The 50,299-nt window shown below is 37.5% G+C and carries 38 protein-coding genes; 31 read left to right on the top strand and 7 right to left on the bottom strand.

Annotated features, from left to right (window positions below; translation table 11 throughout):
• Window positions 1-312: 312 nt before the first annotated feature.
• The 5 genes from AC3DU7_RS00530 to AC3DU7_RS00510 form a co-directional block, all read right to left on the bottom strand.
• Window positions 313-1,989: a M14 family metallopeptidase gene (locus AC3DU7_RS00530; protein ID WP_488037416.1), complete on the bottom strand. Its 1,677-nt coding sequence runs from the start codon at window positions 1,987-1,989 to the stop codon at window positions 313-315.
• Between the two features lie 233 nt (window positions 1,990-2,222).
• A complete protein-coding gene (locus tag AC3DU7_RS00525; RefSeq protein ID WP_488037415.1) occupies window positions 2,223-2,807 on the bottom strand; it encodes a CPBP family intramembrane glutamic endopeptidase in 585 nt (194 codons plus the stop codon).
• Between the two features lie 186 nt (window positions 2,808-2,993).
• The gene (locus AC3DU7_RS00520; RefSeq protein WP_488037417.1) at window positions 2,994-4,052 is read right to left on the bottom strand and encodes a DUF3326 domain-containing protein; all 1,059 of its coding nucleotides are present in this window, start codon (window positions 4,050-4,052) and stop codon (window positions 2,994-2,996) included.
• A 197-nt stretch (window positions 4,053-4,249) separates the two neighbouring features.
• Window positions 4,250-4,453, bottom strand: a complete 204-nt coding sequence (locus AC3DU7_RS00515) for a hypothetical protein (protein ID WP_488037414.1) — start codon at window positions 4,451-4,453, stop codon at window positions 4,250-4,252.
• A 98-nt stretch (window positions 4,454-4,551) separates the two neighbouring features.
• Complete coding sequence (locus AC3DU7_RS00510; protein WP_488037413.1) at window positions 4,552-4,872, bottom strand: 2Fe-2S iron-sulfur cluster-binding protein; 321 nt, start codon at window positions 4,870-4,872, stop codon at window positions 4,552-4,554.
• Between the two features lie 906 nt (window positions 4,873-5,778).
• Between AC3DU7_RS00510 and AC3DU7_RS00505 the strand changes: the two genes are divergently transcribed.
• Window positions 5,779-6,153 carry a hypothetical protein gene (locus AC3DU7_RS00505; RefSeq protein WP_488037412.1) on the top strand — a complete coding sequence of 125 codons (375 nt, stop codon included), beginning with the start codon at window positions 5,779-5,781 and terminating at the stop codon, window positions 6,151-6,153.
• A 477-nt stretch (window positions 6,154-6,630) separates the two neighbouring features.
• Here the strand turns inward: AC3DU7_RS00505 and AC3DU7_RS00500 are convergent, their stop codons facing one another.
• A complete protein-coding gene (locus tag AC3DU7_RS00500; protein WP_488037411.1) occupies window positions 6,631-9,372 on the bottom strand; it encodes a phycobilisome rod-core linker polypeptide in 2,742 nt (913 codons plus the stop codon).
• Window positions 9,373-10,323: 951 nt separating this feature from the next.
• On the opposite strand from AC3DU7_RS00500, the gene AC3DU7_RS00495 reads away from it, so the two are divergent.
• The 12 genes from AC3DU7_RS00495 to AC3DU7_RS00440 all read left to right on the top strand — a co-directional run bounded on the left by AC3DU7_RS00495 (window position 10,324) and on the right by AC3DU7_RS00440 (window position 21,272).
• Entirely contained in the window at window positions 10,324-11,529 is a 1,206-nt protein-coding gene (locus AC3DU7_RS00495; protein WP_488037410.1) for a class I SAM-dependent methyltransferase, read from the top strand.
• Window positions 11,530-12,126: 597 nt separating this feature from the next.
• Window positions 12,127-12,570 (top strand): ATP synthase subunit I, encoded by a 444-nt coding sequence (locus tag AC3DU7_RS00490; RefSeq protein ID WP_488037409.1) that lies wholly within the window; start codon window positions 12,127-12,129, stop codon window positions 12,568-12,570.
• 66 nt (window positions 12,571-12,636) lie between these two features.
• A complete protein-coding gene (gene atpB, locus AC3DU7_RS00485) occupies window positions 12,637-13,386 on the top strand; it encodes a F0F1 ATP synthase subunit A (protein WP_488037408.1) in 750 nt (249 codons plus the stop codon).
• A gap of 347 nt (window positions 13,387-13,733) precedes the next feature.
• Window positions 13,734-13,979, top strand: a complete 246-nt coding sequence (gene atpE, locus AC3DU7_RS00480; protein ID WP_011611801.1) for an ATP synthase F0 subunit C — start codon at window positions 13,734-13,736, stop codon at window positions 13,977-13,979.
• A 326-nt stretch (window positions 13,980-14,305) separates the two neighbouring features.
• Window positions 14,306-14,791 (top strand): F0F1 ATP synthase subunit B', encoded by a 486-nt coding sequence (locus AC3DU7_RS00475; protein ID WP_488037407.1) that lies wholly within the window; start codon window positions 14,306-14,308, stop codon window positions 14,789-14,791.
• A gap of 92 nt (window positions 14,792-14,883) precedes the next feature.
• Window positions 14,884-15,417: a F0F1 ATP synthase subunit B gene (locus tag AC3DU7_RS00470; RefSeq protein WP_488037406.1), complete on the top strand. Its 534-nt coding sequence runs from the start codon at window positions 14,884-14,886 to the stop codon at window positions 15,415-15,417.
• The gene (gene atpH / locus AC3DU7_RS00465) at window positions 15,414-15,959 is read left to right on the top strand and encodes an ATP synthase F1 subunit delta (RefSeq protein WP_488037405.1); all 546 of its coding nucleotides are present in this window, start codon (window positions 15,414-15,416) and stop codon (window positions 15,957-15,959) included. Before AC3DU7_RS00470 ends, atpH begins: the two co-directional genes overlap by 4 nt.
• A 176-nt stretch (window positions 15,960-16,135) precedes the next feature.
• Complete coding sequence (gene atpA / locus AC3DU7_RS00460; protein ID WP_488037404.1) at window positions 16,136-17,653, top strand: F0F1 ATP synthase subunit alpha; 1,518 nt, start codon at window positions 16,136-16,138, stop codon at window positions 17,651-17,653.
• A gap of 509 nt (window positions 17,654-18,162) precedes the next feature.
• Window positions 18,163-18,294 (top strand): hypothetical protein, encoded by a 132-nt coding sequence (locus AC3DU7_RS00455; protein ID WP_488037403.1) that lies wholly within the window; start codon window positions 18,163-18,165, stop codon window positions 18,292-18,294.
• 86 nt (window positions 18,295-18,380) lie between these two features.
• Window positions 18,381-19,328, top strand: coding sequence for a F0F1 ATP synthase subunit gamma (locus tag AC3DU7_RS00450; protein ID WP_488037402.1), 948 nt, complete (start codon window positions 18,381-18,383; stop codon window positions 19,326-19,328).
• Between the two features lie 139 nt (window positions 19,329-19,467).
• Window positions 19,468-20,700, top strand: coding sequence for an RNA-guided endonuclease InsQ/TnpB family protein (locus tag AC3DU7_RS00445; RefSeq protein WP_488037401.1), 1,233 nt, complete (start codon window positions 19,468-19,470; stop codon window positions 20,698-20,700).
• Between the two features lie 92 nt (window positions 20,701-20,792).
• Window positions 20,793-21,272 carry a hypothetical protein gene (locus tag AC3DU7_RS00440; RefSeq protein ID WP_293086154.1) on the top strand — a complete coding sequence of 160 codons (480 nt, stop codon included), beginning with the start codon at window positions 20,793-20,795 and terminating at the stop codon, window positions 21,270-21,272.
• Between the two features lie 245 nt (window positions 21,273-21,517).
• On the opposite strand, the gene AC3DU7_RS00435 is transcribed toward AC3DU7_RS00440, so the two are convergent.
• Window positions 21,518-22,375, bottom strand: coding sequence for a pentapeptide repeat-containing protein (locus AC3DU7_RS00435; RefSeq protein ID WP_488037400.1), 858 nt, complete (start codon window positions 22,373-22,375; stop codon window positions 21,518-21,520).
• 2,302 nt (window positions 22,376-24,677) lie between these two features.
• Between AC3DU7_RS00435 and AC3DU7_RS00430 the strand changes: the two genes are divergently transcribed.
• The 18 genes from AC3DU7_RS00430 to AC3DU7_RS00345 form a co-directional block, all read left to right on the top strand.
• Window positions 24,678-26,021, top strand: coding sequence for a sedoheptulose 7-phosphate cyclase (locus tag AC3DU7_RS00430; protein WP_488037399.1), 1,344 nt, complete (start codon window positions 24,678-24,680; stop codon window positions 26,019-26,021).
• A 230-nt stretch (window positions 26,022-26,251) separates the two neighbouring features.
• Window positions 26,252-27,100, top strand: coding sequence for an O-methyltransferase (locus tag AC3DU7_RS00425; protein WP_488037398.1), 849 nt, complete (start codon window positions 26,252-26,254; stop codon window positions 27,098-27,100).
• A 440-nt stretch (window positions 27,101-27,540) separates the two neighbouring features.
• Window positions 27,541-27,897, top strand: coding sequence for an aspartate 1-decarboxylase (panD, locus tag AC3DU7_RS00420; RefSeq protein WP_488037397.1), 357 nt, complete (start codon window positions 27,541-27,543; stop codon window positions 27,895-27,897).
• A 236-nt stretch (window positions 27,898-28,133) separates the two neighbouring features.
• A complete protein-coding gene (locus AC3DU7_RS00415) occupies window positions 28,134-29,498 on the top strand; it encodes an ATP-grasp domain-containing protein (RefSeq protein WP_488037396.1) in 1,365 nt (454 codons plus the stop codon).
• 267 nt (window positions 29,499-29,765) lie between these two features.
• Window positions 29,766-31,202, top strand: coding sequence for a sodium/proline symporter (locus tag AC3DU7_RS00410; protein WP_488037395.1), 1,437 nt, complete (start codon window positions 29,766-29,768; stop codon window positions 31,200-31,202).
• 44 nt (window positions 31,203-31,246) lie between these two features.
• Window positions 31,247-32,230 carry a DMT family transporter gene (locus AC3DU7_RS00405; RefSeq protein ID WP_488037394.1) on the top strand — a complete coding sequence of 328 codons (984 nt, stop codon included), beginning with the start codon at window positions 31,247-31,249 and terminating at the stop codon, window positions 32,228-32,230.
• A gap of 105 nt (window positions 32,231-32,335) precedes the next feature.
• Window positions 32,336-33,445, top strand: coding sequence for a D-alanine--D-alanine ligase family protein (locus tag AC3DU7_RS00400; RefSeq protein WP_488037393.1), 1,110 nt, complete (start codon window positions 32,336-32,338; stop codon window positions 33,443-33,445).
• Window positions 33,446-33,857: 412 nt separating this feature from the next.
• The gene (locus AC3DU7_RS00395; RefSeq protein ID WP_488037392.1) at window positions 33,858-34,550 is read left to right on the top strand and encodes a nitroreductase family protein; all 693 of its coding nucleotides are present in this window, start codon (window positions 33,858-33,860) and stop codon (window positions 34,548-34,550) included.
• A gap of 377 nt (window positions 34,551-34,927) precedes the next feature.
• Window positions 34,928-36,325: a hypothetical protein gene (locus tag AC3DU7_RS00390; RefSeq protein WP_488037391.1), complete on the top strand. Its 1,398-nt coding sequence runs from the start codon at window positions 34,928-34,930 to the stop codon at window positions 36,323-36,325.
• Window positions 36,326-37,492: 1,167 nt separating this feature from the next.
• Window positions 37,493-38,464, top strand: coding sequence for a DMT family transporter (locus tag AC3DU7_RS00385; RefSeq protein WP_488037390.1), 972 nt, complete (start codon window positions 37,493-37,495; stop codon window positions 38,462-38,464).
• Window positions 38,465-38,749: 285 nt separating this feature from the next.
• The gene (locus AC3DU7_RS00380; RefSeq protein WP_488037389.1) at window positions 38,750-42,847 is read left to right on the top strand and encodes a non-ribosomal peptide synthetase; all 4,098 of its coding nucleotides are present in this window, start codon (window positions 38,750-38,752) and stop codon (window positions 42,845-42,847) included.
• 194 nt (window positions 42,848-43,041) lie between these two features.
• On the top strand, window positions 43,042-43,638 hold the full coding sequence (locus AC3DU7_RS00375; protein WP_488037388.1) for a hypothetical protein: 597 nt from the start codon (window positions 43,042-43,044) through the stop codon (window positions 43,636-43,638).
• A gap of 298 nt (window positions 43,639-43,936) precedes the next feature.
• On the top strand, window positions 43,937-44,974 hold the full coding sequence (locus AC3DU7_RS00370) for a methyltransferase (RefSeq protein WP_488037387.1): 1,038 nt from the start codon (window positions 43,937-43,939) through the stop codon (window positions 44,972-44,974).
• 344 nt (window positions 44,975-45,318) lie between these two features.
• Window positions 45,319-46,425: a M12 family metallopeptidase gene (locus AC3DU7_RS00365; RefSeq protein WP_488037386.1), complete on the top strand. Its 1,107-nt coding sequence runs from the start codon at window positions 45,319-45,321 to the stop codon at window positions 46,423-46,425.
• A 568-nt stretch (window positions 46,426-46,993) separates the two neighbouring features.
• Window positions 46,994-47,377 (top strand): PH domain-containing protein, encoded by a 384-nt coding sequence (locus AC3DU7_RS00360; protein ID WP_488037385.1) that lies wholly within the window; start codon window positions 46,994-46,996, stop codon window positions 47,375-47,377.
• 382 nt (window positions 47,378-47,759) lie between these two features.
• Window positions 47,760-48,404 carry a CatB-related O-acetyltransferase gene (locus AC3DU7_RS00355; RefSeq protein WP_488037384.1) on the top strand — a complete coding sequence of 215 codons (645 nt, stop codon included), beginning with the start codon at window positions 47,760-47,762 and terminating at the stop codon, window positions 48,402-48,404.
• Between the two features lie 223 nt (window positions 48,405-48,627).
• Window positions 48,628-49,071: a globin domain-containing protein gene (locus AC3DU7_RS00350; RefSeq protein WP_488037383.1), complete on the top strand. Its 444-nt coding sequence runs from the start codon at window positions 48,628-48,630 to the stop codon at window positions 49,069-49,071.
• Window positions 49,072-49,107: 36 nt separating this feature from the next.
• Window positions 49,108-50,299, top strand: a 1,192-nt coding sequence (locus AC3DU7_RS00345) for a cobyrinic acid a,c-diamide synthase CobB (protein ID WP_488037382.1), incomplete at its 3' end; no start/stop codon positions are given.

Here is a 50,299-nt window from a genome sequence, read left to right as displayed (position 1 = left end):
ACAGGAGTCAGCATTCCCTCACAGGAGTCGGCGTTCCGCAAGCGAGCTGTCGGCGACGCGGGGTCTGACCGCTATTGCCTACTGCCAAATGAGCTGCGCACAGCGCTATAAGTGTTTGTAGTGCGGGCATCTTGCCCGCGATGGAGTGTAGCTCCTTAATAGACATCTCCAAAAATCAAAAATAAAATCAATTCTTATCCATAAATCATTAATTATTTTTCTGTTGCCTGTTGCCTCTTTTCTGGAGATGTCTAATGGAATCTGCTGTAACTACAAACTACTAAAAATCATACAATCATTTAGCAACGCCAATTATTTTAAAGTAATAACAGTTTTCACTACACCGGCACGTTGCCCCCACGCCGTCATTTCAATTTCACAACCAGCAAAACCTTTAATTACCCACTCAACATGACAGCGATAATCATTACCTCGAGCAGAATTAACAAAAGCTTTATTCGATCGCCCCTCCAAATGACCTATTTCCTGTAACTGCTTCCCACTAAGCAAAACTACACTTTCAGGCAAAGTCAACATCACCTCTATAGGTCGAACACTTTTTCCTTCCCTAGCTTTTTCACTGGTATAAGTAGGCAAAAATCCCTGATTTTCCAACTGCACCACTACCAGATAAATATCGCCACCCTGATGCTCAACTACCGTCTGACTCACTGCCAAACGAGGTGACATCAAAGCATGAGAAATAGCAAATTGACAATGTTGCTCGCACAACTTTGGTAAATATTCCACAGGAGCATTTTGCCAAACCTCCTTATAATTCCATCCACCAATTTCTACAGCACCCAGTTGCGGATGTTCAAACGGTTCCCAGTCAATAAAACCCTTCCCTCCCAACTTTTCATCATTCCACTGCATCAATTTCAAATCGTCTGAAACAGGATGGTGTCGTAACCACTTAAGATAATCTTCCTTCTTAACACCCGCTGCGGTAGGTGCATCCCAAAGCTCTATAATAAAACCAAACCAACCAAAGCGATCGTAACAATAATCATCCATTGCACCATAAGTCTTCTGATTGGCAGGATAGCAAAAGTTATGATAAACCGAAACACATTCATAACCAGTAATTTCAGTACCCTTTTCCCCAATCAAATTGTAAATTTCCAAATCCTCCACAGGCAAGCGATCGTCTGGATAAATGCTATAAGGACGTAAAATTACCGCAGAAAAGGTATGATAACTAATGAAACCATTAATATTAGAATGCTCGCGCCAAAATTCTGCTACAGCACGAGTTTCCGGTTCAGAAAAAGGAAAATCTCCAGCACCTGTTTGTTTTCCCTCCGGTTGCCATTCATAAGGAAAATTACGATTAAAATCCATTCCTTCCAGTGTGGGAGCAATTTTAATATCGTAACCATTATAGTTTTTGATAATTCCCTCTTGCAGAATAGTATAGTAAGTGCCTCCAAATTCATCGGGTTCGCGACGCACCATTATTCTAGGGTCTTCTGATGAAATTTTCCACGCTCCACAATCATCTTTGAGTCGCATCTGCAAAATTAACCCATCCCCATTTACATCTTCCCAATGGAGTCCGTCACGTTCTTCGGGATATGGATAATGACGAATACTAGATCGCAATCTTTGGGGAGTTGTTAAATATTGTTCTGCTCCGTCAACAGCAATACGAGGTAATACATAAACTGTGTAGTTGTCTAATAAACGAGTAATTTGAGGTTCGCTAGAATAATTATTTAGTAGGTGATAAATAATATATAGAGCAACAGCAGAACCTGTAACTTCTCCAGCATGAATATTAGCATCAATCCAATATCCAGGTTTTTCTTTTGCTTTTCCTATATTTTGATTAGTAACAGTAGCTAAGAAAATATCCAGTCCACCATAGCTTTTACCAACAACTTTTAACTCAATCAAATGGGGATTACTTTCACTCATTTGATACAAAAAATTCACCACTTCTTGATATGTATAGTAGTGGCTAAAGTCAAACCCTGATTCTATCATTTTAAATTATTAAGTCTCTATATATAGTAATCTTATTTGAATTGTGAGATATTGTAGATTCTAGGGAGTAGGGAATAGGCAATAGGGAACAGGTATGAGAGAAACACCAAAGTAATAAAATTATCGCGAATGATTTAGGATTACTATAATTAAATTAGTATTTCTATAAATTATTGAGCCAAATCTGAGAGTAAAATTATTAGTTTGAACCATAATTATTAAACTTTTTATAACTATTGGTAATTATGTTCCCACTTCCACATACCACTAGAAATCAGATTTGTCAAAATGTGGGCAATAATTGGTATTAATAAATTACCTGTTGCTAAAGCACTGTATCCTAACACTATTCCAACTATTGTTGCCCAAATCATATAAGGCCATTGTTGCTTACCACTCAAATGTAAAACGCCAAAGAAAATACTTGAAGCAATTAATGCTACTGTATCTAATCCCAAGGCAGACAAAATTACGCCTCGAAATAACAATTCTTCACTCAATCCTGGTAGTAACCCTAACCAGATTAAATCTGGCCATAACAAAGGAGTTACAACTAGTTTAAGATATTGATCTGCACTACGACGATAAGTCGGCCAAATGCGATAAACTAAGGAACTGGCAATAGTAATACCTAAAGCGATCGCTACTCCCCACAACAACGCTCTTGGATTCCAACTCACAGGTAATAAATTAACACCAAGTAGCAAGCAGGTTTTAGAGATTGCCAGCAATACTAATGCCGTTACTCCCATTGCTACCAATACTTGAGTACGAGTTAGAGGCTCGATTTCTGGATTTTCAGGAATTTGCTCTGTCACTTGTCCGCTATCAAATTAACTTTAGATTTTATATTGAACTAACTATAGTATATTTTATGCCCTATTTCCTCACAGGAGTTCGCTACCAGGTGTGCCTGTTGCACCCCTCTGAGCCACACCGCTATTCCCTATTCCCTACTAACAAAGTGTTAAATTAATTTTGCATAGATACTATAAATACTTATACTACTGAATTTTAGTAATTGGTAATATTTCTGGCCTTAAAGCTTCTGAATTGATGCCAGCCCGATGAGCAACCAATACCCCCAACGCCTCCAAATATGAATTTACCTCTAATGCCTCAATCCCCAAACTTTCTGGTGAAACCTGCATTTGAGTTTGATTTTCTCTGACAGCAATAATTTGTGCTGGAGTTTGACTGAAACTCATTACTGCACTACCACCACAAGCAGTAGCAGGTACAACCACAGCATCTACTTGTCGTGCCAAAATAGTATTAGGAAGTAGGGGAGTATCTTTTGTTTTTACTAATTGTGGCGCTCGACTCAAACCCACTAATACACAAGGCAAAAATGTGTAACCAATTTCTTCCGCAGCAGACCGAGGCGATAAATTAGGGTCTAAGGGTAGAGGTAATAAAGCAGGAGCATGAGCGCAGGGAACCTGAAAAGTTTTGACAATCAAGTGACTAATAACTGCTTCTGCACCAGCTAAAGGGTCAACTCCTTGTCCGTGGCGATATAGTTGTAATGCTGTACTACCTTCATCATCGGGAAATCTGGCAATAACAGCGATCGCTTCTGCTTTAGCTTTGTGAATTAGAGTTTCTGCTGCTCGAAGCAAACTATCTGAATTAGCTATTGTGCCCCAGGATGCCCCAGACTCAGATTGTTTTAATTGTACTTCTAGTGGAGCATCTGTAATTATATAATCTGTTAGATTTAGCCCTAAAGTTGCTCTAGTCGCATCCGCTGCTTGTAAATGGCGCAGTTGCAATTCTGGCTCAATACCTTGGTCAAGAATTAAACCCACTCGGTTTTGATGTACAGGTTGTAATCCATACCATCCCCGAGCAAATTTGTCAAGAGCATAGCCTTCTACATAGAGAGCATTGGGTAATGGCCAATAGAGTTGTGCCCCATTCAGAACATTGGGGTGAGTAATTAGGAGGTCACAAGTTTGTGCGATCGCTCGTGCCACTGGTAAAGCATCTCCAGCATAACCACCAATAGATGCACCGATGCCAGTTGGAATAATTAAGACTACTGTATAAGGACGAGGAATCAAATTAAAAGTCAAAATCAAATTTGTAGGGTAGTTTAAGCAAGAATTATTTGATTTTTAGATGCAATAAGTAAAGATTCTTTATTAATTTCAATCACAATTTGCCTATTTTTACAGCAAAACTAATTATAAAAATCTTCAAAAGAGGACTTTATATAATTAGTCTAGGTTAGCACTTAATATCAAAATATAATTTTTTATTTTGAAGGAATTCCTGTTGTAATTGAGTTAGTCTTAACCACCACAGCTTCTACATGAACCTTTTGTGTTTCCGTATCTACTTTAGTGACAGCCCAACGTAGAGGTTCGCCACGTTTTTCTAACTCTTTTTCAATTTCTTGATTGAGTTTATTTGGTGACTCTTGCAGGTCAATTTCAGCATTAATAAAGTGAGTAGTCATTTCAGTTATCAGTTATCAGTTATTATTACAATAATAAACTAATTAGTGTACGAAATAAACCTTATTTTCGTCTTTCTTTTCACTGATTTTGAATCTACTTATGAAGCGCCAAATTGACGGTCGTAAACCTCATCTTCCTTTCCAGTTTCTATCTTTAAATCAGACCGGGGATAGGCAACACATAATAAAACATAACCCTCTGCTTGGAGTTCTGGACCAACTCCCATACCATCGGCTTGATCTACAGTACCATCTCCAATAATTTTTGCTGCACAGGTTGTACAAACCCCCGCGTTGCAAGAATTAGGCAAATCCAATTTAGCCTCCTCAGCAACCTTTAAGATTTTCTGATCCTCTGGCACCTCAATAGTGTGAGTTTGTCCCTGGTGATGAATTTCAACAGTATAAGTCTTTGACATATTGTAATTTGTAGATTTAATTCCAGAGAGGAATTTAGACTCTTTGATTTTATGAAATCTTATGTATACTAGCCCTTTTAAAGGTTGAGGGCAACGTTAATTATCCGAAATGAAACAAAATTTTACAATCCTAATAGTGACAAAATTTTTCAATATTCAAAAATCACTTAACTGAGAGAAAACTTATTTTTATCTTTTTTTTATTCAAATAGAATTTTCTTAACAGCAGGTCTTATACCAATTTGATAAATGCTTGTTACAAATGGTAGAAGAAAGAAAGAAGAGGGAAGAAGGGGTAAATATTGAAATAAAGGAAAAAATGATAGAAATAACTATCTAAAATGAACTGTAACTGCTGTTTTTAAGCATATCTTTTCTAGATCTACTTTTTATAGCATTCTTTTTTTAAATTGATATTATATCATGTTAGGTTGAATACTTAATACTTTAGTGGAAGGCAGAAAGCAGAGGGCAGAAGGGAAAGAAAAGTTTAAAGAAATAAGGCTTTTATAACTGATTATCCGTTAGCGCAGCTCCCCTAGAAGCGGAATATGATATTACTAATTCAAGAAAATCTAAAAGCAATTTTATCTAGAAAATAAATTTCAAAATCAAACTGATTTGAGATCAAAAAATAAAACTCAGACAAAGCAATATTTTTTATATAAACAAACGACTTATCCTTTATTTTTTACTGCTATACTATAAACTATTATGTGGTTTATCAAACCGTCAAATTATCTACCTATAATCTCCATAAAAAAATTAATTTCAAAGTAAAATAAGACTGTTTTTAATATTTTTATTGCTTGTTATTTATGTAGCAATCATCACAGTTTTTTAATCTTATTGTCTACAATTGATATAATTGACTTCAATTCAATTTTCATTATCTCAGGGAAAAAAATGGAAGGTCAACAGTACGAATTCGAGGAGTCTCAAAATGAACTAATTTTGGACTTATCCAACAAAATGCGCTTTGTAAGTTACTTTTTAATTGCTATCGGAGTTCTTGCTGGAATAATTGGGTTGTTTAGTGTAAATCCAGGTACTATTATTCAAGGAGTTGTTCAAACATTTATTGGTATTTGGACTTTAAATGCTGCTTCTTCTTTTAAACTTATTGTTGATACAGAAGGTAATGATATTGTTAACCTAATGGGTGCTTTAGGTGAACTCCGCAAACTATATCGACTACAATATTGGTTATTAATTATTGCTCTAATTTTTATGGCGATCGCACTTGTTATTGGTATTATCGCAGGTTTTTTTAGTACCTAGTAATATCAAATCTGGGGAGTGGGGGAGTGGGAGAGATTAAATATTGAAGTAATTAGGGCTTGCTGATTAAATCTAAAACTCTTTACATGTAAATGTTTTAGCCTTTTTAGGTACTAATAAAATGCTAGCTTTTAGGTGCTAATGGTTCAAAAATCGAGGATTTTCAGCAAGAGTAGGAGAAGAAAACCAAGGGAAGATTTTTCTGGCTACCTCTTCTATAATTCTCATTACTCCTGTTTGCGGAGCATTCCGTAGGAAATTCTGGCTCCTACCCTAACAAAAATACTTTTTCAGCAAACCCTAATTAGTCTAAACTCCAGTTATTACTTCGCTCTCTAATATTATTTCCCTTTTTTCCTTCCCCCTTTTCTCTTCCTTCTTCCTTCTTCCCTCTTCCTTATGCTATCAAAAATCCCCTGCTATAAAAATCTATAGCAAGGGATAAATGCAATTTAAAACCTCAGAAAAATAGTTGATTTAACTGCGGTCAGCTGTAGCTACAGGTTCAAAACTAGGTATAACCAAATCATCATTTTGCTTAGTTAACTGGTTATACAATCTTTCAGTATTCGGGAAATTAGCAGCAGGGAGAGTAGGGAAGCGACGATAAGGAACAGTATCTTCTCCAAACATCTCAATATACTCAGCACTATTCACCATAGCATTGATAAAGCCTTTAAGACCCAAAGTCGCCAGGATCTGATTATACTTACGAATCTCAACTTGATTGCGAGGAGCGCGTCCTAAGAAATGTTTAGTACCAAGTTCAATTACCTTAGTATTAGGATAGGGTGCATAAAACTCCTTAACATAGAGTTTAGAACAACCTAACCCTTCCATAAATTCCTTGAGGTTGATCTCATCATTTCCTAACTTACTTTCTAAGGAAGAGAACTCACTCTTAACAACGTAAGGATCGATATCGCGTTCAAAAATCTGACGATAAGCAGCAGCAATAATCAACTTCACCTGTTGCTTGTCTTGGGTACTTGTCAACTTAAATACCTTAGACTGCTCCCGTTGCTTGTTAACACCTTGACCAACTCGGAACTCAACATCAGGTTCGCTACGAACTTCCTCAGGAGTACCAAGCTCCACAAATCTTGGCGTAACTTCTTTCTGTACAAGTAGATTCTTGTCAGCAATACTACCAACCCTAGTATTTCGTAATGACAAACCACCAGGAGTTAGATAACGCTCATAAGGAATAGTATCTTCTCCAAAAGATTCATTGTATTCTAGGCTATCGATAATTGCATCAACTAGAGCATAGAAACCTTTCTTAGCACAAATATCGAAGTAAGAATTAATTTCCTTACGTCCATAAGTCGGACGACCTAACAACCTTCGGTGAATATACTCAATTGCCTTGCACACATACAAGGAACTCCAGTACATATTACGGAAAGTATCAGACTTCGCTAAAGCACGAATGAACTCGCGAACAGTAATATCGCCGTTTTCAAGTTTGTTCTCAGCACTCTTGAGACGCTGACCATCATAAACATCACGACCAAAGACCTGACGATAAGCGGCTGTAATAATTTTTTGAGTAGAACTTTCAGAGAACTTAATGCTAGCACCGTTGCTACCACCAGAGTTACTGAAACCACTACTAACGTAACCTCCAGGCAGTTGATCGAGTTTGAAAACTTTAGGACCTAGAGAACCAGGATCTTTTGGTCTTGCAGCAGGATTACTAATTTGGCTATCAATACCAGCGCCCTGACGAATTAGAATCCGACGAGTATCTTTGCCAAAAGGTGCAGGACGATTTTTGGGACTACGGGTTTCTTTCGGGAATATTGCCCCAAACTGGATTTCTAATGGATCGTTACCCATACCATAAACGTGTTGGTCTGGCAAGGGCTGATTGTAGTCAGCAAATAAGGTAACAAATTGAGGTACTTTTCGGAAAGGGGCACTGTAGTTAAACAGATCGATTTGTGGTCCCCAGTTACGACATTCCTGAGCCTCTTGACCTAAACCACGCAGATATGGTACAGTTTCTTCGCCAAAATAATCGGAGTATTCTTGAGAGTCCACCATGGCATCTACCAAGGCTGACAAACCACCTTTGGTAACAATGTTAAAGTATTTGCTGAACTCTTGGGGAGAACTCAAACCCCTACCCAGAAAGTGACGAGCTGCCAATTCTACAACACGACTATTGACAAAACCTTCATAAAACTGTTTCCGATACAAAGGAGATTTACCCAAACGTCGGATAAACTCTTTCATGGAGATTTCGCAATTCTTCGCTTGAGATTCCAAGTAGGAAATATTCAGACTATAAGCTCGGACAATATCCCTCTCAAATACTTGGCGATAAGCAGCTTTAATAACATCCTGTTTCTCGAAGTTAGACAAACCAGGTTTCATCACAAATTTTTGTCGCTTTTCAGCAGCATTAAAGTAAATTTGTGGTAGTTCTAAACCTTGTTGGTCTGAACTTTGACCCCGGCGTTGCTTACTAGAGGGTGTTGAGTTACGAAACTCAGTCAAAAGAACATCAAAGTATTGGGCAACAATTTCCCTTGCTTCCTGGTCTTGAAAATATTTAATCGAAGCTTGTCGCATCTGTTGGATAGCTACAATTGTAGCTGCAGAAGAACAGGCATTCTCAATTATTTCTCTTAAACCACGAACGTTGACTGAGAGAATATTAGGGTCTCCCGCTACAATAGCGTAGGTAGTATAGCGTAAGAACCAGGATAAATCCCGCAAGGATTTGGTCATATTAACTGGACCATACCGAGACACACTAATTGGCCTAAAACCGGCAGGTACAGGACCAGCACTACTAGCTCCTAAATTAGTGAACAGCGAGCGTATACCCTGCAATGGGTTGTTTCTACTTTTGTTCTCTACATAAGTAACAGTACCTAGCTTCATGCCTTCAGAAACTGCTGTTGTTGCAGCCGGAGCAGCACTCATGGCCATTTCTTGCTCATCTGGCTTTTCTAAAAAAGCTAAAGGCGAACCACCAGTAAAAATAGTATTGGCAGCAACAGAAACAATTCTTTCTGAATTATTAGTCAGTATCTGAGCAATTTCTAAACGCTTTGCTCCTGAACTAAAAAAAGTTGCTAGTTCATCTAGTTCTCCTTTTCCCAGAAAACGGTCTTGTTGTTCTGCTTGAGAAATAGTTAATACTGGTACAGTTTGATATAGTTGCGGACGTGCAACTGAACTTCCACCACTTGCTTTGACAGTCATTCGATTATTATTGCTCCCTATTTTGAAGTTTTTACAGCTTCTATTCAGACTGTTAGCTTGAATTTTTATGACATTTCCCACACATTTTCTCTAATGAGTAAGTATGGGTTTTATGAAGTTGCAACGAAAGTTTTTTCCTACTGTAAAAGCTGGTTTCCACACAGTAGAAAATATTTTTTACTGTCTGTGTTTGTTTACTTTCATCAGCAACTTAATTGGTACTTGAGGCGATGCCCCACCTCAAATTTTATATCTTAATTAAGCTACTTTCTCTGCTTAACTCTGGATTATTGCTGAAAGCATAGTTATTTTTCTGAACACCATACTTGCTGAATTTCCACAGATAAACTACTGTAGCTTTACATCAAAATTCTCCGTTGAGATGTTTCTTACATCAGCATTAAAAATTTATACCTTTTTTTGCAGATATTCTCACAGAACATCTTTAAAAACTAGGCTAAATTTATATTAAGTATTGCCTAGCTTAATGTACCTGCTTTATTTCTCTTGGCTTATTTGTTTAACCTTAAGTTTTGTAACACTAACCGGATAGAAATAATTGAGGCAAAAGAAAGTAAGTATTTTTGCTATTTTTACTTTCTAGCTTTTCCTTAATCTGTTTCAAGGTAAAATATTTTGGGCTAATTGCCCGCGTTTGTTAAAAACCTTACAAAATTTTATTTTATAGATTTATGGTCATTTATCTTAGAAAAAATAATAATTTTTGTTAAGTAGGGTTTGCTGAAAAAGTCTTTTGGCAAAGGTAGGAATCGGAAGCTAGAAGTCAAAAGTCAGAAGTCAGAAGTCAAAAGTTATAAATTAGGAATTAGGAATTATGGGAATTTTGGAGGAGATAGTGGTAAGAATTGTCACTTGATTTTTCTGCTCTTGTCTGCCCAAAATGCTAATATGCATGAGTTTTTTGGACCAATTTGAAGATTCAATTTCATTATGAAGGATAAATTAGATATCAGTTCTGCTGTAGAGGGACTGTACGATACTTTTCCATTTCCACCAGACCCTTTAGTAGATGAAGCACCACCTGGATATAACTGGCGTTGGAGTTGGCCAGTGGCTTACAGCTTTTGCACTGGTCAAACACCCCAGAAACAAAATATTAGGATTTTAGATGCAGGTTGTGGTACTGGTTCTAGTACAGATTATTTGGTTCATCTTAATCCTCAAGCATCTGTAGTTGGAATTGATTTGAGTAGTGGTGCTTTACAAGTGGCCAAGGAACGGTGTAGTCGTTCGGGAGCTTCACAAGTAGAATTTCATCATCTGAGTATATATGATGTAGGCCAAATAGAAGGAGAGTTTAACTTTATCAATTGTGTAGGAGTGCTCCATCATTTACCCGATCCAATTAAAGGTATTCAAAATTTGGCTTTGAAGTTAGCTCCTGGCGGAATTATGCACATCTTTGTCTATGCAGAGTTGGGTCGCTGGGAAATTAGACTCATGCAACAGGCGATCGCTATCCTTCAAGGTAATGAACGTGGCAACTATCAAGATGGAGTGAAAATCGGCCGTCAACTTTTTGCTTCTCTACCAGAGAATAACCGTCTTGTCAAATATGAACAAGAAAGATGGGCTTTTGAAAATAAAAGAGATGAGTGTTTTGCAGATATGTATGTCCATCCCCAAGAGATTGATTATAATATCGATACTCTTTTTGAGTTGATAGAAGCATCTGGTTTAGAATTTCTGGGATTTTCTAATCGTGAATACTGGAATATAGATAGACTGATCGGAAAATCTCCCGAGTTGCTCGAAAGAGTTGTTGGTTTGGACGAGCAAGAACGTTATCGTTTGATTGAATTATTAGACCCTCAGATTAGTCATTACGAGTTTTTCTTAGGTAGGCCAGTTTTGCCCAGGATTGATTGGTCTGACGATCGCCTTCTATTAGCAGCAATACCTGAATTAAGTCCTTGTATTCAGGGATGGCCTAGTGAGAATATATTTGATAGTTACTATAAATTAGTAAATTTGTCAAGGGAAGAATATGAATTTCTCCAAACTTGTGATACAGAGTCTAACGGCCAATCTCCATCAACAGTAGGAGAAATATTAGCGAATGTACCAGTAGGGTTAGAAATTGTGCGATCACTTCAGTCCAGGCTTTTGATTCTACTAACTCCTGGTTCCACTTAAGTGATTTGATGTTGGTACATAGAGAGTGTGGGGATACGGGAATATGGGGAAAAATTAAAAAATATATATCGTCATCATTAGGCAAACATTTCCAAGAATAAAAAATAACATCAATCATCGTAGATAAATTATTAATTCTTTCCCTCTGCTCTGTACAGAAATTGCATTAATGTCCTACTCTCTACTCCCTATATTCAGAAGAGGTACATTAAAGATATATTTTCTAATATCTTCAGAAAATTTATTTTTTATTTTTTACTTTTGGGGGTCAAAAGAATTGGCCCAAATAACTAAATACATGGCAATAGAGGGAAAGGTTAAGACAATTCAAAAATTTAAAACTCAGACAACGTAAGACTTTTCCTTCTTCCTTCTTTCTTCTTCCTTCTTCCTTCTGATATATCTGATTGTATGGGAACTTCAGCATGGTATGATGACTTTTGGTATATCTAGAAAGCAGGAGGCAGAAGGCAAAAGACAAAAAAAAGAAGGCTAACTATAGACTAGTAGATATAGACTTTTATTATTATGTCCAGCCGTTATGCTTTGCTTGCTATACAAATAAGCCTGCAACTTGCGATCGGTATCTAAAATTTCGTGAATTTATCTGATACACCACCAGAACAAATAACTGTTGACGATAGTAATACTCCAGAAGTTGACACTGCAGAGGCAGAAACAAATACTTCAATGGAAGAATATTACAAACTACAACAGGAATTATATGTAATCACCTTGACAATTACAGGTATAGTATTTGTCTTTGTCTGGGTTTTTTACTCCCTAAACATTGCTCTTAATTATTTGATAGGAGCAACGACAAGTGTGGTTTACTTAAGGATGTTAGCTAAAGAAGTTGAGAGTATTGGCGGAGACAAAAGAAGTGTAGGTAAAACAAGGTTAGCAATATTTGTCGGGCTGATAGTATTAGCAACTCAGTTAAATCAGCTCAAAATTTTGCCAATTTTCCTTGGGTTTCTGACTTACAAAGCAGCACTAATAATACATGTACTGCGAACCACCTTAATGCCAAACTCATAGCAATTAAAGCTAATTCTAATTGTTGAAAAATCCACTTGATATAAATCGGGAAGCCTGAGAATCAAAATGCTAGATATTTTGCATACTATTAACTATTTACCTCTGGCCGAACTAGAAGTTGGCCAACATTTTTACTGGGAGCTAGGCAGCCTCAAAATACATGGGCAAATTTTACTCACATCTTGGTTTGTAATTGCCCTGATAGTCTTGGCTGCTTTAACAGCAACACTCAAAGTGCAGCGAATTCCTAGTGGGATGCAAAATTTCATGGAGTACATCCTAGAATTTATACGCAGCCTAACTAAAGACCAGATTGGTGAAAAAGATTATCGCCCTTGGGTGCCATTTGTTGGTACTTTGTTCCTATTTATATTTGTGTCAAATTGGTCAGGAGCGCTAGTACCATGGAAGGTAATAGAACTACCTGCTGGAGAACTAGCTGCCCCCACAAGCGACATTAATACCACAGTGGCATTGGCACTACTGACCTCCATAGCATATTTTTATGCAGGTATCAGCAAAAAAGGCTTAGGATATTTTGCGGGCTATGCTGAACCAGTACCATTTATGGTCCCCTTTAAGATCATAGAAGATTTTACCAAGCCTTTGTCCCTAAGCTTCCGTTTATTTGGTAATATTCTTGCGGATGAATTGGTTGTGGGAGTTCTAGTTCTGCTAGTACCTCTATTTATTCCTCTACCACTAATGGTTTTGGGTCTATTTTTAAGTGCTATTCAGGCACTAATTTTTGCAACTCTAGCTGCTAATTATATCGGAGAAGCGTTAGAAGAACACGGCGCAGAACATCACGATTAAGAATTAAGTAAGTAGTAGAAAAAAAATTTGCTTAAAAGTAACTCAAAGTCTGGTATTCTAAGCTGTGAGTGGGATAAATTATCGCCAGATTCACGGAAACTGGAGATGGTAGAGCAATAAGTCCCCCAAAAACAACAAAACAAGTAAACTTCAGAGTTGACGAGTGATGTGAGATAAAAGCATGAAACTTGAACTTATTGAGTTTCATATTTCACTTCAATCATCACATCAGTCGATCGAAAAAAGTGACAATTGTGTATGTAGTTGATTACCCAACAGTGTAATCAATATAGTTCTAGTTAATCGTCAAGTTTGTACTTTAGGTTAAAAAAGGAAAGAAAATTATTATGGATCCATTGATTGCTGCTGCTTCCGTCGTTGCTGCTGCCTTAGCTGTAGGTTTAGGTGCGATTGGTCCTGGAATTGGTCAAGGAAATGCAGCAGGTCAAGCTGTAGAAGGTATTGCCCGTCAACCAGAAGCAGAAGGAAAAATTCGAGGCACATTATTGTTGAGTTTGGCATTTATGGAAGCTTTAACAATTTACGGTTTGGTGGTATCACTGGTGTTGCTATTTGCCAACCCCTTTGCATAAACAACCCCAATTATAGAAAACAGGGATTTTAGATTTTTGATTTTGGAGATCGAAAATCTAAAATCTTTAACAAAGCTTTCAGCATTTCAGCATTTCAGCAGTCAGCTTGGCGCGGAAAGCAGATCATTCCGTAACGGAAAAGCTAGAGATCGACCCCTCCTAAAATTAAGCTATAAGCTGACGTGTAGGAGATGTTTTTCCCAAACTTTTCGGTCCGGAATGCTACGCAAACAGATACCTAATTATATAGGCAAATTTTTATGCTGATAGCTGATAGCTAGTTAAACCCTACATAAACTATGGGAACCACCTAAAAATTAGAGAAAATGATAAATTGGACAATATTACTAGCCGTTGAAGAAGTAGCAGAAAAGGGTGGTTTGTTTGACATTAACGCAACTCTACCCTTAATGGCAATTCAGTTTCTGATTCTGGCTTTTGTCTTGGATAAAATTTTTTACAAACCACTAGGTAAAGCTATAGATTCTCGTGCAGATTATATCCGCGACAATCAAATAAAAGCACAAGAGGGTTTGGCAAAGACAAAAAAATTAGCTGAACAATACGAGCAAGACCTAGCAGAAACTCGTAAAAAATCTCAAGCAATTATTACTGAAGCTCAAGCAACAGCTCAGACAATAGTAGCCGAAAAAGTGGCTAAAGCTCAACAAGAAGCACAAGCCAAAAGAGAACAAGCAGCTCAAGAAATAGAAGAGCAAAAGCAAGCAGCTTTGCAACAGTTAGAAGAACAGGTAGACTCTTTGAGTCGCCAAATTCTAGAAAAACTATTAGGACCAGAATTGGTCAGATAGCCAAAGAAAATTCCAGGTGGAAAAGTTGAGCGATCGATCATAAAACTCAGCATCCAATCAAGATAATTTAAGGCTAACTATCACAGGATATCATGGTAAATGTTTTATGGCTAGCCACAGAAGCTAGCGCTGAAGAAGGTTTTGGTTTAAACCTGGATCTTTTAGATACTAACCTAATTAATTTAGGAATTTTGATTGTAGTTTTAATTTATTTTGGGCGAGGCTTTATTGGGAAAATTCTTAGTGAAAGACGCGCCACTATTGAACAAGCAATCAAAGAAGCAGAAAAACGTCAACAGGAAGCAGCATCAGCTCTAGCAGCTCAACAACAAAAGTTAGCCCAAGCTCAGGTAGAGGCCGAAAAAATTCTAGCCACTGCTGAAACAAGAGCACAGGAAGTCAAGCAAAAAATTGAGCAACAGGCAGAACAAGATATTGAGCGGATGAAAGCTACTGCTAACCAAGAGATGGATTCTGAAAGAGATAAAGCAATTGCCCAACTTCGCTCAATTGTAGCATCTAAAGCATTGGCACAAGTAGAATCTCGCCTCAAAGAAACTTTAGATGAGAACGCCCAGCAACAATTAATAGATCGTAGTCTGGGGTTATTAGGAGGTCAATCATGACAGTAATTGCTGGTGAAATTGTAGAACCCTACGCAGCAGCTCTAATGTCCTTGGCTAAATCAAAAGACCTTGCCAATAGGTTTGGGGAAGATGTACGTTCCCTGCTAAATATTATGGATGAATCCCCAGAATTGAAGCAATTTATGGGAAATCCAATTATTAAACCAGAAGACAAAAAAGCAGTGCTGCAGCGCATGATGGGCGATGAAGCCGATCCCTATATGCGTAATTTTTTAAAGCTGTTAGTTGATAGAGGTCGGATTATTTTTCTAGAAGAGATAGGGAAAAAATACCTAGCACTATTGCGAGAACTAAATCAAACTGTTTTAGCAGAAGTGACCTCCACAGTAGAATTAAACGAAGACCAAAAAAATACAGTCCGCGAAAGAGTCAAATCAATGACTGATGCAAGGGATGTAGATATTGAAACCAAAATCGATCCCAGCTTACTCGGTGGTGTCGTTATCAAAGTCGGTTCTCAGATAATTGACTCTAGTCTGCAAGGACAACTACGCCGAATTGGCATCAACCTCAAAGCTTGAAGAAGGCAGGAGGCAGAAGGCAGAAGGCAGAAGGTGTAATTGCATGGGGATAGTCTTCGTGTGTACAAACCCCAAGCAATTTTAAGCACCCCAAGTGACGGTGGGATATTAAACCCACAAAAGAAAAAATAATTCACTAATTTTTTGTAACAAAGACTGGACAATAAAAAAGAAAAATGGTATCAATCAGACCTGACGAAATTAGCCAAATTATTCGCGACCAAATAGAACAGTACGACCAAGATGTTAAAGTATCTAACGTTGGTACTGTTCTACAAGTGGGTGACGGTATTGCCAGGATTTATGGCCTAGACAAAGTAATGGCAGGAGAACTGGTAGAGTTCTCAGATGGCACAGTAGGTATTGCCCAAAACCTAGAAGAAGATAACGTAGCGGCAGTATTGATGGGTGAAGGCAGAGAAATTCAAGAAGGCTCTGCTGTAACCGCCACAGGTAGAATTGCTCAAGTGCCAGTGGGAGATGCCATGGTTGGCCGGGTGGTAGATGGTCTCGGAAGAGCTATTGATGGTAAAGGAGATATTCAAACCGATGACAGCCGTTTGATTGAATCTCCAGCTCCAGGAATTATCGAGCGTCGCTCTGTTTGTGAGCCAATGCAAACAGGTATCACCGCTATCGACTCCATGATTCCCATTGGTAGAGGTCAACGGGAATTGATTATTGGAGATAGACAAACAGGTAAAACAGCGATCGCTATCGATACTATCATCAACCAAAAAAGCGAAGATGTTATCTGTGTATATGTAGCTATTGGTCAAAAGGCTTCTACTGTAGTTCAGGTAGTAAGTACCCTTGAAGAAAAAGGTGCAATGGATTACACCGTTGTAGTAGCTGCTAATGCTAGTGACCCTGCAACTCTCCAATACTTGGCTCCTTATACTGGTGCGACTATTGCTGAATACTTTATGTATAAGGGCAAAGCAACTCTGGTAATCTATGATGACCTTTCCAAGCAAGCTCAAGCTTATCGCCAGGTATCTTTGCTACTGCGTCGTCCACCAGGTCGTGAAGCATATCCAGGAGATGTATTCTATCTCCACTCCCGTCTCCTAGAAAGAGCTGCTAAACTCAATGATGATCTAGGTGGAGGTAGTATGACTGCTCTACCAATTATTGAAACTCAAGCTGGTGACGTTTCTGCCTATATTCCTACTAACGTTATCTCTATTACTGACGGTCAAATCTTCCTCTCCAGTGACTTATTCAACGCAGGTTTCCGCCCAGCAGTAAACGCAGGTGTTTCTGTATCTAGGGTGGGTTCGGCTGCTCAGACCAAGGCCATGAAAAAAGTTGCTGGTAAAATTAAGCTAGAGCTAGCACAGTTTGCTGAATTAGAAGCATTCTCTCAATTTGCTTCAGACTTGGATAAAGCGACCCAAAACCAACTGGCAAGAGGTCAACGCTTGCGGGAGATTTTGAAACAATCTCAAAACTCACCCCGCTCTCTTCCCGAGCAAGTAGCAGTGATTTATTCTGGTATTAATGGTTACCTGGATGATATTCCTCTGGAGAAGGTGACTAAATTTATTTCTGGTTTATTGGATTACTTGAACAACAGTAAACCCAAGTTCGGTGAAATTATCAAAACTGAAAAGGTACTCACTGATGAAGCCCAAACTGTCTTAAAAGAAGGTATTACTGAGTATAAGCAAACATTCTTGGTCTCTGCTTAAATTAGTTACTTTCAAGTATTAACATTTAGTGGTTAGTTGTTAATGCTCAAAAGCAACTAGCCACTAATTATTAGTTAGATGTAGTAATTAATACTCAAATATCAGCAGCCAGGCTTTTTGTTTTCCTGATATGGCGCTACGCGCAAGTCAAAATTCAGTAGGGGGCGTTAACGTAGTTGTGCGCTAGCTAAAGGCCAGAAAGCTAAAGCAAAGCGGAGCTTTACATCTCGCAGAGCGTTAACTCCGTTATGCGACAGCAAAACACCCGTACAGAAGTCAGAAATAATCTCTGGTTTAGTTATCCCTACGGAAAGTCGCGGGTGGGCATTCCGAGACACAAAACGGAAGCGGAGGCAAGCGTAAGACTACCGTCAAGGTAGCTACAGCCAATGTTAGCTGATCTTTGTGCTAGCAAAACTTCAATTCACCGAAGAGCTACAGCTCGGTAGGAATTCTTCGTGCCTGCCTCTTGCCTCCTCCGGAGGAGCTGCGCTAATAGGCCGGAGAGGATGTCAAAGGCCAATCTCTATAGATTTATCTCTTATGTAATTCCTGATGTCTTTGACCAAGGAATAAAGGGTTTGCCGTTTAACCCTGTAGTGGTCGATCCACTACGAACAACTAAGCTTTCAAGCTTTTGAGTAAGTTTAGCTAAGTTTAGTTGAGCAGTTGAGAGTTCCCTTCTTCTTTCTTCCTTGTTACTTGTTACTTCTTCCTATACAAAATTATGCCTAATTTAAAAGCTATTCGCGATCGCATCAACTCGGTCAAAAACACTAAAAAAATTACAGAAGCAATGCGCCTAGTGGCCGCGGCTAAAGTACGTCGTGCCCAGGAACAAGTGATTAACACTCGGCCTTTTGCCGACCGCCTTGCTCAAGTTTTATATGGACTTGCCGAACGTTTACAATTTGAAAGTGTAGATTTACCTCTACTAAAACAAAGGGAAGTTAAAACAGTAGGGTTATTAGTAATTTCTGGAAATCGTGGTCTATGTGGTAGCTATAACAGCAGCATCATTAAACGTGCAGAAATCAGAGCTAATGAACTAAAACAACAAGGAATCGATTATAAATATTTGTTGGTTGGACGTAAAGCAATTCAATATTTCCAACGTCGGGAAGCTCCAATTTTAAACACTTATGATAATCCTGAAAAAATTCCTACGGCTGATGATGCTTCAGCAGTTACTGATGAAGTACTTGCTGATTTTCTCTCAGGAGCAGTAGATAGAATAGAGTTGGTTTATACCAAATTTATTTCACTAATTAGCTCTAAACCAGTTATTCAAACTCTTTTGCCTCTAGACCCTCAAGGTTTAGAGGTTCAAGATGATGAAATCTTCCGTTTAACTACCAAAGGTGGTAACTTTGAAGTATCACGGGACAAAGTAACAGCACCTACTAAAAGCTTTCCCCGGGATATGATTTTTGAGCAAGACCCAACACAAATTTTAGAAGCTCTCTTGCCATTATTTTTAACTAACCAGTTATTGAGAGCCTGGCAAGAATCATCTGCTAGTGAGTTGGCATCTCGGATGACAGCAATGAGTAATGCTAGTGATAATGCTAGTGAATTAGTTGGCACATTAACTCTTTCTTATAATAAAGCTCGTCAAGCTGCTATTACTCAAGAAATTCTGGAAGTTGTGGGCGGTGCTAGTGCTTTAGAATAATCAGCTACTGTGGAAAATTCTATCAAAAATTGAGCTTTGAGGACTCCCGGTATAATCTCCGATTTACCGGGAGATAAATCGCGACCAAACAAACAATAAGCACTCCATTCAGATAGAATCATTATACAATGCGGACATGATGACACTAACCTACGAATTTAAGTTAATCCCTTCTCCAGAGCAGGTGGCCATCATAGAGGATATGTTGGCGGTCTGTAGAAAGGTGTGGAATTATGCTTTGGGAGAGTGGAAAGACTGGATAAATAGTAGGAAATGCGCAGTTAATTCTTGTTCATTGCATCAAGAGTATATAATTCCTCCGGATGCACCTTACTCTAACTACAATAGACAAGTAGCTAGCTTAACTAAAGCCAAGATTAATAACTCAGCACTGAAAAGAACAAATTCCCAAGTCTTACAGCAAGTACTCAAGACCTTAGAAACAGCATTTAGCAACATGAAACAGCAGGGTTATGGGTTCTCACGCTTTAAGAACAAATACAGAATGCTGTCTTTTGTATCCCCCCAGTTTAAAAACAATCCTATCTCAAACGAGTATATAAAACTACCTCAAATTGGATTAGTTCGGATGAGGTTATCTAGCCCTATTCCAGAAGGATTTAAACTGAAACAGGTGAGAGTGGTCAGACGAGCAAGTGGATATTTTGCAATTGTTTCTCTACAAAGTCCCGTTACTATTCTGGATACACCTGCTTCTGGACATCCATTAGGTATTAATATTGAACTTGACAAGTTCTTAACAACCTCTGATGGTGAATTGAATGAACGTCCAAAGTTTTTAACCAAACTACACAGCGAGTTGAGATTACTGCAACGTAGATTAAAGTTAAAAACATCTAGTTCACTGAATCGACACAAAATTAACAGAAAGATAGCAAGACTTCATCAAAAAATCTCAGACACCCGAAAAGACTTTCACTTTAAACTAGCTCATCATTTATGTGACCAAGCTGGAATGATATTTCTGGAAAACCTAGACTTGACAACCTGGGCCAAAGGAATGTTAGGTAAACATACTTTAGATGCAGGGCTCGGTCAGTTTTTCCATATCTTGGCTCGGATATGCAGAAAACGAGGGGTTTATTTGGGCAAGGTAGACTACAGATATACCAGTCAAATTTGTCCAAATTGTGGAGCGTATACAGGTAAAAAAGATCTGTCTAAACGCAAACATAAATGTCCTGAATGCCAATACGAAATCAACCGTGATGTAGCAGTAGCAAAAGTGATTTGCCATCGAGGTGTCACTGCGGTCGGGCAGATCGTGGAGCAAATTGACTGTGTAGGCGTACTGTCGGGGGTTGTTTTCAATCTAGATAAGTGCCACTCAAGCAGTAAACCTAAATCGTGAGATTTGGGAATCTCCTGTTATAATCTTCTATTTAATGGGAGAGGATGTCAATCTAAATTCTAGCAAATTAAAGAAAAGCAGGAGGCTTGGGTATGGCTACAAATGAAGAATTATCTTGGGAATGTGGAATGGGTTTCTATGTACCAATTTTAAATGATGGAGAGTTAGTGGGCATTTGTAAGCCTGAATATGCCGAAGAAATTCTAGAAGTTATGAATGAGCAGGAAAGACTACGCAAAGCTTTGAGACTAGCTTGCTTAGATTTACTGCGACGGGTGGGAGGAAAAAGAAGCAGGGTCAATGACTTAATGCAAAAGTATATAGCTCTAGCCGAACGACCTAAATATGGACCAAGAGCGGTTGCCCTATTGCTACGAGAAAGGCAAGAACAACTACAAGTTAGTGGCCATGAATTTATTAAATTCTGTGATATTCATAAAATCTCTCCCGAACAGCTCAAGGATATTTATGCAGGCAAGGCAGTAGATACAAACTTAGTAGGACCTATAGCAAGAATTTTAGGCAAAACTAACAATGAAGTACAAGAAATACTAGAAGGTCCTAGCGAATAATATTGTAATTAGTTATTAGCACTCAGTTTTTTTATTTTCCCGGTCTTAGAATCTGTCTTGAAATTTTAATATGGCTTATCATCTTTTTAGATGAGTTGTTCAATCTAGATGATTATTTTTCTACTTACAAAAACTATATTAAATCTTTAGCTTCTCCCTGTTTTTTTAAATATTGAATTCCCTATTCAAATATCAAATATAGGTAGTATTTATACTATATATTTAAAAGACTAAAAATATCAAGGTTAATCATTATAATTAACTTTACCGTTAGGCATAATTGTTTCCTGAAGATTAGCTTCAGAAAGGTTAATATCATTAATCAAAGCATCAGTAAGATTAGCTTGATTTAGGTTAGCTCCTCTCAAATCAGCACCTCTCAAATCAGCCCTAATTAAGATAGCCCTACTTAAATTAGTTCCTCGGAAATAAACCCCCCTCAAGTTTGTATCTAGTAAATTAACTTTTTTGAGGTTTGCAAATCTCAAATCTGCCTTATAAAGATTTGCTTCCTTTAGAGAAGCATTTGATAGATGAATTCCACTAAGATGAGCTTCAATCAGATTAGCTTTGTCCAAATTAGCCTGGTAAAAATAACCCCCAATCAATTCAGCTTCATGGAGATTAGCATTACTCAGATTAGCATAACTGAAGTTAGCTTCCATTAAATCTGCTCTTGCTAGGTTGCTTCTTCTCAGGTCTGCTGAAGTAGCATCAGCATATCGACAAATAGCATTTTGTAAATCAGTTCCAATCAAATTTGCACTCACTAAATCGGCATCTATTAAATTAGCCTGTCTTAGATCGGCAGAAATAAAATTAGTATATCTTAAGTTAGCTCCCTGAAGATTAATAGAAGTAAGGTTAGCATTAATTAGTTGAGCTGAAGTTAAATTAGCATCACTACAGTCAGCTGTTGTTAATTGAGTTAAACAGAGATTAGCTTCTGTTAAATTTACTCCTTGGAAATTAATATTTTGCAGATTAATATTTCTGAGGTTGGCATTAGTAAGGTCTGGTTGTATATGTAGATTTTTCTGTCTCCATTCATTCCATGAAATTATACCCTGATTAAGTAGGGCTAGATATTCTGTATTTGCCATTTTTTGCTCGATAATTTCTTAGAGATATTTATATATTTCTGCTATGGAGTAATAGCTATAGCAATCCTATTTTATTTGTTTATAAAAATCTTACCGCTTTTAGGAAACAGAGAACAATGAACAGGGAAAAGATAGGAGTTTCAGTTTTTTTATCTACTTTTTGATTTGTCACAACTTATTCAGAACGAATATAGCATTTTTTTGTCTAAAAAAGTGCCAGCTTTTCAACTCAAAGAGCTACAAAAAGCAAGTATTTTGGGACGATTATGGCAGAAAAATCACTCTTACAATTTTTCCGACTACCTCCTCTATAATTCCCATTTCTCCTGTCTCCTAACCCTACTAAAAGACTTTTTCAGCAAACCCTACTTATTCAACCCACGTTCCGCACTTCAATTTGTATCATTAAAAGTAGTATGTAAATCCGTGGCTTGGTAAGTATTTATACTACGCAAATCATCTCAATTACTTTTTTCTTTCATCAAATTCCGATTAAATAATTAAGCATAAATACTTGCTTGATTGATTAATCAATCACGGCAGCTATGGTTTTCTTCTAAAATTCCTGTCTCCTGATCCCCTTCTTCTATACTACATTTTGTGGTGCTGAATATGGGATTGAACACTTTGCTGATGTAGTACTAAGTATTTATGACTATAGTAAAAGTTATTATATTTCAAATTAAAGTTAACAAAAGTCAATATCTTATCAGATAAATATCATACATATACAGAATATTAATTAAACTTATATATACTTATTAAAAATTAATAAAGACTAACTTAACATAAAGTAAAATAATGCGAATCAAGAGTTAAACTACAGACAAGAACAACAATCAACATATTGAAGAGCCATGACCTAGCCATTGCAAATCAAAAGTGAAATTATTAGTATAGTCCAAAAATTTGAGTGTCCCTAATTTGTCCCTAATTTGAGGATTTTACTAAAAGCGTCAGCGCATCTTGGCGATATATATAACGGCTCTGCCAATTTTATTGAATGAATGGAGAAAATAGCTACACTGCAAACCTGTAGAATGTGTTGGCGAAAACTCCAATATAGTAAAATGAAGTTTGGAAAGTGGGAGAAAACGCACTCCTCACTACAAATTTTCATGAAAATGACACTAAGGATATAAAGGCTCTTTTTAGGGTGGCTTCCCTGAAAGGAGACAGAAAGTTCCAACCTCCTAACAGTGTTGAAAGTGTAGAATCTTAATATCTGGCCTGCCTTCAGGCATACATTAAGCTAGTTATTTTAGTAATGCTACTAAAATATTCCTGCAGTACGAGGTAGTTTATAACTCAAACTGGTAAAGAATAAAAAGCGATCGCAAACATAAATGTAAATTAGATTCACGTCGCCATAATTAAAATTACCAACTCAGTCAATTAGTCATCAATATAAGGATTTGACAACTATGCTAAATATAATATCTATCCAGCAGCCGTTAAATCCAGATCAAAACGTGAATCACGGTTGTAATTTGAAGTGGAAGTTAGGAGATAGACAAGAATATCGGCTTTCTAGTATAATCTTGAGAAGAAGTAAAATAACAAGAAAACACCAATGATGACATCAATTCAGTTTTGCTATTAAATCAGGAAATTGTAATAGGTTTTGGCATTGACAAAATAGGGATCGTTAGCACATAGTCAACCTCTGAAAAGAGGAGTTTCTAAATCTATAGCGTTAGTCTATCTTTAGATTTTACAAAGATTGTCTATGTTTATGATGTCTAAAATTGTTTCAACGTATTTATAAGGACTTCATAGATATTTCGTAGATAGCGATCAAAAGCAACTATAAATGTACTAAACTATGATTACAGTCAGTACTAGAGTATACTGTTCAGAAATACTGTGGTAGCAAAAATAATTCACTGAATAATTAATAGTTTGAGGTTAAAAGCCTCTCCCTTTAAGGGAAGAAATCATTCTTATGCCTTTTTGTACCAAATTCACACAAAGGTAGTTACAGTATTGATATCTAGATTTCCACCAGCAAAACAAACTACTGTAGCAAAATCCTATGAAACTGATATTAGTCAGTATTCTTCCTGTGAATAAAAAGTCATTATTGATTATGAATTATGAACTATTCGTTGTTGAATTAGTGTTAATGAAAAAACTTCTCTAAGCAAGTAGTAATATCCCTAAAAACCACCTCAGTGATGTACTAATGCGCTATAATATGCTGCTACACTAACTTGAAGTGCAAGCAGAAACTTCTATCCTGTAATAAGTTAAGAGCGATTGGAAGTAAAAATTCAGAGCAAACAATTAACTAACTAAAATTATGACCAACACAATATTACCTCCCACAGCATTAACTGAAGAAGTCAGCAAGCCAGACTTCACATTTGACCCCAGTATTCGGCGTGATCATGCACAGAAGTACCGAACCTCAGAGTGGTACGATGGTCGTGGAGAAATAAAAGCGGTAGAAGATGGTCGCTCGTTTGAGATTTCTGCAACCTTTACTCTCAAGTCAGAAGTAAAGTTGGTATATGGAGTCTTAGACCCATCTAACCCAGTGTTAGCAGAAATCTACAAAAGTCGTGGTCGTTGTGTAGCAGTTGTCGATCAAACAGTTGATGAACTTTATGGAGAATCACTGAAAGCTTATTTTCAGCACAATGAGATTCCCCTAGAAACTCTAGTCTGTCGTGCATGGGAATCAGACAAAACTCCAGAAACAGTCCAGCGGATACTCCAATTCTTAGGTAAAGATGGCTGCGATGTATCCCGCAACGAACCTGTGCTAATTATCGGAGGTGGCGTACTCAGCGATGTAGCAGGTTTGGCTTGTGCTTTGCAGCACCGACGAACGCCTTATGTGATGATTGGAAGTTCCATTGTTGCAGCTATTGATGCTGGACCCTCCCCTCGTACCTGCACAAATGGTCAGCTATTTAAAAATAGTATTGGTTCCTATCACCCTCCTGTGATAACTATAGTAGACCGTAGCTTATTCCGCACTTTGGCAAAAGGTCATATTCGCAATGGGATGGCAGAAATTATCAAAATGGCAGTAACTGATGACCCAGTGTTATTCGATCTATTAGAAGAATACGGCCCACGCTTACTTGAAACCCATTTTGCTAACTTTGATGCTGATGAGAAACTGGTTAAAGTAGCTGATGAAGTCATTTATCGAGCATTGTATTCCTACATGAAGCATGAGGGAACAAATATGTTTGAGACCTATCAAGACCGACCTCATGCCTACGGTCACACCTGGAGTCCGAAGTTTGAGCCAGCTGCCAAATTGATGCACGGTCATGCTGTTACTATTGGTATGGCTTTTGGAGCTACCTTGGCAATGGAAATGGGTTGGTTAGAAAAAGGCGAACGCGACAGAATAGTCGCACTATGTTCTTCTCTTGGTTTATCAGTTTATCATTCTATCCTCGAAGACAGCGATCTGATGATTCAAGGACAGAAAAATATGCGTCGCAAGCGTGGTAGTACTGGATTATGGGCACCTTTACCTACAGGTATTGGTAGTTGTAGTTTTGCTGGAGAAGTCCCCTCAGACTTATTAATATCTTCTGTGGAGAAACATAAGAACCTTTGTATGTCTTTGCCAAATGAAGGAAAAGGCGAACAGATGTATTTGAGCGATCTTGGTTTGGAGTAAAATAAATAGAAGTTGTGATGTGGGGTAGAGAAAACGAAAAATTCTTCTCTGCTCCCTTTTGAAAAAAAGAACAACAGTAGACAAAGACTGCAAAATTTTCATTAGACCTCTGCGATAATTAATCTCAAAGCTTTGTAATGCTTAGGCTAAAACTTAGTTTCCGTAGATGCATATTATGGATGATTTAGTCTTTGCCCATCGTACTTATTCAATAGTAATGGAATAGAAATATGACAACCGTTCTAAATATAGAAACTTCTGTAAAGACAGAAACTGCCAGACCAGTTACACCATTAGGTATTTTAGTAGAACAACTTGAGAAAACTGTCAAGATGGCAGAAAATGTAGAAATACCTGCTAAACTTGCTGAGGCTATTAAAGATGCTTACCAATTAGCAGAAGGTCTTGACCCCTACATAGAGAAAAATACTACCCAGGAGTCAGATGCTTTGGCAGCATTAGCAGAAAAGACTCGCCGGGAACCCTGGAATTTACGATTTTCTGATGGCGAAACAGTACGCCAGTTAGAACAGGAAATGTTATCTGGGCATATTGAGGGGCAAATTCTCAAAATGTTCGTTCACATGACTGGGGCGAAACGTATCCTAGAAATAGGAATGTTTACTGGGTATTCTGCATTGGCAATGGCAGAAGCACTGCCAGAAGATGGACTTGAAGTTGCTTGTGAAGTCGATCAATATGTAGCTGAGTTTGCTAAAGCTTGTTTTGAAAAGTCTCCCGCTGGGAAGAAAATATCAGTCGAAGTTGCACCTGCTTTGGAAACTATGAAGAAGCTGGCAGATGCTGGAGAAACTTTTGATTTAGTGTTTATTGATGCTGATAAAAGAGAGTATATAGAATATTTCAAAATTCTCTTAGATAGAAATTTATTAGCACCAAACGGATTTATTTGTGTTGATAATACTTTATTGCAAGGGCAGCCTTATCTGCCACCAGAAAAGCGTGCTGTTAATGGAGAAGCGATCGCTCAATTTAACCGCTTTGTTGCAGAAGACCCCAGAGTAGAACAAGTTTTGCTACCTTTACGAGATGGGGTAACTATTATTAAGCGAAAGTAGTTATGGTTTGACGAGGGTTTTCAGGCTGACAGAGATTTTAATGCTGCTGTCAACCTGAAAAACTATGTGAATCAGTAGCTTGAGTTCCAAGCGAATTTAAGCCTGTGGAGAAGATAAGTTACAGACTGCGGTCGGTGGTCTTCTGTGTTTGCGCAGCATTCCGTAGGAAAACAGGAAGCTAGCTCCAAAGCTTATGCGATAGCTTACGCTTAACCGGAGGTTATCGTGTATGGGTAAGTTTGGGTAAGTTTAGTAGAACGGTTAGTAACGGTATTATTAACCTAATCAATAATTGGATATATAGCACAAGGAAGAAGGATAAATCTTACTTTGTTTGAGTTTTAAGCTTTTAATCTGGCCGCACCCTTTCCTTTAACTACTATAACTCCTGAATATTCGGTAACATCATAAGTGTTACTGATATAAAGAATGATAATCAAATGCTACTGACAATTTTTAAGAGTAAACTGCATCGGCTCACAGTAACCGAAGCACAACTATACTATGAAGGCTCAATTACCATTGATGAAGAGCTACTCAAAACTGCCAGTATCTTAGCTTATGAAAAAGTACAAGTAGTTAATGTCAATAACGGTTCACGGCTAGAAACCTATACTATTCCGGGTAAATGGGGTAGTCGTATTGTCTGCCTCAACGGTCCAGCAGCCCGAATAAATGCTGTTGGGGACGAGATAATAGTTATCGCTTATGCTCAAATGACACCAGAAGAAGCACTTCTACATCGTCCTCAAGTTATTTTAGTGGATAAAAATAATCATCCTCTACAGAAAAACTAATACTTAGATTTAGCTCTGCAACTAAATTTTTGTTCTCTAAAACTTAAAGAAACTATCAGCGTCCAGTACTCAGTAGAATCATTTTTTTTTACTCCCTCGTTTGCGGAGCATTCCAGACCGAAAAGGGATTTTCATCCCTCCTCAACTATCCAGCGCTTGGGATTGTTGGGATTTTAATCCAAGCCCAAAAAGCTGATAGCTAGTTAACATTTTTTTCCTGATTATAAATAAATAACATGGCAGTAATTTTATTTGTCCAAGGACGTGCTTACGCACTGTTCCAAAATATCGGTACTCTGATTTTATTGTTAATTGTTTTACCGTTTAATTTACTAAAAGTAATACCATCGCTGCTCTGGAATTTGATCGGTAAACCTTTTCAAAAAAAAGTAGTAGCTGAAAACCCAAAAAACATTCTAATTACGGGTGCAAAAATGACTAAATGTTTGCAACTTGCCCGTTCATTCCATGCAGCAGGACACAAAGTTTTTTTGCTAGAAGCAAATAAATATTGGTTATCAGGAAATAGATTTTCTAATGCTGTTACAGGCTTCTATACATTACCCTTTCCCCACAAAGATTGGGATGGCTATTGTCAAGGATTACTAGAGATTATTAAAAAAGAAAATATAGATGTATTTATCCCAGTATCTAGTCCGGCAGGAAGCTACTATGAGTCTTTAGCAAAACCGCTTTTATCAGAACATTGTGAAGTATTGCATTTTGATGCTGAAATTACGCAACTATTAGATAATAAATTTACATTTATTGAAAAAGCTAAAAGTTTTGGTTTGTCTGTACCTAAATCATTTTTAATTACAAACCCCGAACAAGTTCTCAGTTTTGACTTTGCTACTGATGGGAGTCAATATATTCTCAAAAGCATTCCCTATGACTCAGTGCGTCGTCTAGACATGACAAAACTGCCCATGAATTCTAAAGCAGAAATGGAGGAATTTGTCAATAATTTGCCGATTAGCGAACAGAGACCCTGGATTATGCAAGAATTTGTGAAAGGTAAAGAATATTGTACCCACAGCACTGTCAGAAAGGGTAAAACTAGACTTTATTGTTGTTGCGAATCATCAGAATTTCAAGTTAATTATCATCATGTAGATCGACCTCAAATCTATCAATGGGTAGAAAAATTTGTCAGAGAATTAGATATTACTGGGCAAATTTCCTTCGACTTTATTGAAACAGAAGATGGTCGAGTTTATCCAATAGAATGTAATCCCAGGACTCACTCAGCTATTACTACATTTCACGACCATCCAGGAGTAGCAGATGCTTATTTGAAAGATAGTAAAGATGAAAATGAAGCCTCACTAATACCACTGCCAAATAGTAAACCTACTTATTGGACTTACCATGAATTATGGCGACTGACAGGAATTAGATCTTTAGGGCAATTAAACACTTGGATTAACAGAATTTTTCAAGGAACAGATGGTATTTTTCAAGTGAATGACCCTTTACCATTTTTGATGGTACATCATTGGCAAATTCCTTTACTTTTGTTAAGTAATCTGCAAAAATTAAAAGGGTGGGTAAAAATTGATTTTAATATTGGAAAATTAGTAGAATTAGGCGGAGATTAATAAATTAGATTTATGTCAGGGCTATTTCATTCTCGATAGACGCAGGGACGCGGAGACACAGAGACACGGGGATGTAGGCTTTTAATTTATGATTAAAAGTTAACTTTTCACCCAAAGAAGTAGAACTGCTCATAACTTTCTCCTCATCAGACTTTGAGAGAAACGCAAACATTTAGAATGAAACAGCCCTGGGATTTCTGTAGGCTGTAAACTCAGAAACTAAAAAAGAAAAACCAGATTTCTACTAAGGTTAAATCATAAATTTTTATGGATAAACAAATTTGGATTGCGATGACATTTATTGCCTTTCTACTGTCATTTACAGCAGTAGGAATTTACTCCGCAACCCAAAAACAAAACACAACAAATGATTACCTACTTGCTAGTAGAAATGTTAATCCCTGGTTGACAGCTTTATCAGCAATGGCAACAGGTCAGAGTGGATATTTATTCATTGGAGTAATTGGCTTTACTTACAAAGTGGGAGTTGCTTCAATTTGGATACCTGTTGCTTGGGCAATAGGAGACTATATTGCTTGGTGGCTGATATTCAAAAAGTTGAGGTTAGTCTCTCAACAAACAAATTCAGATACAGTTTCCTCATTCCTCGGTCAAGAAAATCTAGGACAAGGCAAAAATAACGGGCGCTGGATTACAATAATTTCAGCTCTAATTACTATTGCTTTTCTCGGTACTTATGCTTCAGCTCAACTCGTAGCAGCAAGCAAAGGGCTAAATGCAATATTTGGCTGGAACTATCAATTAGGAGTTATCATTGGAGCTGTAATTGTCGTTATTTACTGTTTTTCAGGAGGCATTCGTGCTTCTATATGGACTGACTCAGTGCAGGCAATTTTGATGATTGGCTCCTTGTTGGTTTTGTGTGTAGTCGGTTTGATTAACTGTGGTGGGTTTGGAGAACTTTGGGCAAAACTCAATGCAATTGACCCCACCCTGACAAATTGGATTCCTGCTAATCTGCCTTGGGGATTTTTCCCTTACTTTTTAGGATGGGTAGTGGCAGGGTTTGGCGCTGTAGGCCAACCTCATATATTGGTAAGAGCAATGGCAATTGACTCTGCAGAGAATGTGGCTTTCGCTCGCAATATCAAATTTGTCTGCGGTCAAATCAACTCTGCCACTGCTTTTGGTGTTGGGTTAACTGCAAGAGCATTGTTACCAGATTTAATCACATCAAGTGACCCAGAGTTAGCATTACCTTATCTATCTATGGAACTATTACCAACAGTGATGGTGGGGTTAATGTTAGCCGGATTATTTTCAGCAGCGATTTCTACAGCAGACTCCCAGATACTATCTTGTTCGGCTGCACTCAGTCAAGACTTGATTCCTAATACAGCTAATTCTTATAGAATGGCTAAAATTGCCACGTTAGTTGTCACAGCTATTGTATTAGCAATTGCCCTAGCAGGAGACAATAACGTATTTGCTTTAGTAATTTTTGCTTGGTCAATTTTAGCTTGTGGTTTAGGCCCATTACTGGTATTGCGGGTTTGGCAAAAGCCAGTGAGTGTACCAGTAGCGATCGCTATGATGATTATGGGAATTATTGTTTCTATAGCCTGGAATCTAGGACTTGGGTTATCTAGTGCTATTTATGAAGTACTTCCCGGTATGGCTACAGGCTTTATTGTTTATGGAATTGTTTATTTTTTGATCGACTCTAGAGAGTTGAGTAAATAAAAAAATTGTACTACCTTATATCAGTTTGATCGAGACGGAAAAAAATGGATGCTCCAAATAAAGTATCACGATTACAACTATTTTTATCATTACCGATAGACTGTTTAGCTGCATTGATAGGTGGGACAATATGTCTATCTTTATCACCTATTTTCATCCGTTTGAGCGAATATGAAATCGGTCCAAATGCCGCAATATTTAATCGCTTGTGGATTGCCACTGTTGCCTTTGGGTTAGTTAGTCGATTTTTGGCTGTGCGCCACCGAGAACAAAAAAAGGAAATCCAATCAGATCGACAAAAACCTCATCTACTTCACAGAGCCAAGCTATTGATGATAGCAGATGGGGTTATTCTCTCGATGGGTCTAATACTTTGGGCTTGGTCTTTGACTCAGACAAGCATTGCCAACGCTAGCATGATGCATAATCTGGTTCCTATATTTACTGTTTTAGGAGGGTGGCTAGCTTTAAGTCAAACCTTTGACCATCGATTTCTGCTAGGTATGTTTGTGGCGCTCGCTGGATCTGCATTATTAGAAATGAATGAACTTTTATCACTAAGAGTCAGCCAACAACTACTAGGAGATTTTGCAGCATTACTTTCAGCAGTATTTTTTGGCATACACCCACTAATAGTTGAGCGACTCCGAGCTCAGATAAACCCAATCACGATTATGACTTGGTCTTCGGCAACAAGCTCTCTGTTGTTATTGCCTTTTGCTCTAATTGTTGAAGAGCAACTTTTTCCAAGTTCCTTTACTGGTTGGTTTTCAGTTATTGCTCAAGCCGTTGTTGCTCAAATGTTAGGTATAGGGCTTTTAGCTTATTCTCTCAAAAGGTTATCTGCTGGGCTGACTAGTCTAGTTGCGTTATCTATTCCTATTCTCAGCGCTGTCGAAGGTTGGGCAATTTTCTCAGAAAATCTTAGCTTGTTGACTTCGGTAAGTTTCTTGGTAATTTTATTGGGAATGTATTTGGCTATCTCTAGTAGATCTGCTATCAAACCGAAAGTAGAATCTTCTTATTGAAGGCAAATAGTTGAGAGTCACAATTAATAAAAATTAATTCTTCTACTTTTCTTGTTAAAATTTAGGACACAATTAACTAATTCAATAGAAATAAAACAACTAATTATGAAATTAGGAAAAATTAGCAAAACTCAACCTTCATCTTTAAGCACAGTGCCAGTGTTACAAGTCTTGCACCTCGCAGGCTCCCTTGTCTCTGACTTTTACTACAACTTATCAATAATCTACGCCAAAGAAGTAGTACAACCAGTGGGTGTCAGTAGCTACTATGCAGTCGTACATCCTGAAGGTTTTTGGCAGTTAGGAACGTCCTTAGATTCCTTGTCGGAAAAGATGTCTCTCCAGGATATGATTCCTCAACTATCTCAGATTGATGTAGTAGTTCCCCATATGTTCTGTTTTCCTGGAATGACTAGTTTTAGGGCTTTATTTGAGGATATTATTGGTATCCCTGTAATTGGCTCACCATCCCATTGCACAGCATTAGCAACTAACAAAGCTTATACAAGAAACATCGTGTCTGCATCTGATGTCCTAGTTGCCAAAGCACAACAACTACGCCGGGGAGATAAATTAACAATGCAGCCACCCTTTGTAGTGAAGCCAACCTCGGAAGACAATTCTTTGGGTGTGACATTGGTGTGGGATGAATCTCAAATAGAGGCAGCATTGGAAGTTGGGTTTGAACTAGATGAGATGTTGTTAGTTGAGGATTATATTCCTGGAAGGGAACTCCGCGTAGGTGTAGTTGAATATGAGGGTAAGTTGTCCGTCTTGCCAATGATAGAGTATTTAGTCACGGAGGAAAACCCTATTAGAACTTTACATGATAAGTTGGAGCTAAAATCAGACGGAATCCCTGGAAAACAATCTGAGAAAACAGCAATTAAGCCAGTATGTCCAGCAAATGTCACACCAGAACTATTCAATAAACTTGCCGATAGTGCTAAGAAGGCTCATGTGGCATTGGGATGTCGTGATTACTCTTTGTATGACTTCCGAGTACACGCAGAAACCAATGAGCCATATTTGCTTGAAGCAGGATTATTTTGGTCTTTCGGCAGAATTAGCATGATTTCCCGGATGCTTGAAGCTGATGGGCAAAAATTAGAAGATGTGGCTTTGCAACTGTGGAGTGCAGCAGCAGAGAGGACTCGCGTAGCTTGTGGTTCGTTGTTTAAATACAGCAAATCAGAGCAAGCAGCAAAGGTTTAACGAAGTCAGAAGTTAGAAGTCAGAAGTCAGCAGTTATTTTTGTAATGGGGATGTGAGCAAGCCTCCAAAAATATTTCGCCTTAAAAGGCGGGGTGGCACCATTTCTCATTTTATTGAACTTATTGAGCAGTAGGGACGTTGCATGCAACGTCCTTACAGAGAAGTAAACATCAGGGTCTCAAGGGGTGATATCATGTCCGGATAAGAGCGATCTGGAAAAAAACCAAAACAGTCACTTGCAGTACAAATCTTTTTATTCTCCCTACTCCCTACTCCCTTATTTATAACTATTCAACCGGACATGATATGACAAGTACCTCAACGTATTTCCGTCCGAAGCGACTGATAGGGTTTGCGCAACATTCCGGAACGGAAAGCAATCTCAAATCCTAGTTTTTCGTAAAGGTAAAAAATGAACCAAATCACACCATTAGATGTCCCTTCGGCCATCCAACAACGACGCTCTATCAGAGCTTTTAAGCCTGACCCAATAGAGCCAGAACTAATAAAGCAACTCGTTGAGTTTGCCGTGTCTGCTCCTAGCGTATCCAATCTACAACCATGGCAAATTGTTGTAGTCCAAAGTCCAGAAAAAAAAGCAGCATTGGTAAAAGCCTGTACGGATGATGAGATTAGTGAATTACGTCCAAGGATTTACGAACGTCAAAAAATTATTGCTAGCGCGCCGATAACCTTTGTCTTTGCTGCAGACCTCAATGGTTGGAATAAAAATACCGTCAATATGCTAGAGTTGGCCGAGCAGAATGGAGTATATACTGATAAGGAAGTAAAGTACTTGAAAAAAGGTATCCCTCAATTATTTGAACAACAAGAAGACAAAACTCGGGAATGGGCAGTTAAAGATGCCGCGATCGCAGCTACTCATCTAGTTCTGGCAGCAGAAAGTTTGGGTTTATCTAGTTGTATGCTCTATCACCCTTTAGAGAATAGAGTTAAAGAGGTGATTGGATCTGGCAATATGCCAGACATCGCTATTGCTGTTCTTGTGGCTGTAGGTTATGCAGCAGAATCAAGAAAAAATCCAGGTCGTTTGCCATTGTCAGCAAATGTGTCTATCGACGAGCTTGGTAATTCAATGGAGTAAACTTATTCACATTGCGCATTTTATATCATGTCCGGTTGAACAGTTATAAATAAATAACGGCGTAGGAGTCAGGAGTCAGGAGTCAGGAGGGAAGAAAGAAGAAGGAAGAAGAAGAACAGGAGAAGAAGGAGAAAGTTTTTTATCACTAATTATCCAGACATGATATTACTGAGTGTTAAGGCGAAGTTTATATGACATTTAAGCACAAAAAAAATCACTTTTTTGCTAATTTCAGCTAAGTTAATTTTCATTATTCTTATTTTTGCTTCTCCCACACTCCCCCACTCCCCTACTCAACAAAATGTAGAAAAGTTTTTGAGAAATGGTATAACTGAGTCCTAGAATGGCTATATTCTGGAACTTTAAAGGTATAAAATATGACATTAAAAGGTTACGAGATTATTATAATAACTTTATTTTTATTCTGTTGTGTAAATGAATTAGTAATGAAAAATTGGATGAAAATCCTTGTAGACTTACTTCCTATAAAGAATTTTTTAATTACGAGAAATCGGGCAGATTGGCTACAGTTTTTTCTCCTGATAATATTAAGTTTTTTGTTCGGTTATCAACTAGATATTTCTGTCATCAAACTTCAAGTATTGATTAGAAATACTATGTTTTTTATGGCTGCAATAATTACTTGGAAAAGCATAACAATGGATTATGATGTTGTTGCTGACGAAAAAAATATTAAAGAAAGAATATTGCTAATTATTTTAACAATTAGTCTATACTTTTATCCTATTTTAATTCTTCCATATCTTTTTGTCTCGATTCACTTTTTCAACGCGTGGTTAATCCATAATATGATGCCTATTCGTATCCTAAAAATGTTTGTATCCTATTTGGGAGCGATAGTTATAATTAAACATCTTACTTGGGTGGAAAAAATTGAGTCTGCTGATACTTTTGTTCCATTCATTCTATTAATGTTATGCGTACAAGCATCTCACTATTTTATTCCTGGTGTGGGTAAATTAAAACTAGGAGATAAATGGCATTCATGGATGCTTAAAAATGAAACTCATTATCTAATGATATCCGCCTATAACTGGGGATGGTTAAAATTTTTACCTGAAAGACAGGCAGTTAATGTTGTTAATAAAATTAAAAAATTTAATCAAATCATAAATTCATGTACAATTATATTTCAATGTGGTCTTTTGGCTTTAATGGCTAATTCTGCTATATGCCTTTTACTATTGACTGGTTGCACGCTTTTAAATATAGCAATTTTTTTAGCTACTGGTCTTTGTTTTTGGGAATATGCGTTAACCAATACTATTATAATTGTTCTGATTTCCAATTTAAGTCATAGTATAAGCACTACACTTTTTTCTCCACTCAATTGGCTCGTTTACTTAGTTGTCTTGTTTCTACCTCTGAATGGAAAAGTCTGGAGTCCTTACTCTATGTCTTGGTGGGATACACCTTTCATAGGTAAAGTACACTGGCGTGTAGTTGGTAAAAGTGGTAAGATTTATGAGCTTTACAACAATTTTATGTGTCCTTATGAAGAGTTATATGGTCATGAATATGGATACTTTTTAGTGGATCGGAAAATTATATACGAGAATCATTTAGGTATTTGGAAATATAATAAAGAAGTGCGAGACCAAGTAATTGCTTCAAAAGGTGATTTGCAAATATTATCTAACCTACAAAATCAATTTGGAAAAAGTTATCGAGACTTTGAAAAAGAAAGAGAGCATGAGGAATTTTTAATTAAATTTTTTACCAGGAATTTTGTGCCTAAAGCCCCGTCCTTTTAGGACGGCTTTTTTTTTCTATTAGTTATCATTTTTTTGTTTTTGATGTTATGATAATAATGGTTTGAAACCCCAGAGTGTTGCTATATGCTCGAACTTAAAAGTATCGCTTAAGGATACAAACATTGGGTGGCGAATACCAAGAAAAACATAGCCAACGAACCAAAAATGGTTCAATTCCAGAAAAAATCAAGTTTTCGGTTTTTGATCGTATCGTGGGGCGCACGATAACGCTAGGCCAGTATCCTAGTACGTCTCTGGAGATATGGCCCTCTGGGACTAACTAAACTAGACTCGCTAATTAGTTCTGTAGAACGGTTAGTTGGTTTAGACACTGCTCGTAAGAGATAGTTGGTTTTAAGGTTTGTTGAAGAAAGAGAAATTCTAGATAGTGATATTTAGAATCCTCTCGCCTTTAGGCAGAGGAGAACGTCAAAAAATTAAATTCCGGATTCAAGAAGAATGTCTTCCCCAGTTGGCTAAAATGGTTAAAAGCTCCTGGGGGATATTTCTTTTACTGGGGTGAATATCCTCCATATAGCGGGCAAGAACCTGTTTCAAGGGTTCTTATCTACTATGTAGAAAAGTTCTTTGACGATCGTAAAGTAAAGATAATTGTCAATGAAATTTTAAAAATGGTAGAGATTCCATCATCTAGTGATATCCCAACTTGAGAAACTTCCTAGCTATTCTAGAAAAAGTTTTTGTAGCTCTTTCGTCATTAAACTACATTGTGATTTCGCTTGTGTGAATTACTTAATAATTGAAGTGCTATTTAAGTTAAGCTTAATGTATAGTAATTGGTATAAGATAAAAAAGAGCAAAGAGGTGTAGGGAGAAATAATATCATGTCCGTTGGGGCGCGTTTGTGTAAACCCAAGGGTGAAGATCTACAGAAAATTTAAGTTTTTTTCCTGCTCTTAAGCCTTCCTGCCTCTTCCATCATCTCTCTTCCTTATTATCATTCCCATTTGACCGGAAATTTCTGGTCTCGAGCCTCCTTATTGCAGAGGTACTGATACAGCAGATTCAACCAAGCGTGAGGTACACCCCTCGCGGGCAAGATGCCCGCACTACAAACATTTAATTATTAATATCTGTACTTCATATACTTGGAATATGCTGTAACTGATAACTGATAACTGAAATGACTTAGCCTAGAAAACAAAGATGAATGCTCAAGCAAAATTATTAAAGCTACAGTTTGCCTCATTTTTACCGATAGATTCCTTAGTTGCATTAACAGCTAGCATAATCTGTCTCTCTTTTTCACCCATTTTTATCCGTTTGAGCGAACTGGAAATAGGACCAAACGCTACAGCATTTAATCGTTTTTGGATAGCGGCTGTTGCCTTTTGGCTGCTAAATACTTTATTGACAGTACGCCACCGATACCGAAATAAAGAAACTCAACTCGAACAACAAAAACACCATCTAGTTAATAGGGCAAAGCTACTAATAATAGATGGTTTTCTTATATCAGTAGGTCTAATGCTTTGGGCTTGGTCTTTAAATCAAACGAGTATTGCCAACTCTAGTATGATCCATAATCTGGTGCCAATATTTACAGTCTTGGGAGGATGGCTAGCTCTAGGTCAAACTTTCGACAATCGATTTTTGATTGGTATGGTAGTTGCGATTTTTGGAGCAACTTTACTAGAAGCAAAAGAACTGTTATCATTGAGGATGAGCCAAGAACTATTAGGAAGTTTAGCCGCTTTGCTCTCAGCAGTGTTTTTTGGAATACATCCACTGGTCATTCAGCGACTCCGGAGTAATTTAAGCCCTGTCACTATTATGACTTGGTCTACAACAACAAGTTTTCTATTTATATTACCTGTTGTTCTGATTGCCGAAGAGCAACTTTTCCCAACTTCGATAAATGGGTGGCTTGCAGTCATTGCCCAAGCTCTCGTTAGTCAAATGCTTGCTATGGGACTTTGGGCTTATTGTCTTAAAAAGTTATCTGCTGGGTTTAGTAGCTTAGTGGCTTTGGCTATTCCGGCTCTCAGTGCGGTGGAAGGTTGGGCTATATTCTCAGAAAGCCTGAGTTTTTTGACTGTGGTAAGTTTCTTTGTAATTTTATGTGGAATGTATTTGGCTATTTCTAGCACATCTGCTATCAAGCTGGAAAATAACTGAAGGCGCTGGTGAAGCGCGTGTATCATATTAATTATTTAGGAGTCAACCCACCCGCGCTCCCAACCCACCCCCGCCCCTCCCAGGAGGGGAGCCAAGAGGGGAACTCAGGAGTGGAGTCAACCCACCCCTGCCCCTTCCAGGAGGGGAACTCAGGAGTCAGGAGGGAAGAAATAAGAAGAAAGAGTAGTAGGGGAGAACGTTTTTTGTTAGCGCTCTTCTCTGGATATGATATCATACCTCAAATCATCAACGCCAATATTCGCTAAATTAAAGAGGAATCAAATTTTGTCTACTTTACGATCGCTTTCTACTTCTTACATACAGCAAACAAATTGGTTTCTGTATAAGTTTAAAGCTACAGATTTAACAGACAAAATTTCTGTAGCAGTTCGGATTAAGTCACCCCTAGATATTCAAAGTGTAAAAGATACACTGCAAGTATTAACTGAACGTCACTCGATTCTTCGCAGTATCTATTACGAACAAGATGGAAAAATAGTTCAAGAAATTAGGGAAAATGTTGATATTAATTTTGAACAAATTTCTGCTTCATCTTGGAGCGACGAAGAATTAGAAGGGCAGTTATGTGACTCGATCAAACGTCCTTTTAATTTAGAAACTAGCGGGGTATTTCGTGCTTGCTTATTTAAACGTTCGGTAACAGAGAATATTTTGTTATTGACTGTTCATCAAATAGCTGGAGATTGGGAGTCTTTATTAATATTAGTGAATGAATTTGTGGCTCTCTATGAATCAAAAATTAATCATGAATCTCTAGATTTACCCATACTAAATAAGTCTTATGAAGATTATATTCAGAAAGAATTAGACTTGCTCAATAGTTCAGAAGGAAAACAATTGGGCGATTATTGGCAACAGAATTTGGCTGATGAATTACCAGTTTTAGAATTACCAACAAATTCTCCTCGTCCAACCATTAGAACTTATAATGGAAAATCAATAAGGCATATCATAAATTCACAATTAAGTCAACAAATTCAACAACTGGCAAAAACAGAAACTGTCAAGGTTGAAGAGATACTATTAGCAGCATTTAAAGTCCTGCTTTACCGCTACACAGGAGAAGAAGATTTACTTGTAGGTTTATTACAAAATCGAGAAAATCAACCATTATTCCCTGGAGTTATTGGCAATTTTACTAATGTTACAGTTATCAGAAACTCTATTTCAGGGAATCTCAAGTTTACAGATTTTTTGACTCAAGTCAGTAAAACAGTATTTGAAACAGAAAGCTACAAAGATTATCCATTTGCTCTACTTGTACAACAACTCAAATTATCTAATCTGAGTTATTCTCCGATTTGTCAAGCAGCTTTTGGTTATTACAAATTTGATAAGTTATTTAATGCCAAAGAATTAGAATTAGAATATTATCAACTCCCACAACAAAAGGTGGATTTTGAACTCAGTTTAGAAGCAATTCAGTTAGATAAATCTCTCTGGGTTGATTGGAAATACAATAGTGATGTATTAGCAGCAGAAACTGTGAGTCAAATTGCCGAACATTTCCAGAATTTACTAACAGCAATTGTAGAAAATTCTCAGACAGAAATAGATAAGTTACCGATACTGAGTGAGAGGGAAAAACAGCAAATATTAGTGGAATGGAACGATACAAAAGTAGATTATCCTCAAGGCAAATGTATCCATGAATTATTTGAGGCACAAGTAGAAAAAACACCCGATGCAGTGGCAGTAGTTTTTGCAGAAGAAAAGCTGACTTATTCAGAGTTGAATGCCAAAGCAAATCAACTAGCTCACTACTTACAAAAGTTGGGAGTAAGGCCGGAAGCGCAGGTAGGAATCTGTGTAGAACGTTCTTTGGAAATGGTCGTAGGGATATTAGGAATTCTGAAAGCAGGGGGAGCTTATGTACCACTTGACTCAAGCTATCCATCGGAGCGTTTAGCTTATATGCTTTCTGATGCCAAAGTCTCAGTGTTGCTGACTCAGGAATCATTAGTGACATCATTGCCAGAGCATCAAGCACAGGTTGTTTGTTTGGATAAAGATTGGGAGGCGATCGCTCAGTCGCCTACAGAAAATTTGGCAAAAGTAGCCAAACCCGAAAATCTAGGCTACATCATCTATACATCCGGTTCCACAGGTAAACCCAAAGGAGTTGCCATGAGTCAACGCGCTCTGGTTAACCTAATTATGTGGCAGCAGCAGGAAACAATTATTGGCGAAGGTGCAAAAACATTACAATTTGCCCCCATCAGTTTCGACGTATCTTTCCAAGAAATTTTTTCAACCTTATATTCAGGCGGTACTCTAGTTTTAGTTTCTCAAGAAATAAGGCGCGATAGTTTTGCTTTGATGCAATTTATGATTGATAACAAAGTAGATAAACTATTTGTACCATTTGTCGCCTTGCAACAGTTAGCTACAGTTGCTGCTCAATGTCAAACTTTGCCACAACTGCGTGAAATTGTGACAGCAGGCGAACAGTTACAGATGACACCAGACCTAATTGAGTTAATGAAACGACTGCCCAACTGTAGATTGCAAAATCAGTACGGCCCGTCGGAAAGTCATGTAGTTTCTGCTTACAGTTTACAAGGTGCTGCGGAAAGCTGGCCGACACTACCTCCTATTGGTCGCCCTATTGCTAACAATCAACTTTATATTTTCGATAGAAATTTAAAACCAGTTCCCATCGGTGTTCCCGGAGAGCTGTATATTGGAGGAGTCGGTGTGGCAAATGGTTATCTTAATCGTCCGGAGATGACTGCGGAAAAATTTATTAATATCCCTCTTCCGTCCCCCTTAGAAAGGGGGAGACCAGAAGAAATTCCCCTTCCATCTAGCTTAGAAAGGGGGATACGAGAGGTTCCCGCTTTAGAAAGGGAGAAACTACAAGTTCCCCCCTTACAAAGGGGGGTTAGGGGGGATAATATTTCCCTATACAAAACAGGAGATTTAGCTCGCTATCTTCCTGATGGTAATATCGAATTTATTGGTCGCATCGATAACCAAGTCAAAATTCGAGGTTTTCGGATCGAAATTGGAGAAATTGAAACGACGATCGCTCAACATCCCACTGTTAAAGAAACAGTAGTTTTGGCAAGGGAAGATAACCCTGGTAATAAACGTTTAGTGGCATATATTGTGCCCGAAACTGAGACGGAGCAAAAAATTGTACCGCAACTAAAACAACATCTCAAGGAAAAATTGGCAGAGTATATGCTGCCTTCAGCTTTTGTGGTTTTGCCACAACTGCCATTAACTCCTAACGGGAAGGTTAACCGTCGCGCTCTACCTGCACCGGATATTTCTAGTTTTAGCGAGAGTAATAATTTTGTTGCACCACGAGATGATATTGAAGAACAATTAGCAGAAATTTGGTCAAATATTCTCAATATTAATCCAGTAGGAGTTAAAAATAATTTCTTTGAGTTAGGAGGTCATTCTCTATTAGCAGTTAATTTAATGGCAAAAATTCAACAACGCTTTGCCAAACAATTACCTTTATCCACTCTGTTTACTAATCCCACAATTGAAGATTTAGCAAGTTTAATCCGAGGTGAAAATCAAGTTATTTCTTCTTCTCTAGTCCCACTGCAAACTCAGGGAAATAAACAACCATTTTTCTGTGTACATCCTGCGGGCGGTCATGTATTTTATTACCAGGAATTATCCCATTATTTAGGTAATAATCAACCCTTTTATGGTTTACAAGCTCAAGGGTTTAATGAAGGAGAAAAAATCTTCATAAACGTGGAAGACATGGCTGAATTTTATATCAAAACTATGCAAGAATTTCAACCAGAAGGACCCTATCAAATTGGTGGTTGGTCTTTTGGAGGAGTTGTTGCTTTTGAAATGGCACAACAGTTAGTTAAGCAGGGACAAGAAGTTAGTTTGTTGGCTTTATTAGATCCTTGGGCTCCCATCTTATTAGACCCTAATAAGAAAATCGATAATTTGTACATGAGGGGGGTATTAAGTCGTTATTTTGGAGGAATGTTTGGTATAACTAATTTAGTTACTGAGGAAGAATTAATTGGGTTAAGTTCTGAAGAACAGATAGAATTTATTATTGATAAAGCAGAAAAATTAGAGCTATTTCCCCAGGAAGCTACTCGCGAACAGAATCGACGCTTTATTGATGTAATTATTGGTACTTTGAAAGCAACTTATGCCTATAAGCGTCGGCCTTATCCAGGAAAAGTAACAGTCTTTCGGGGACAAGAAAAACATCCTCATGGGATAGATCCGCAATTAGTTTGGGTAGAAATGTATGCTATTTTAGATGTAGCTGATATGGAGGTAGTTATGGTTCCTGGCAATCATTTTACATTTATAAAAGAACCACATATCAAGGTATTAGCGGAACGTTTGAGTGAGCATTTAAATTAGTTAATACTTACCCATGAACGCTATTGGTAGGGTGTGTTAGCGACAGCGTAACACACCAAAACCCTATATCTATTCTCAGTGCGTAAGTTTTATTAGTAAAAATTGGTCAAGCTCGTTTTTCACCTAATTCAGGAAGAAAAATATGACCGTTTTTATTAATAATGAACCTTAGTATTTTGCCACAGTAGAAACTCGTGCCTTACAGTAGATTCACCTTAGAGGAACTCAAACAAAAATTTAACATTACCCTGACAGGCAGCAAAGGAAAATTTAACAACTTACCAGAAGTTGCCCCCAGTCAATTTCTTCTTGAAGCCTTAGAAGAATATTTACCCTTAGCAGTAGCGATCGGTTCAGAAAAAGCTCGCTCTGAATTAATAGTTGCACCAATTTTAGTGGCAATTAAAAAACATTTAAACCAACAGATAAGTTTATTTTCTGGCATCGAGTTTAATGTTGATATAGAGCTTGGACTAAATGGCTTTTGCGATTTTATTATTAGCAGTTCAACCCAACAATTTTTCATCGAATCACCAGTTATTGCCTTAGTAGAAGCTAAAAACGATAATCTTAAATCTGGTTTAGCTCAATGCATGGCAGAAATGGTTGCCGCTCAAATTTTCAACCAACGTCAAGGTAACGAGATTTCCAAAATTTATGGAACTATTACTACTGGAACTTTTTGGCAATTTTTAGAGTTAGAAGGTGAAGCAGTAGTATTAGATTTACAGGAATATTCTGTGGAAAATTTACCAAAAATTTTAGGAATCTTGACCAATTTTGTTAGTTAGTAAATAAGCATTCAGCATTCAGCAGTCAGCTATCAGCTTTATTAACTTTAGTAGACAATTAAAACTCGTTTTTCTTGTGCTTCAATTCTTTGTTTAAAAATGTAGTAGAAGTTAAGCAAATACTTGGTTAATTCATTAAAAAGCTGAATGCGAACAGGTTCCGCACCGAAGAGCTGACTGCTAATAGCTGTTTGCGCAGCATTCCGCAGGAAATGCTTACTTTATAGCAATGCTAAGTTGAAGTATATCTTTGACAGTATTTGCTTTTATTCTGTAGTCAAAAAATTGGAGATTAATTATGCTAGGAAGTGCATCAGAGTCTAAGAAAAAAATCTATCGAATCATCTACGGTTACTGGCAAAGTCAGTGCGTTTATGTAGCAACAAATTTAAGAATTCCTAATTTGTTGCATGACGGACCAAAAACTGTTGAAGAAATAGCAGAAAAAACAGCAACAAAGGTAGAAAAACTTTATGTTGTACTCCGAGCATTAGCTCATTTAGGCGTGTTTATAGAAAAACCTGGTCGTGTTTTTGCTTCTACAGAATTATCCGAATTTCTAATTACAAATGATTCCCCTTCTATCGGTGACTTTTTAATGCACATTACAGAACCTAATATGTGGGATGGTTGGCGAGAATTAGAAAACAGTTTAAAGACTGGAGAAGTTCCTTTTGAGTTAGCAAAAGGTAAGGATTTTTACACTTCTTATATGACAGAGAATCCCAATAGTAAAAACTTGTTCAACAATGCCATGAGTTATTTAACTGCTGAAGTTGTCGATCCGTTATTTGCAGTTTATGATTTTGGTCGCTTTCAAACAGTAATGGATGTGGGAGGAAATCAGGGTACATTAATTGCCAATATTGTGAAAAGATTCGGCTGTAAAGGAATTTTGTTTGACTTACCCCATGAAGTAAAAACTGCTCCTAATAATCTGGCAAAATATGGAGTTAATGATGCAGTAACAGTTGTTGGTGGAAGTGCTTTGGAATCTTTACCAAAAAGTGCCGATGCAATTGTCATGAAATATTTTCTATCGGTATTCAGTAAAGAGGATTCAATCAAAGTATTGACTAACTGTCGAGAAGCTCTGCCAAAAGATGGTAGGGTAATTCTTCTACAAACTTTAGTTCCTGCTGTTGGTGCCCCTGTAGAATATCCCGATGGCACAATACCAGCTTTAGCAGCAGTGCAGATGATGATTACAAACCCAGGGGGTTACTGGCGCACCGAACAAGAATATAAGGATTTGTTTGCAGCAAGTGGTTTTCAACTCGAAGAAATCTTTAATACTGGTACAAGTATGACAGTTATGGAGTTTAGCTCTATTTAAAGCGATCGGCGCATTAAAATTTACTGTAAATTTGATGCGCTTTTTCCCAGGTTGATTTTCTATAATTATAGCGCTGTGCGCAGGCAACAGGCAACAGCTCATCTGGCAACAGAGGGAATAAATTGCCGATAACATAAGACTTTTAGCTATTGGGCAAATCCTGCAATTTGTAAATATACCAGCGCTCATTGCTATACTTCAATATTCAATCTCCCCCGCTTCCCCACTCCCCTACTCCCCCACTACCCTACTACCTCACTCCCCCACTCACTCTTTTTTAAGGAAAGCCAGGGTAATGAATTGTAGGATAATTTAATAATTAACTTCACGATTAGGAGCAAGATATGGAAATCACAGGAGCAAGCAAAGCATCTGAAGATATCCGTAATGGAAAAATCAAATTCTGTGCTTTACCAAAAGTACCAGAAAGAGAATTTCCATCAAATATTAATCCCATTCGAGCTGAAATTATTCGGATTATTGAAAAAACATGGGTGAATGGAACAAAAATCCATTACTGTTTTTTTGACCATACTAAAGGACATAACTCTCCGGCTGAGTGGACAGGTTCCCCAGACGATAAACAAGTTGTCAGGGAAGCATTTAAAGAGTGGAAAGCTGTGGGTATTGGCCTAGAGTTTGAAGAAGTTGATTCTCCCCCAGATGCAGAAGTTCGCATTGGTTTCCAACAAGGTGATGGATCTTGGTCTTATTTGGGAACTGATGTGCTGAATATTCCTTTAAATCAAAGAACTATGAATTTTGGGTGGCCTTTAGCTGAGGATGCCTATGGTAAGGAAACTGCACTTCATGAAGTGGGACATACTCTGGGATTACCACACGAACATCAAAATCCTCAAGCAGGTATTCAGTGGAATGAAGATGCAGTCAGGGCTTCTTTAAGTGGACCTCCGAACAATTGGTCATCAGAGACGATAGAATATAATATCCTGCGTAAAATACCAGCAAATGAAGTTGCAGGTTCTCAATGGGACCCAAATTCAATTATGCACTATCAGTTCCAAGCAGAATTAATCGATAATCCTGCACCCTATAATCAGCAAGGAATTTTTCCAGAGCCTGGTTTGTCACAAAAGGATAAAGACTGGATGCAAAAGTTTTATCCTGTGCTGGAATCAAACGATTACATTGAGCTTAAACCCTTTATTTCAGTGCCATTGGTTTTATCTCCCGGAGAACAGGTTAATTTTATTGTGAAGCCAAAAATTTCTCGAAATTACAAGTTTCAAACTTTTGGTGAAGCAGATACTGTAATGGTTTTGTTTGAGGAAGAGAATGGCGATCCAAGGTATTTGGATGGAGATGATGATAGTGGTAATGAACACAATGCTTTGATTACTCACAAACTGTTGAGAGGTCGTACTTACATTCTCAGAGTTCGTTTGTATTATTCTGGCTTAAGTGGTGAAACTGCTGTAATGATGTGGTAGAAAAGGGAGTAGAGAGCTTACAAGAGTAAGTTTTTCCTATTTCAGTGGAGAGGACGCGGGGAGGGGGAGACACGGAGACGCGGAGATATATGGACGCGGGAGTTTTCTTTTATGAACAGAGCGAGTAGATTGAATTAATTACTCAATTATCTAATCTCCGCATCCCTGTTTCAAGTCTTAAAAACTTACCTTTGTATAGCATTACGCAAATAGGTTAGGGCAATTATAGACGCTCAAACTTAGTCAGGGATTACTTCTAACTTCTGACTTCTGACTTCTGACTTCTGACTTGCGCGTAGCGCTATAAGGAGTGGGGGAGATTTAATATTGAATTATAAATATATCATAAGATATCTCCGAAAAAGAATGTAGGGAAATTCCATGAAACTTCCCTAGCAAGATTTCAGGAAAAGTTGATGTAATTGATGAAGATAGATTTATAATAATTCGATCATTAATTATCATATTAACAAGCGATCGACTTTCAGCCTTGGGTATTAATCCCCTTACTTAAGTTTACTGAATGAAATATGACTGCTGAAAATTATTTAAAAGGAGTAGATAAAATATGGGTTTAATTAGTGGTCTCCTCGGAAATGCTTCCGAAGTTAATACTGATTCCAAAAAACTAGATAAGTTATTCAACGATATTTTAGTAGATGGAGAACAAATTGAAAAAGCTTACCAAGTTATTCGCGATATGTTTGTGTTTACTAACAAGCGTTTAATTTTGGTAGATAAACAAGGAGTAACAGGGCATAAAATTGAGTTTCTCTCTATTCCCTATTCAAAAATTACCAAATTCTCTAAAGAAAGTGCGGGGCATTTTGACTTAGATGCAGAGTTAAAGATTTGGGTGGGTAGTGAATCAGAACCAATTAGTCATGAGTTTAATCGTTCAGTGAGTATTAATGAAGTTTATGCTGTACTGAGTAAGTATGTTTTGAAGTAAATTTTTGCATAAAGTTTTGGGTTTTAGCTTCAATATTCTTGTGGTTTAATCCATAATTAATTGTGTACAACACACGTTATAGTAAAATTTTTAAGCTAATCTATAGGAGTAGTTCTACTTATGAACTACTCTTGATTTTGTCTTATCCTAATTTTTCCAAAAAATAGCATATAACAGTCGAAGGAAAGATTAAGATATATCGAAAGCTTACAGCGGTTTTAGTAGACCAGATTAGGGACGTTGCATGCAACGTCCCTACAGGGGTTTGGTTATGGAAATGTGTTTATCAATGAGCAAAAGTGCTGTAAAACTCAGACAACGCAATATTTTTCCTTCTTCTTTTTTTCTTCCTTCTTTACTTCTACTATTACTATTAAAAAATATGAATAAAGGTCCCGATCCAAACCTGAAATATCCAATACCCGATCGAACTCGATTAGTCTATTTAAAAAACATTATTAAAAATCCCAACATTATTATCGGAGACTATACTTACTACGATGATTTTGAGAATCCAGAGAATTTTGAGCGCAATGTTCTCTATCATTTTGATTTTATTGGAGATAAATTAATTATTGGTAAATTCTGCTCTATTGCCTCTAATGTAAAGTTTATTATGAATGGAGGAAATCATCGTACTGACTGGTTTACAAATTATCCTTTTCCTGTGTTTGGAGCAGGTTGGGAAAAAGCAATGCCGGACTCGTGGCCAGACAAAGGAAATACTGTTATTGGTAATGATGTTTGGATTGGTTATGGAGCGGTTTTTATGCCTGGTATTCAAGTAGGGGATGGAGCAATTATTGCGACAAATTCTGTGGTGACAAAAAATGTTGATCCATACAGTATTGTTGGTGGAAATCCTGCTAAGGAAATTCGTAAAAGATTTGAGGAAGCTCTTATTAAAGAGTTGCTAGAAATGAAATGGTGGAATTGGGAAATTGAAAAAATTACTGATAATTTACAGGCGATTTGTGGGTCAGATATTAATGAATTGCGCAAGGCTTTTTCAACAATTAATAATTAATAATTACCTATCCTTGACAAAGAAGAAATAATTCTAAATTCTAAATTATTGAATGCTTTTCTTTGTTTCATACCATCGGAATTAAACTGTTGTGTAACAGTTACAGTAGATTCGGTCTTGGTATTTTTTTTTATTTTATATGTATAAAGAAAAAGTTGATTTAATTCCATAGCAAATTATCGAAAGGTAAAATTTTGTTGATATCAAATTATTAACAATATATATGGTTAGTCAACAAACAATTGATATTGTCAAATCTACCGCACCAGTACTGAAAAAACAAGGAAAACAAATTACTACTCGGATGTATGAAATAATGTTTGAAAATCATCCTGAAATCAAATCGCAGTTTGATATGTCGGCTCAAGCTGATGGCTCTCAACCTGCAAAGTTAGCTACTGCAGTTTATAGTTATGCTACTCATATTGATGATTTGGCTGGTCTAAAATCAATGGTTGAAAAAATTGCTCACCGCCATGTACAAACTCATGTACTACCGGAACAATATCCAGTGGTGGGAGAATGTATGTTGCAAGCTATGCAGGATGTTTTGGGAGAAGTAGCTACACCAGAAGTGATATCTGCTTGGGCAGAAGCTTATCAGGCGTTGGCAGAAGTTTTTATTCACCGAGAGCATGAAATTTATGAAGAGGAAGGTGTTTCCTGATTTCATTTTTTTTGAGTTAACAAGACGGAGAAGATATTGAGTTTAATAGTTGCGGGGGAACGTAGTGGGGTTGGCAAAACAACTGTGACGTTGGCTTTACTGGCCTATTTAAAGTGGCAAAATTTGCAGGTGCAATCATTTAAGGTGGGGCCTGATTATATCGATCCGATGTTTCACCAGTATGTTACGGGCAAGTCTTGTCGGAATTTAGACCCAGTGTTGACTTCCGAGGTTTATGTGCAGCAATGTTTTGCACGAAATATTCAAGATGTTGATTTTGCTTTGGTTGAAGGGGTGATGGGTTTGTTTGATGGGGTGAACTTTAATCCCCCCTGGCCTGTCTTAGAAAGGCTTGATTACCCCTGGCCTGTCTTAGAAAGGTTTAATCCCCCCTGGCCCCCCTTAGAAAGGGGGGGAGAAGATGAGAGCGATCGCTGCTTTCCTGATTTTGCTTCTACTGCTCATATTTCTCGCTTGCTGAATGTACCTGTATTATTGGTGCTTGACTGTAGTCGGTTGTCAGCTTCTGTGGCAGCGATCGCTCATGGTTTGATTTCTTTTGACTCTACTATTAATTTTGCTGGTTTGATACTCAACCGAGTAGGGAGCGATCGCCATTTACAGTTACTTCAAAATTCCCTAAAATCTATAAATTTACCTATACTTGGGGTACTGCGACGACATCAAAATATTACTATTCCTGACCGACATTTAGGTTTACTTCCTACCGATGAAATGCCAGATTTAGATAATTTAATTAATGACTTAGCTGACTTGGCAAAAACTTGTTTTGATTGGGAGAAATTACTACCACTTTTAAAAATTCAGAATGAGGGGTCTCAGCACTTTTTATATAGTCAGATTATCCCTAATAATAGAATACATTTTCCACTATCAAATGTCAAAAAAATTGAGAAAAAAAAGTCTCAATTTTTGATAGGAGTAGCTCGCGATCGCGCATTTAATTTCTATTATCAAGACAACCTAGATATTCTGGTAGAGTTAGGAGCAAAAATAGTATTTTGGAGTCCCCTCAAGGATGAAAATTTACCTGCGGGAGTAGAAGGTTTATATTTTGGTGGTGGATTTCCAGAAGTTTTTGCCCAACAATTAAGTGAAAACATTTTAATGAGAAAAGCTGTTGAAAAAGCAATTATTTCTGGAATGCCAACTTATGCTGAATGTGGTGGGTTGATGTATTTATCTCAGGCAATTATTGACTTTAATG

Source organism: Okeania sp., from assembly GCF_983059655.1.
This window is presented reverse-complemented; position numbering and strand designations above follow the sequence as displayed.

Bases quoted from the DNA above. Each gene is read 5' to 3' on its own strand.
- AC3DU7_RS00385 (WP_488037390.1), top strand. From the start codon at position 37,493: ATGAATGCTCAAGCAAAATTATTAAAGCTACAGTTTGCCTCATTTTTA.
- AC3DU7_RS00515 (WP_488037414.1), bottom strand. From the start codon at position 4,453: ATGACTACTCACTTTATTAATGCTGAAATTGACCTGCAAGAGTCACCA.
- atpA (WP_488037404.1), top strand. From the start codon at position 16,136: ATGGTATCAATCAGACCTGACGAAATTAGCCAAATTATTCGCGACCAA.
- AC3DU7_RS00355 (WP_488037384.1), top strand. From the start codon at position 47,760: ATGAATAAAGGTCCCGATCCAAACCTGAAATATCCAATACCCGATCGA.
- AC3DU7_RS00430 (WP_488037399.1), top strand. From the start codon at position 24,678: ATGACCAACACAATATTACCTCCCACAGCATTAACTGAAGAAGTCAGC.
- AC3DU7_RS00435 (WP_488037400.1), bottom strand. From the start codon at position 22,375: ATGGCAAATACAGAATATCTAGCCCTACTTAATCAGGGTATAATTTCA.
- AC3DU7_RS00400 (WP_488037393.1), top strand. From the start codon at position 32,336: ATGAAATTAGGAAAAATTAGCAAAACTCAACCTTCATCTTTAAGCACA.
- AC3DU7_RS00395 (WP_488037392.1), top strand. From the start codon at position 33,858: ATGAACCAAATCACACCATTAGATGTCCCTTCGGCCATCCAACAACGA.
- AC3DU7_RS00370 (WP_488037387.1), top strand. From the start codon at position 43,937: ATGCTAGGAAGTGCATCAGAGTCTAAGAAAAAAATCTATCGAATCATC.
- AC3DU7_RS00350 (WP_488037383.1), top strand. From the start codon at position 48,628: ATGGTTAGTCAACAAACAATTGATATTGTCAAATCTACCGCACCAGTA.
- AC3DU7_RS00365 (WP_488037386.1), top strand. From the start codon at position 45,319: ATGGAAATCACAGGAGCAAGCAAAGCATCTGAAGATATCCGTAATGGA.
- AC3DU7_RS00450 (WP_488037402.1), top strand. From the start codon at position 18,381: ATGCCTAATTTAAAAGCTATTCGCGATCGCATCAACTCGGTCAAAAAC.
- AC3DU7_RS00415 (WP_488037396.1), top strand. From the start codon at position 28,134: ATGGCAGTAATTTTATTTGTCCAAGGACGTGCTTACGCACTGTTCCAA.
- AC3DU7_RS00390 (WP_488037391.1), top strand. From the start codon at position 34,928: ATGACATTAAAAGGTTACGAGATTATTATAATAACTTTATTTTTATTC.
- panD (WP_488037397.1), top strand. From the start codon at position 27,541: ATGCTACTGACAATTTTTAAGAGTAAACTGCATCGGCTCACAGTAACC.
- AC3DU7_RS00470 (WP_488037406.1), top strand. From the start codon at position 14,884: ATGGTAAATGTTTTATGGCTAGCCACAGAAGCTAGCGCTGAAGAAGGT.
- AC3DU7_RS00505 (WP_488037412.1), top strand. From the start codon at position 5,779: ATGGAAGGTCAACAGTACGAATTCGAGGAGTCTCAAAATGAACTAATT.
- AC3DU7_RS00475 (WP_488037407.1), top strand. From the start codon at position 14,306: ATGATAAATTGGACAATATTACTAGCCGTTGAAGAAGTAGCAGAAAAG.
- AC3DU7_RS00455 (WP_488037403.1), top strand. From the start codon at position 18,163: ATGTCAAAGGCCAATCTCTATAGATTTATCTCTTATGTAATTCCTGAT.
- AC3DU7_RS00500 (WP_488037411.1), bottom strand. From the start codon at position 9,372: ATGACTGTCAAAGCAAGTGGTGGAAGTTCAGTTGCACGTCCGCAACTA.
- AC3DU7_RS00405 (WP_488037394.1), top strand. From the start codon at position 31,247: ATGGATGCTCCAAATAAAGTATCACGATTACAACTATTTTTATCATTA.
- AC3DU7_RS00445 (WP_488037401.1), top strand. From the start codon at position 19,468: ATGACACTAACCTACGAATTTAAGTTAATCCCTTCTCCAGAGCAGGTG.
- AC3DU7_RS00410 (WP_488037395.1), top strand. From the start codon at position 29,766: ATGGATAAACAAATTTGGATTGCGATGACATTTATTGCCTTTCTACTG.
- atpE (WP_011611801.1), top strand. From the start codon at position 13,734: ATGGATCCATTGATTGCTGCTGCTTCCGTCGTTGCTGCTGCCTTAGCT.
- atpB (WP_488037408.1), top strand. From the start codon at position 12,637: ATGCTAGATATTTTGCATACTATTAACTATTTACCTCTGGCCGAACTA.
- AC3DU7_RS00495 (WP_488037410.1), top strand. From the start codon at position 10,324: ATGAAGGATAAATTAGATATCAGTTCTGCTGTAGAGGGACTGTACGAT.
- AC3DU7_RS00360 (WP_488037385.1), top strand. From the start codon at position 46,994: ATGGGTTTAATTAGTGGTCTCCTCGGAAATGCTTCCGAAGTTAATACT.
- AC3DU7_RS00530 (WP_488037416.1), bottom strand. From the start codon at position 1,989: ATGATAGAATCAGGGTTTGACTTTAGCCACTACTATACATATCAAGAA.
- AC3DU7_RS00440 (WP_293086154.1), top strand. From the start codon at position 20,793: ATGGCTACAAATGAAGAATTATCTTGGGAATGTGGAATGGGTTTCTAT.
- AC3DU7_RS00425 (WP_488037398.1), top strand. From the start codon at position 26,252: ATGACAACCGTTCTAAATATAGAAACTTCTGTAAAGACAGAAACTGCC.
- AC3DU7_RS00510 (WP_488037413.1), bottom strand. From the start codon at position 4,872: ATGTCAAAGACTTATACTGTTGAAATTCATCACCAGGGACAAACTCAC.
- atpH (WP_488037405.1), top strand. From the start codon at position 15,414: ATGACAGTAATTGCTGGTGAAATTGTAGAACCCTACGCAGCAGCTCTA.